The sequence below is a fragment of the Natrinema zhouii genome, assembly GCF_013456555.2.
GTDB lineage: Archaea > Halobacteriota > Halobacteria > Halobacteriales > Natrialbaceae > Natrinema > Natrinema zhouii.
Map to the genome: position 1 here is coordinate 1,408,689 of NZ_CP059154.1, position 57,370 is coordinate 1,466,058.

Genomic DNA, 57,370 nt, shown 5'->3' on the forward strand with positions numbered 1-57,370 from the left:
CTCGGTGTCGGCCTCGCGGCGGCGGGCTACCGGCCGGTCGCCGAGATCCAGTTCGCCGGGTTCACCTTCCAGGCGTTCGACCAGATCCACCAGCAACTCTCGCGGATTCGCAGCAGGTCACGCGGGAAGATTACCTGTCCGATGGTCGTCCGCGCGCCGTACGGCCTCGGCGTCTCGGCACTCGAGCACCACTCCGAGAGCTACGAGGCGGGGTACGCCCACATTCCGGGGCTGAAAGTCGCGATCCCCTCGACCGCACGGGACGCGGCCGGATTGCTGCGCTCGGCGATCCGCAGTCCCGATCCAGTCCTCTTCTTCGAACCCATGCCGCTGTACCGGGCGGCACGGCGACCGGTCCCCGACGAGACTGTCGTCCCGCTCGGCGAGGCACGCGTGGTCGAGGAGGGAACTGACGCCACGGTTATCGCGTGGGGCGCGATGGTCCGAGAGGTCGAGGACGCGGTCGCCGAGCTCGAGGCCGATATCGAGGTGATCGACCTGCGGACGATCAGCCCGATGGACACCGAAACAGTCCTCGAGTCCGTCCGCAAGACCGGTCGCTGCGTCGTCGTCCACGAGGCGCCGCGGACGGGCGGGTTCGCCGGTGAGATCGCGGCCCGAATTTCTGACGAGGCCGTCTGGTCGCTCGAGGCACCCATCGAGCGGGTGACGGGCTACGACGTGCCGGTTCCGCTTCCGGCCCGCGAGGACGCGTACCGACCGGACCCGGATCGGATTCGGGCGGCGATTGAACGGGTGCTCGCTCCGTAGGGGTATCCGGTTCCCGACTCGTCAGGCCCAGAGGTGGACTTATTCCGTCGGCACGTGTATGGCCGGTATGGCACAACACGTTCTCGTGGCAGTCGATGACTCGAACCAGTCGACCGAGGCGCTCGAGTTCGCCTGCACGGAGTATCCGGAGGCGACGATCACCGCGCTCTACGTCCTCGATCCGGGCGACTTCTACGCGGTCAGCGGGATCGAAGGGACCGCGATGGCGAACTACGACGAGGTACAGGGCCACCACGAGGAGCGGGCCGAAAACATCCTCGAGACGGCGCGCGAACAGGCGGCTGAACACGGCGTCGAACTCGAGACGGAACACGTCCTGGGCAACATCTCCCGGTCGATCGTCGATTACGCCGCCGAGCACGACATCGACCACATCGTCGTCGGTAGCCACGGCCGGACGGGCGCGAGTCGAATTCTCCTCGGCAGCGTCGCGGAGACGGTCGCTCGCCGGTCGCCGGTGCCGGTGACGATCGTTCGGTGATCAGTCGCTCGCCGTCGGAGTCCGTGTTGCAGACGTCGATAGCGACTACTCGGAGTAACGGGTACAGCGACTACTGGTCGAGCGGTGTGACGCGAAACGGAACGACAAGAAACGGTGCCGGTTAGACCGAGACGGTCTGGCCTTCCTGTTCGGACTCGGTCGAGTGCATGTCCAGATCGGCCTTCAGTGCCTCGATGGCCTCCTCCGGGTCGGTCTCGGAGTCAAAGACCCGATTGAAGCCCATCTGTCGGAAGAACGACCGCGTCTCGTCGAAGTCGTCCTGTCCGACGGCGAGGTTCCCACCGATGTAGGTCGTCGCGTCGATGTCGGCGTCGGCGATTCGCTGGTGGAAGCCCTCGCAGTCCTGCTTGGCGTGGCCGTAGAGCGACGAGACGAGGACGGCCTCGGCGTCGTTGGCGGCCGCGGCCTCGACGAACTCCTCCTGGGAGCTCTGTACTCCCAGATTGACGACGTCGAATCCGGCTGCCTCCAGCGCCTGTTCCAGGATGGTAATCCCGACGACGTGTGCGTCGGACCCGATCACGCCGAGGATGACTGTCTTCGTCATGTGCGTACCACCACAAAGAGGCGGCACCACCATAAACCTAATGATTAATAATGTGCTACTCGTTCACACGGATCCCCTCGTGCGATTAGCCGACACGTGATAGCGAACATCGCGGTCGACGAATCATCCGTACACTCTCGAGAAGGATCCGTATCCGATCGTCGACGTACCGATCGGAAGTCAAGTCAGTCGGTCAGGCGGATTGCTGTGAGTCGTTTTCCGGTGCGCCCGAAGGACGGTCACAGTTGCGCCGGTAATCCGTTACAGCAATCCATCTCAGACGCGGACGAGCGAGCCGATCGGCGCGTCGGTGCGTTCGCGGGCGCGCCGAATGCCGTCCTCGCCGGCCGCGATGAGCGTGAAGACGCCGGCGACCTCGGCTTCGGCGGTCTGGGCGATGTCTAACAGGAGTTCCTGGGTCTCGCCCGACCGAATAAGGTCATCGACGACCAGTACCGATTCGCTGGGAGCGATAGCCGAAGCGGGCAGGTAGTAGGTGAGTTCGATCCCCGACTGCAGGCGCTGGCGGGCCTCGATGAACTCCTCGACGGCGGTCTCCTTTTGCTTTTTCGCGTAGGCACACCGGACGCCGTAGTAGCTCGCGAGCGCCGCCGCGAGCGTGATCCCGTCGGTCGCGGCGGTGAGGACGACGTCGGGTCGCTCGAAGTCGAAGCCGTTAGCCACGACCGGGGCGGCCAGATCGAGGAAGGGCTGATCGAAGACGGTCGCCGAATTGTCCACGTACCCCTCGTCGTCCACCCGAATGCGGGCATCGAGTTCATCGGCCAACGCCTCCCGGCCGAGTTCTTCGACGACCTCACGTGCGCGGTCCGTTCCGGGGAGGACGTGCCCGTTAACGTACCGGTTGAGATCCCCCGCCGGCAGCCCCGTCGTTTCGGCGAGTTCGTCGTAGGTCCGCGTCTCCTTCAACATCCGCAACACGTCGACGGCCCGCAACTGGAGGGCTGCCTTCTCAGCTCTGTTCATACGGATATGCATGATTCCGCAACTATGGGTATTACGATTGGAAAATCAGATGGAATCACCACGAACGTGTGTGACTCGGCTGCGATAGCGAGACCCTCGAGCACCACCGATCAATACCGGTCGATAGGCGTGTCTCGGCCACGACGCTGGACCAGCCGCCGCATAACTCGCGCCTGGGCCTTCTGTAAGAGCCGTGCGGCCGTACTCGAGGCACAGCCCAACTCGTCGGCGACCGCGTCGACGCCGGCGTCGCGGGGGACCTCGAAGTAGCCCAGATCGACCGCGCTCTCGACGGCCTCGAGTTGGCGTTCCGTGAGGTTACCGCAGAGCGGTGCGTGTTGACGGTCGTACTCCCCGATCACTCGGACGGTGGTGTCGATCTCATCGGGGAGTCCCTCAAGCATCGCCTGCAAGTCCTCGCCGGCTCCGATGACGATCATGTAGAACGCGGCCTCGGAATCGTAGACGATCGGCGGCACGACGACGAGGTTCAGGGCGGCGAACGCCTCGCGCCAGCGCACGTCCTCCGGGCGGGTTTCCTGGCAGATGTAGACGTAGAACGAGTTGTCGTCGATCGGCGTCAGGTCGTACCAGCGGACCGACTCGACGGTCCCGAGCGCCTCCTCGTAGGGTTCGCGCTCGGCTTCGGCGTAGAACAGTTCGTACTCGAGGCCGTCATCGCGGCCGGCGCTATTCCACGTCCGAAGCTCCTCGTACCGGACCGCGTCTTCCTCGCGGATGAACCGCTGCATCGGGTGGAGCATCCAGTCGGGCTGGGAGAGGCGCACGTCGAGGTACTTCATCGGCTATCGTTCGGATCTTCGCTCACGATTCATTTATAAATTGACTAGTAGACTCGTGAGAAAGCCCAGACTCATCGTGGGGCAATGATCAGGTATGTGTCTCCACCAGTTGACGACGATCGAACGGCCGACGGGGGAGAGTCCGTGACCGTACTCGGGTCAGTGTCGCCGACGACGGCGGCGTTCGTCGCCGGTCTCGTTCTCGTGCTCGCCAATCTCACCGGGATCGTCGCCAGTGCGCTCGGCATCGCCGAGTACTGGCCGCCCGGCGAACGAGGGTGGCAGTTCTACGCACACTGGGGGATCTCACAGCTGCTCAACGCCATCCTGTTCGCGCTCGCGTACCTGGACTGGAACAGCCTCGGCCTCCCACGAGTCACCGCCTTCGTCGCAGGTGCGACTCTGTTCGGCGGCGGCTTCGCCGTCGCGCTCGCGGCCGGCTACGACCTGGGTGTCGAGGAGACGAAAGGACTCTCCGGCGAGTTGCGAACCGGCGGCTGGTATCGGTACTCGAGGAATCCCCAGTACGTGGGCTACATCGCCGCGACGGTCGGCTTCGCCGTGCTAGCGAACTCCACGCTGGTGGCCGTCGTCTGTGCGCTCTTCCTCGGCTGGTGGCTCGCGCTTCCGTTCGCCGAGGAACCGTGGCTCCGCGAGCGGTACGGCGAGGAGTACGAACGCTACGCCGAGCGGGTGCCCCGGTTCGTAGGACTTCGGACGGTACGTGCGATCGCCGAGACTGACGGGGTGAGTACTTCGAGGTGACTACGCTTCGAGTCGATCCTCGAGAACGACGATTGCTTCGGGCAACGCCTCGAGTTGTGCGCCGATCACGACATAGTCCGCGTACTCGCTGAACAGCTCCGTACGCCAGCCGTCGTCGATCGCACCCCGAATTCGGGAATCTACCAGTCCGAGCTGTTCGTACCCGTCGGCGAGGTGATCCCCGCCGAGCGACGACTCTTCGGGTTCGAACGGTACGTCAGCTGCGGACTCGAGCGCGGATTCGCGAACGGTACGGGCATCGTCTGCCGTTTCGAGGGATCGGTGTGCGCCGTCTTCGATCCGTTCGCGTATCGTCTCGAGCGCGCGTCGGTCACGTTCGAACGCGCAGGCGTACCAGAGGGCGGTCGACGTCTCGTCGTTCGTCGCCGCATCCGTCGTTTGTTCGCTCGCATTCACGACCGCGATCTCCCCCTCGAGAAGCACCCGTTCGGCGATCGTCTCCGAGACCTCGGCGTCGACCAGGTCCGTCGGTTCGGTCGAGTCGTTCGGGACGTTCGCCTCCTCGATCGCGTCGAGCGATCGTTCGAGTGCAGTTTCGAATCGAGATTCGAACGAGCGCTCGTCCTCGAGCCGTTCCTCGTGTCGCCGCTCGAGCTCCTCGGCGAACGAGACCGCCGCTCGGGCCCGCTCGACGACGCCGCCGATCGATCCGACAGCGAAGGTGCCGCTCGTGCCGTCGCGCGGCCGATTGTCGAGCCACCACTCGGCGATCTCCAACTCGCTCTCGAGACAGTGCTCGAGGAGTAGCGTTCGCTGTACGTCGTCGCCGACGTGGTCGACGGCGGCGCGTCGGTTCTCGATTCGCGTTCTGACATCGTCGCGTTCCGATTCGACATCCTCGAGGGTGCGCTCGTCTCGAACCGCCTCGATTGCAACTGCCGCCTCTCCGGCGTACCGACGCGCGACGACGCTGCGTTGAAGCGCGTGGAACCGATCCGACGAGTCCTCCAGCGCGTCGCGTCTGGCCCGTGCGATCTCGTGCGTTCGATCGATTTCGTCTCGGACGGCCTCGTTCGGCACGTCGTCGGCCTCGAGCGGCTCCGGGACGACGTCGATCAGTTCGTCGAGACGGACGATGGCCTCGCCAACGGACGACTCGTTCGGCTGAACAGGGGCCGGGCGCTTGATTTCGGGGCGGTCCATCGCGAGGATCGGCGCGAGTTCGTCGGCTTCGAACCGTCGCCGCGGGTCGTCCGACTCGAAAAATTCGAGGCAGCCGGCGGTCGCTCCGAGAACGCCAGTCCCGATCGAACCGAGCACGGTTCGTCGATCGAGACCCGTCATTCGTCATTCTCCGCGTCGCCGTCGCATTTGTTCTCGGTGGTTGCGTCGTTCCCACAGCCCGCAATGAACGGAGTGGTCGCCGCCAGAACCGTGCCGAGGGGTTGGCGTCGAGAGGACCAGAGGGAGAACATACGATCAGGTTCGTGACATCAGATAAATAACTTCTCATCGGCTATCGATCGAATTATCGCACGGGGACTGTACAGAACCGAGATAGGTCGTCAGCCCTGCAGGAAGTCCGGCTCCGTCCGCTGCTCGTCGTGTTCGGCCTCGAGATGGCTTCGAAACTCCTCAATTTCGACGTCGTACTCCTGGTCCTCGAAGCGGTCCCGAACCGAGATGTTGCCGTCGTCCTCCTCGTTGTCGCCGACGATGATCTGGTAGGGCACTCGATCGTCGTGAGCGGCGCGGATCTTCCGCTCTAACGTGCTGTCGCGGCCGTCGACCTCGACGCGGAAGTCGTCGAACTCGTTGGCGACCCGGTGGGCGTAGCCGAGGTTGTCGTCGGAGATGGGCAGTACGCGGACCTGTTCGGGCGCGAGCCAGAGCGGGAACCGGCCCTCATAGTGCTCGATGAGCATCATGAAGAACCGCTCGTAGCTGCCGTACAGCGCGCGGTGGATCATGACGGGGCGGTGTTCCTCGTTGTCCTCGCCGACGTAGTCCAGGTCGAAGCGCTCGGGCATGTTGAAGTCAAGCTGGACCGTCGGGCCGTCCCACGAGCGGCCGATGGCGTCCTCGAACGCGAAGTCGATCTTCGGCCCGTAGAACGCGCCGTCGCCCTCCTCGATCTCGTACTCGTGGCCGTGAGAGTCGAGGACGCTCTCGAGTTGCTCCTCGGCGCGGTCCCAAATCTCGTCGCTCCCGACCGATTTCTCGGGGCGCGTGGCCAGCGCCATCTCGTACTCGAGGTCGAACGTGTCCAGCACGTCCGTGATCATGTCCATGATCTGCTCGACTTCCGACTTGATCTGTTCGGGGCGGACGAACAGGTGACCGTCGTCGATGGTAAAGGCCCAGACTCGAGAGAGCCCGGAGAGTTCGCCGCGTTGCTCCTTACGATACACCTTCCCGTTTTCCGCGTAGCGGATCGGGAGGTCGCGGTAGCTCCAGGAGTGGTCCTGGAAGATGGCGGCGTGGCCGGGACAGTTCATCGGCTTCAGGCCGAACTCGTCGTCGCCGACGTCGAAGATGAACATGTCGTCCTGGTAGTTCTCGTAGTGGCCCGACCGGTGCCAGAGGTCCGTCTTGAAGACGTGGGGCGTCTCGACGTAGTCGTAGCCCGCGTCTTCGTTGAGATCCTCGACGAATCCCTCGAGCTCCTTGAGCACGGTCTTCCCGGCGGGGTGATACAGCGGGAGGCCGGGCCCCGTCACGTCCTGAATCGAGAAAAGGTCCATCTCGTTGCCGATCCGGCGGTGGTCGCGCTTCTCGGCTTCTTGCTTCCGATTGAGGAACGCCTCGAGGTCGCTCTCGTCCTCGAAGGCGGTGCCGTAGATGCGCGTCTGCATCGTGTTCTCCTCGTCGCCGCGCCAGTAGGCGCCCGCAATCTCGAGCAGTTCGACCGCGCCGATCTCGCCCGTCGACTCGACGTGCGGGCCGGCACAGAGGTCCTCCCACTCGCCTTGCCTGTAGAACGTGACGGTGTCTCCCTCCTCGGCGAACTCCGCGAGGAGTTCGAGCTTGTAGGGCTCGTCGGCCAGTCGCTCCTCGGCCTCCTCGATCGAGACGACCTCGCGCTCGATCTCGTAGTCGTCGGCGATGATCTCCTCCATTTCGTCCTCGAGGTCGGCGAGGTTCTCCTCGTCGATATCGAGGTTGTCGAAGTCGTAGTAGAAGCCCTCGTCCGTCGGCGGGCCGATGGCGAGGTCGACGTCGCCGTAGTGGCGCTCGACGGCCTGGGCGAGACAGTGCGAGGCGGAGTGGCGCATGACCTGCAGGTACTCCTCGGACTGGTCGGTGACGATCTCGAGTTCCGCGCCGTCGTAGACCGGCTCCTCCTTGGCGACGAGTTCGCCGTCGAGTTTGCCGGCGACCGTGTCGCTGCCGAGCCCGGGACCGATCTCGTAGGCGCAGTCCTCGACCGTGGCGTCTTCGGCGACCTCGAGTTCCGATCCGTCGGGTAGTACGACTGCGATCTGCTCTTGTGAATCTGATTCTGACATGACTGTGGGTGTGGTGAAAATCCCGGTGGCGTGTCCGCGCCGTGTCCCGCACACTGGTCGACCGTGGCCGACACAATACGCGGTAGGTGGGAATTAAAAACGGGCAAACGCCCCTGTAAAGCGGACACCTACCATCGTGGCTACGGCTACTCTCGAGCGGGATAAAAGTATTATGATGGGGCCGAGCCGGTCGGAACTGGTCGATCGTCGCGTCCGCTCGACGGGCGAGTGCGACCGGTACTCGTTTTTCGCGTCCCGTCGATAGGCCGGTATGAGCGTCAACGCCGTTCTCTTCGACTTCGACGACACGTTCTATCCCTACTCGCCGTGTAACGAGGCGGGAAAGGACGCCGCTCGAGCGACTGCACGGGACCTCGGCTACGACTTCGACCGCGAGTCGTTCGAGGAGTTCTACCAGACGGGACGCCGTGCGACGAAGCGCGAGCTCCCCGGGACGGCGGCCTCCCACGAGCGCTTCCTCTACTTCAAACGCGCCCTCGAGCGCCGCGTCGGTCGCCCGAGACCGGCTGACGCGCTCGCGCTCGGTGAGGCCTACTGGGAGGCGTATATCGACGAGATGGCGCTCTATCCCAGGGTCGAGCGAACCCTCGAGACGCTACGCGAAAACGGGATCGACATCGCCGTCGTCACGAACCTCACGACGCGCGTCCAACTCAAGAAACTCGCCGCGCTGGGGCTCGAGTCCCACATCGACCTGCTTCTCACCTCCGAAGAGACCGGCCGGGAGAAGCCGGGATCGGTCATGTTCACGCTGCCCCTGTCGCGACTCGATCGACGGCCGTCGGAGGCGGTGATGGTGGGCGACGATATCGAGGCGGATGTCGCGGGCGGGAACGCCGTCGGGCTGGAGACGGTGCTGTTCGACCCCGACGGCGATCACGACGGCGAGGCGCTCGAGGGGAATCGCCGCCCGGACCACAGGATAGATTCGTTCGCGGCGCTAACGGAGGTGGTACTGTGATTCTCGAGTCCCAGCGACGAGCGGTGGTCGAGCACGCGCCGGAACTCGCCGCGCTGACGCCCGGCCGGACGGGGAATCTGAGCGTCCGCGACGGCGCCAGCGGCGACGCCTTCGCGGTCACGCCCACCGGCGTTCCCTACGACAGTTTCGAGGTCGATGACGTCCCGGTCGTCGGCGTCGACGGCGATCGGCGCGACGGCGAGATGGCCCCGAGCAGCGAGGTCCCGATGCACGCCGCGATCTATCGGCGCGAAGACGTCGGCGCGATCGTCCACACCCACTCGCCGTGGTCGACCGCGATGGCCGTCGCACACGAGCCGCTGCCGCCGATTCACTACATGATCGTCGCGGTCGGGAAGCGCGTCCCAGTCGCCGAGTACGCGCCGTACGGCACCGACGAGCTGGCCGAACACATCGTCCGCGCGATGGACGAGGCCGACGCGACGGCGACGTTCGTCGAGAACCACGGCCTCGTCGTCACCGCGTCGGACATCGAGACCGCCCTCGAGAACACCCACCACGTCGAGAGCCTCGCTCGACTGTACCTCGAGACCCGCGCGGCCGGGCTCGAGCCCCGGACGCTGTCGGACGAGCAGTTGGAAACGGTGCTCGAGAAGTTCGAGTCCTACGGGCAGTGAACAGCCGTTCCGCTCGATGCCGGGACACCGGTCGGTCAGTCGCGATCGGCGAGTAACTCGCTCGCGGTCACCAGCGCTTCCGTCTCGACCCCGGCGTCCGCGATGTTCTCGCGGCCGCCTTCCTCGCGGTCGACGACGACGAGTGCGCGCTCGACGGTCGCGCCCGCCTCGCGGAGCGCCTCGACGGCTTCGACGACGCTCGTTCCCGTGGTCACGATGTCCTCGACGATGACGACCTCTTCGCCGTCCTCGAGTCTCCCCTCGATCAGATTGCCGGTGCCGTACTCCTTGCGCTGTTTGCGCGCGATGACGTAGGGAACGCCGGCCGCGACGCTCGTGGCGGCGGCGAGGGGCACCCCGCCCAGCGCGACGCCGCCGAGTTTGTCGTCAGCCGACAGTCGGTCCGCGAAGGCCTCGGCGACGAGCTCAAGGCAGTCCGGATCGGTCTCAAAGAGGTACTTGTCCACATAGTACTCGCTGGTACCGCCGTGGGAGAGCTCGAACTCGCCGAACTGGACGGCGTCTGCCGCACGAAGGGCGTCGATGAGGTCCTGATTCGCCATTGCTCGAGAGAGCGCACCCCATCGAAATAAGCGGTGTGGAACGGGGCGTCGGCGACGAGTGCTTAAGCGCGCGTCGCCGAACGACCGTCAATCGGTTCGAGACCGCGGGTCGATCGGCCGACTGCGGCGCTCTGAGCGCGTTCCGGTGCAGGGAGCTTTTTGCGCTCGCCGATACGTGTGTCATATGATGACATCATCCAGTGCGAACGAGCCGCATCCGGACGTGCAGGCGTTTCTCGAGCTGTACGACTCCCTCGACGCCCCGTCGTTCGACGAGGTCTCGCCCGAGGAGGCTCGTCGAATGTTCGACGAGATGCGCGTCACCGGCGAGCCCGACATCGAACTCGAGCGCGTCGAGGATCGCACCATCGACGGGCCCCGCGGCGACCTTTCGATTCGGATCTACGACCCCGGCACCGAGGGCGAGGATCGACCGCTGCTCCTGTACTTCCACGGCGGCGGCTGGGTCATCGGGAATATCGACACCCACGACGGCGCGTGCCGGAAACTCGCCGCCGACTCCGGCTATCCCCTCGTCAGCGTCGACTACGGGCTCGCGCCCGAACACCCCTTTCCGGAGGGACTGGAAGACTGTTCTGCTGCGCTCGAGTGGGCCGCCGATTCGGCCGACGAACTAGACGCCGATCCGGATCGGATCATCGTGGCAGGTGACAGCGCCGGCGGGACTCTCGCAGCGGGCCTGTCGCTGCTCGTCCGGGATCGGGGCGGTCCCGATATCGCCTATCAACTGCTGATCTACCCCAGTACGGGCGACGTGACCGAAACCGACGCCTACGAGGAGAACGGAGACGGCTACTTCCTCACGAAAGACGACATGGCGTGGTTCCGCGAGCACCTCTTCGACCGCGAGATCGATCAGGGGAACGTCTATGCGTTACCGCGGCTCGCACACGATCTCTCGGACCTTCCGCCGGCGACGGTCATCACGGCCGGTTTCGACCCGCTTCGCGACGACGGGGCCGCCTACGCCGAGCGGCTCGCGGACGACGGCGTCCCCGTCGAGTACCATCACTACGACGATATGATCCACGGCTTCTTCAACATGATCTCGGAGCCGGTGAATCTCGAGCGCGCTCACGAGGCCTACGACGACGCGATCGCGGATCTGCACGCGGCGCTCGAGTGAGTGAAACACCGCTCGAGACCGTGCTCGGCAGCGGACTCGCTCGGGAGAGCGGGGACGGTCGCTGTCCCTTGCCGATCGGATACCGGTCGGAACCGTCTGCGAGAAACGTGTCGGATCGAGTGCGGTTTCCGAACTGCTCGAGGGCGGGCTACCAGGGCTCGTTCTTCAGTCCGAGCTGGTACGCGATCATGTTCGTCGTCACGTGGAGGATCGGCGTGAGCACCACGACGACGAGGATGACCTCGAGCGTAAACCAGGACTGAAACCACTCGAAATCCAGCAGGGCGACGAGCGGGAGCGAGACGACGACGAAGTCCAGCTGATCGAGTCCGGGGAACATCGCGCCGCGCTGACGACCGCTTCGGCGTTTGAGGAACGACGCGAGGATGTCGCCGAGCATGGCACCGCCGGCGAGGCCGAGCGCCGCGAGCGGCGTGAACGCCGGCACGTCGAAGCCGAGCGCGCTGCTGACGTCCTGTGCGATGAACGTCAGCACGGCCGCGAGCGCGAGGCCCGCGGCGATTCCCATCGCCGTCCCGCGCCAGGTTTTCCCGTCACCGAGCACGCGTCTGTCGTCCCACGTCCGACCGCCGTCGATCGGCCGGCCACCGCCGGCCAGCACCGCGGCGTTGTTAGGAACGTAGGCGGGCAACATCGCCCAGAACGCAATCACGATAGTCTCGAGTATTGCCATATCCGCTGGGAGGAACCGACGTGTCTTAACCGGCGGTGGTTTGGCGGAAACGATTCGGTGGGACTCGAGTCGAACGGTCCCGGACGGCGCTCGACGCGTACCGATCGCTCACATCCGCATCGGGGCCGAGGTTGTAAACAGTATCTGTATCTTCTGTACACGAAAAGCTTTTAGTTCTCCTGATTGACTCTCATCACAGAGCCCTGTTATCATGCCACGAGAGCATATCTTCGACGAGGCCGAGTACGAGCGACGGGTCGCTCGGACCAGGGAGCGATTGCGCGAGGAGGAGCTCGACGCGATCGTCGTCGCCGATCCGGCGAACATGAACTACCTGACGGGGTACGACGGCTGGTCGTTCTATGTCCATCAGGCCGTGGTGGTCACGCCCGACCGAGACGAACCTGTCTGGATCGGCCGCGATATGGACGGCGGCGGCGCGCGAGCGACGACCCACCTCGGCGAGGAGAGCATCCGCGCGTACAGCGACGACCACGTCCACTCGCCCCACGACCTCCACCCGATGGACTACGTCGCGGGCGTCCTCGAGGAACTCGAGGTCGCGGACGGCCGGATCGGCCTCGAGATGGACGCCGCCTACTTCACCGCGAAGTCGTACACGCGCCTGCAGGAGAACCTCCCCGAGGCCGAGTTCGAGGACGCGACGCTGCTGGTCGGCTGGGTCCGAATCAAGAAGTCCGAACGGGAACTCGAGTACATGCGCGAGGCCGCCCGAATCTCCGAGAACGCGATGCAGGCCGGACTCGACGTCATCGAGGAGGGCGTGCCGGAGTACGAGGCCGCGGCCGCGATCTACGAACAGCTGATCACCGGGACCGAGGAGTACGGCGGCGACTACCCCTCGATCGTCCCGCTGATGCCGTCGGGCGACCACACCGGGACGCCGCACCTGACCTGGACCGATCGCGAGTTCGAGGACGGCGATCCGGTCATCATCGAACTTTCGGGCTGTCGTCACCGGTATCACTCCCCGCTGGCCCGCACGACGTTCGTCGGCGACCCGCCCGCGGAACTCCAGGAGACCGCCGACATCGTCGTCGAGGGACTCGAGGCGGCGCTCGACGCCGCCGAACCCGGCGTCACCTGCGAGTCGGTCGAGAAGGCCTGGCGCGACACCATCGCGCAGTACGGCCTCGAGAAGGAGGACCGCATCGGCTACTCGATGGGACTGGGCTACCCGCCGGACTGGGGCGAGCACACCGCGAGCATCCGACCAGGCGACGAGACTATCCTCGAGGAGGACATGACGTTTCATATGATCCCAGGGATCTGGACCGACGAGATCGGCATGGAGATCAGCGAGACGTTCCACGTCACCAGCGACGGCGCGGAGACGCTGGCCGACTTCCCGCGAGAGCTGTTCACGACGTAACTCGGGCCGTCCCGTCCATAGCACGGCAGCCATACTACTGTCGCCGACACCACCACCATACTGATGACCACACCATCGCCCGCCACGGAGAACGAACAGGCAAACGAACTCGATTCGGCGCTCGTCACCGCCCGTCGACAGCTCGAGCGAGCCGCGACTCACGTCGACGTCGATCCGGGCGTCGTCGAACGGCTGAAACACCCGACGCGAGTCCAGCAGGTATCGGTCCCCCTCGAGCGCGAGGACGGCGACATCGAGGTCTTCACCGGCTATCGGGCCCAGCACGACGACGTTCGGGGGCCCTACAAGGGCGGTCTGCGCTACCACCCGGAAGTCACCGCCGAGGAGTGTACCGGCCTCTCGATGTGGATGACCTGGAAGTGCGCGGTGATGAACCTCCCCTTCGGCGGCGGGAAGGGCGGCATCGCCGTCGATCCGAAGTCGTTGACCGAAGACGAGACGGAGCGACTCACCCGCCGATTCGCCGAGGAACTGCGCGACGCCGTCGGGCCGACGAAGGACGTTCCCGCGCCCGACATGGGAACCGACGCCCAGACGATGGCCTGGTTCATGGACGCCTACTCGATGCAGCAGGGCGAGACCATCCCCGGCGTCGTCACCGGCAAGCCGCCCGTCATCGGCGGCTCCTACGGCCGCGAGGAGGCCCCCGGCCGCTCGACCGCGATCGCTACGCGCGAAGCAATTCAGTACTACGAGCGCGAAATCTCGGAGACGACGGTCGCCGTGCAAGGCTTCGGCAGCGTCGGCGCCAACGCCGCGCGCCTGCTCGAGGAGTGGGGCGCGACGGTCGTCGCCGTCTCGGACGTCAACGGCGCGGTCTACGATCCCGACGGGATCGATGTCGACTTGATCCCCTCCCATGACGAGGAGCCGGAAGCGGTCACCAGCTTCGCGAACGAACTCGACGACGGTGACGGCGTCCGTCGACTCTCGAACGCCGAACTGCTCGAGTTAGACGCCGACGTGCTGATTCCCGCGGCCGTCGGCAACGTCATCACGGCGGAGAACGCCGACGCCATCGCGGCCGACATCGTCGTCGAGGGCGCGAACGGCCCGACCACGTTCGCCGCCGATACCATCCTCGAGGAGCGGGGGGTACCGGTAATCCCGGACATCCTCGCGAACGCCGGCGGCGTCACGGTGAGCTACTTCGAGTGGCTTCAGGACATCAACCGCCGCCAGTGGTCGCTCGAGCGGGTCAACGACGAACTCGAGGAGCACATGCTCGATGCGTGGGGCGACGTCCGCGCGGAGGTCGACGCCGCGGGGCTGACGTGGCGCGACGCCGCCTACGTGGTGGCGCTGTCACGGATCGCAGAGGCGAAGGAGACGCGCGGGCTCTGGCCGTAAAACTGGCATCGGTCGTCGCAACGAAGTCGTGGACGGAACGCGACCGTCGGCGACGCACTGCTCGGCTCGCTCGCGTTCGACCGAATGGAAGCTATCATGTCCCAGCAGTCACACGCTAGAGACATGAGGTCGTGGAAGCGTGTCTTTGCGAGCGGACTGATCGTTATCGGTCCGATCCTCGTCACGCTGTACGTCGTCTATCGGGTCTACGCGATCATCGCTGGGGTCGTGCCAGTGTTCGTCTTCGAGAGCGAACTGGTAGGCGGCCTGATCGACCACGAGCCGACGCGCGAGTTCGCAGTCTCGCTTCTCCGCGTCGTCGTTCCGCTAGCGGTGTTCGTCTTGCTGGCGGTCGTCGTCGGCTCGCTCACTCGAACGACGGTCGGCGACGTCATCTCGCGGAGCGTCGATGGCGTTGTGAATCGGGTTCCGGGACTCCGAATTCTCTACAATGCGTCGAAAGTCGCCGCCGAAACCACATTTGGAGAGGAGCAGGCACTGCAGGAATCGGTCAGAGTCACGAGCTGGAACGGCGTCGAGATGACGGCGTTCAAGACCGGACAGATCACGGCCGACGGCCGAGTCGTGTTGTTCATTCCGACGGCACCGAACATCACGTCGGGGTTCGTCGTCGAAGCCGAGGCCGAGCGCGTCACCGAAACCGACGAGTCGGTCGAGGTGGCGCTGTCTCGGCTCCTGAGCGGCGGGTTCGGTGAATCGAAACATCCCCAGAAAACGGACCCGACGACGCCGGTCGAGACGGCAGGCGACCGATCGACGGACGACGGGTCGCGGTAGTCGCCGAGTGACCCTCGTTACCGCGAGAGCCCGGCCGCGACTTTCTCGATCGGATGCGGTGGATCGTCGCAGTTCTCGGACTCCGAGAGCTGCGTCCGACAGGACGCGCCCGGCGCGACGACGGTCTCGCCGTCGCTGTCGTCGACCTGATCGAAGAGGATCCTCCCGATCGACTGGCTCAGCGAATAGTGCTCGGCCTCGTAGCCGAAGGAGCCGGCCATGCCACAGCAGCCCGAATCGAGCGCGTCGACCTCGTAGCCGACCGTCCGCAGGACGGCGGCCGCGTGGCCGTCCTTCTTCGTCGCCTTCTGATGACAGTGGCCGTGGTAGGTCAGCCGTTCGTCGAGTTCGGCGCTCGGCAGTCCGGCAGCCAGGTCGAACCGATCGAGATACTCCATGACGCCGTAGGTGTTCGCCGCGACCCGCTCAGCGTCGCGTCCCGAGAGGAGGTCGAGGTAGTCCGACTGGAGCATCACCGCGTCCGAGGGCTCGACCAGCACGACCTCCCAGCCGTCCTCGATTCGCGGAGCCAGCGCCCCGACGTTGGTTCGAGCGCGCTCGCGCGAGACGTCGAGGAAGCCCTTCGAGTGGGCCGGACGGCCGGTCGAGGTGACGCCGTCGGGAATTTCGACGTGAACCCCCGCTGTCTCGAGCACCTGGACGGTCGCCTTCCCCGCCCGCGGGTGGTTGTAGTTCGTGTACGTGTCGGGGAAGAGGAGGACTTTCCGGGTGGCTTCCTCGAGCGGAATCCGAGAGCCCCCTCGCTTCTCGAACCAGTCCTCGAAACTCTCGCTCTCGAACGTCGGAAGGTCGCGCTCGCGTGCGATGCCGACCGTTTTCTCGGCGATCGTGCCCGCACCGGGCAGCGACGCGGCCCAGTTCGAGAGCGGCGCGAGCGCGGAGCCGACGGCGTTCAGTCCGTCGACGTTCGCGAACAGCTTGTCGCGGAGGCTCGCGCCGTTTTCCTGATGGTTCGCGTGCTCGACTTCCGCCTTGAGTTTGGCCATGTCGACCTCGCTCGGGCAGTCCCGCGCACAGCCCTTGCAGCCGATACAGAGGTCCATGATTTCCGCCAGAAACTCCGGATCGGTCGAATCGGCGTCGAGTTCGCCGTTCATCGCACCGCGGAGCATGTTCGCGCGCCCGCGAGTGCTCAGGCTCTCCTCTTCGGCCGCGCGATAGGTCGGACACATTACGCCGCCGGTCGTCTCCTGAGACCCCCGACAGCCGCCACAGCCGTGGCAGAGTTCGACCATTCCCTGCATGCCGTTCTCGGTATCCCACTCGAGCGCGGGCTCGAAGCCGGCCTCGAACTCGTACTCCGGCGAGAACCGCAGGTGCTCGGTCATGTCGTGGTCGCCACAGACGTTGCCGGGATTGAGGAGCCAGTCGGGGTCGAACGCGGTCTTCACGTCGCGGAAGAGCGACCAGACGTCCTCGCCGTAGAGTTTGCGGTTCCACTGGGTTCGGGCGCGGCCGTCGCCGTGTTCGCCCGAGACCGAGCCGCCGTACTCGACGACGAGGTCCGTGACGGCGTCGGAAATCGCCTCAAACTGGTTCAGCCCCGCCGGGCTCTTGGTGTCGACCAGCGGCCGCATGTGCATACAGCCCGGCCCCGCGTGGGCGTAGAAGCTCGCGAACGTGTCCTGTTCCTCGAGCACGTCCTGAAAGTCGGCCACGTAGTCCGCGAGGTTCTCGGTCGGGACGGCCGTGTCCTCGATGAACGAGATGTGCTTGGCGTCGGACGTTCGAGAGAGCAAGATGGGGGCCGCGCTCTTGCGGAGCTTCCAGAGTTCGGCGCGGTCGTCGGGTGCGTAGGCCTCGAGGGCGTCGAACGCGCGGACGGGGTCCGCGTCTAAATCGGTGTCGACGTCAGCCGCTCCGGCCCCGTCGCCCCCGCCGTTCGGTGCCGGAGCCTGCGACTCGGGCAGCCGATCAGCGAGCATTTCCGAGACCTTTCGCCGCGCGTTGGCCTCGCTCTCCGCGTAGAACTCGACGAGCAGCGCCGTCTCTGTTCTCTTGGGGAGGTTCGCCGCGACGTCGGCGAACTCCTCCGTGTTCCGGGCGAGCTCGAGCAACACGTCATCGATCGCCTCGATCGCCGCGGGGTCGTAGTTACGGACGATGGTGTCGACATCGGCCATCGCCTCGAGCAGGTCCTCGTAGGTCAACAGGACGACACCTGTCGTTTCGGGGACCGGCTCGAGCGAGACGGTCGCCTCCGTCACCACACCGAGGGTCCCCTCGCTCCCGGCGAAGACGCGGGCGAGGTTGACGGTCGCGTCCGGATCGGGCTCGTCGCCGATCTCGACCGTTTCGTCGGTGTTCTCGTCGAAGGCGTCCGGATCGCCGTAGGCCTCCGCGACCAGCCGATCGAGGTTGTAGCCGGAGACGTTCCGTTTGAGTTGCGGGAAGACCTCGCTGATCGCGTCGGCCTCCTCGTCGATGACCCGTCGAAGGGCGTCGTGAATCCGCTCGAGGAGGTCACCGCTCGAATCAGCTTTTTCGCGGAGTTCCGCGACCGTCACCTCGCCGAAGCGTTCGACGGAGCCGTCGGCGAGGACGACTTCCACCGCCTCGACGTAGGCGTCGGTCTTCCCGTACTGCAGCGAGTGTGCGCCGGTGGAGTTGTTCCCGATCGCACCGCCGACCGTGCTCCGGTTCCCGGCCGCGGGATCGGGCGCGAACTTCAGATCATGGGGCTCGAGCGCGCCGTTCAGGTCCGCGAGGACGGTCCCCGCCTGCACCGTCGCTCGTCGCTCGTTGGGCTCGACCTCGCACAGGCCGTCCATGTGCGTCGTGAGGTCGAGGACGACAGCCTCGTTGACCGCCTGACCGGCGAGGCTGGTGCCGCCGCCGCGCGGGAGGACCGGAATCCCCTCGTCGGTGCAGTACTCGACGACTGCGGCGATGTCGGCCGTCGAGCGCGGGAGGACGACACCGACGGGGGTCACCTCGTAGGCGCTCGCGTCGGTCGCGTACAGTCGCCGACTGTACTCGTCGAAGCGGACCTCGCCGTCGACGCGCTCGTCGAGCGCCGAGACGAGTTCGGGGCGGTCGATATCGCCGCCGACGTAATCGTACTCGGCGCGCGAGTCCGTTGCGGGATCCCCCGCTCGCGGATCCGACGGCGGCCCGAGGTCCCGCTCGTCCGGGGTCGACGTCTGGTCGCTGTGATCGGTCGTGGAGTCCGGCTGTTCGGTCGCCATCTTACTCGGGGCTCGCGTCGGGCCGGTACACGGCGTTCTCGAGGTCGCCACCGTCCCCGCGGCCAGTCTGACCCTCGAGTACCGCGACGTTGTGCGCGACAATGTCGGCCAGTCGATCCCAGTGTTTCGGCGTGTGACCGCCCGTGTGGGGCGTAATGAGACAGTTCTCGAGGTCCCAGAGCGGGTGGTCGGCGGGGAGTGGTTCGGGATCGGTGACGTCGAGTGCGGCCCCGCGGATCCCCTCGAACTGCAGCGCCGAGACGAGCGCGTCGGTGTCGACGATGCCGCCACGGGCCGCGTTGATGACGACCGCGTTCGGCGGGAGCGTGGCGAGTTCGTCTTCGCCCACGAGCCCGCGGGTCAGATCGTTGAGCGGACACGCGAGGACGACGTAGTCGCTCCGGGAGAACGCCTCGTGGATATCATCCTCGTCGAAGCCCAGCACCTCGTCGGTCGGACCGCCCTTCGAGGGCGTGTAGCGGATGCCGATCGTCTCGACCTCGAACCCCTCGAGGCGCTGGACGATCTCCTGACCGATGGAGCCGAGGCCGACGATCGTGACGGTGCTGTCGGTGAACTCGTGCGACTGGAAGTGCCGCCACTCGTCGTTTTCCTTCCGCCGCCAGCCCTCGTGGAGCCAGCGGGCGAAGACGAGCATGTTGCCGATCGACTGCTCGGCGATGCCGGGGGCGTGGATTCCCCCGGCGTTCGTCACGGCGACGCTGTGGTCGGCCAGCGCGTCCATCGGCAGGTGGTCGGTGCCGGCGAAGGTACACGCGAACAGTTCGAGCCGGTCGGCGCGCTCGAGGAGGGCTTCCTCGATCGTGATGCCCGTCACGACCCGCGCCTGCGGAACGAGTTCGCGTTCTTCCTTTGGCGTTCGCGCGAGCGCGACGGTGTGATCGGGCAACCGCTCGCGCAAGGTTTCGGCGTACGACTCCATCGACAGCCCTTCCGTCCCCTCTCGGAGAACGACGACGTCTGGATTCGTGCTCATGGAGAGTTCCGTGTTGCCCTACCATTGTCACGCCCTCTCTTATCCTTTTTGTGTACCCGTCGTAAACACTGATTGTGTATAATTAAGTCACTGGGGCGCGTCAGTGACTCGCATGACCGAGCCGATACGGGACCGTCTCGTCAGCCTCCGGCGAAGCTTCCACCGCCACCCCGAGCCGGCGTGGCGCGAGTTCCTCACGACGACCCGCCTCGTCGAGGAGATCAGGGCCATCGGCGTCGACGAACTGGCCGTCGGCCCCGACGCCTACGACCCCGCCGATCGGATGGCCGTCACCGACGACGACCTCGAGCCCTGGATCGAACGCGCCCGCGAGCGCGGCGCGGACGAGGACCTCCTCGAGCGGATGACCGGCGGCAACACCGGCGCAGTGGCCGTCCTCGATCGCGGCGAGGGACCGTCGATCGGGCTGCGCGTCGACATCGACGGGCTGTTCATCGAGGAATCGACGGACGAGGAGCACGATCCCGCGGACGAGGGCTTCCGCTCGAAGATCGACGGGACGATGCACGCCTGCGGCCACGACGCCCACATGACCTGGGGGCTGGCCGTCCTCGAGGCGATCGCCGAGAGCGACATCTCGGGGCGGCTGGTCGTCTTCTTCCAGCCCGCCGAAGAGACCGGTGGCGGCGGCTGTCCGATGGCGAAGAGCGAATTCGCGGACGACCTGGACTACCTGCTCGCGATCCACGTCGGACTCGATCATCCCACGGGCGAGGTCGTGGCGGGGATCGAGAAGCCGCTGGCGATGTGCCACGTCGATGCGACGATAACGGGGACCTCCGCGCACGCGGGCAAGGCGCCGAACGAGGGGGCCAACGCCATGCACGCCATGGGGGCCGCCATCGTGAACGCCTACGGCATCCCCCGACACAGCGACGGCATGACTCGAGTGAATATCGGCAAGGCCGAGGCGGGCACCGCGAGCAACGTCATCGCCGAGGAGGCCCACATGGCGGCCGAGGCCCGCGGCGAGACCACGGAACTGATGGAGTACATGGAACGGCGACTCGAGCGAACGATGAAATCGGCGGCGAAGATGCATGGCTGCCGGGCCGAGGTGGACGTGGTCAGCAAGTCGCCGCGGGCCGACAGCGACCCCGAACTGCAAGCGCTGGTGAGCGAGGTCGCCGGCGGCGTCGAGGGCGTCGAGCACGTGCTGCCGGCCGCGGACTTCGGCGCGAGCGAGGACGCGACGTTCCTGATGGAGCGGGTTCAGAACGACGGCGGGCTGGCGACCTACATGATCGTCGGTACTGATCACCCGACGAGCCACCACACGCCGACGTTCGACGTCGACGAGGCGAGCCTCCAGCACGGCGTCGACGTGCTGGTCGGGACGATCCGGAAGCTCGAGCGGCGGCATCCGGTTCCACGCGTCGAGAGCGGCGGTGACGGAGAGCGCGTCGAGAGCAAAGCGACCGTGGAGCACGGGGAAAGCGGGCCGCTCGGGGAGAGCGGAGTGCTTGGCGAGACCGGAACGCGCGCGGAGGACGACGGATGAGCAGGGATCGCGACGCCGGCGAGGCGCTCGTCACCCGCGAGGACGTCGAGAACGCCCGAGATCGAATCGCCGACGTCGTCCACCGGACGCCGCTGGATACGTCACGGACGTTCGCCGAGCTGAGCGGCGCCGAGTCGATCGGGCTCAAACTCGAGAACGTCCAGCGGACGGGCTCGTTCAAGATCCGCGGCGCGTACAACACGATGGCCCAGCTCTCGGACGCCGAGCGCGAGGGAGGCGTCATCGCCTCGAGCGCGGGCAATCACGCACAGGGGGTAGCACTGGCCGGCGACCTGCTCGATATCGACACGACGATCGTGGTACCGGAGGTAACGCCGGCTGCGAAGGTCGAAGCCACCCGCGGCTACGGAGCCGACGTGGTCGTCGAGGGCGACATCTACGAACGATCCTACGAGTACGCCCTCGAGCGGGCCGCCGAAACCGGCGAGACGTTCGTGCATCCCTTCGACGACGAGGACATCGTCGCCGGGCAGGGGACGATCGGGCTCGAGTTGCTCGAGCAATATCCCAGCATCGACACCGTGCTGGTCGCGATCGGCGGCGGCGGGCTCATCTCGGGCATCGGAACGGTCCTGAAGGCTGCAGAGCGTGATATCCGCGTGATCGGCGTCCAACCCGAGGGAGCAGCCCACGCGAAGCCGTCGCTCGAGGGCAGCGAGATCCACGAACTCGCGGACGTCGACACCGTCGCGGAGGGGATCGCGGACACCCGCATGCTCGAGACGACGTTCGAAATCGCCCGCGAGGTCGTCGACGACGTGGTCAGCGTGAGTGACCGCGAGATCGCCGCCGCGGTCACCCTGCTGGCCGAGCGCGCGAAGACGGTCGCCGAGAGCGCCGGCGCCGCCCCGCTGGCCGCCGCGCTTTCGGCCGATCTGGACCTCGAGGGCGAGCACGTCGGCGTCGTCGTCTCGGGTGGCAACGTGAACCTCACCGAACACGCCGAACTGACCAGAACCGGGCTGCACGAACTCGAGCGGTATACCGAAGCGAGGCTCGCGCTCGAGGGCTGGCCGACGACCGTCGGCGAGGTGGTCGAGACGGTGGCAGCCGAGGGCGCCGAACTGGACGTCCTCGAGCGTGCTCGGCGGACGTCGGTCGACGAGCCGAATCGGACACCCGTGACGATCGGGCTCGAGGGGAGCGGCCCCGAGCATCTCGAAGGGGTGCTCGAGGCGCTGTCGGCGGTCGATGGCGTTTCGGTCGTCGATCGGTCGCTCGACTGACTGTCCCCGATTCTCGGCCGTATCGCAGACGAGGGAGACGGAGTGGCGGCGAAATTATTTAGATGGCTGTCAGGTAAGGAGGAGTGTGAATCGACCTCTCGTTTATCACGCGTCCCAGATGATCGTCGGTGGCGGATTCCTGCTGTTCGCAGTAGCGTCGGTGCTGGGTGACGGTTTCGACGACACGTTCCACGGCATCATCGCGACGATGATGGTGATCAGCGGGGGTGGAATCACGCTCGTAAATGGCTATCAACTGCTCCGATCCGATGCCGATTCAGTCGAACTAACTCCTGCGCTGTTCCGGCTCTCGGTGGTCGGAGCGGGACTCATGGTGCTTGGAGTGATACTCCAGGTCGCGCTCTGAGAACGGGCGAGAAACGGACTCGGCCACGAGCCGTCCGTGCACCGGGTCGTCGTTCGACCTCGCACCACTCACCGCAGTCCAGCGCGCGCCACAGCGAACTGGATGGTCAAGTAAGGAAATAACACTTCAGCCTGTAGTGCCGTAGTGACCGCTGAATTCGGAACGGAGCAACGGCAGCGAAGACGACGACAGTGATCGGAAGCGATGAACTGCCCGTCTGCAGTAACCGAGGGACTTTGTGACCTGCGTCGAAAGACGGTAGTAGAATGGGATCGCCCCCCTCAACCGACTCCAGGGTTCAGGCTCGAATCCGGCAGCAAGAGGTCATCGCGGAACTCGGTCAGCGAGCGTTAGAGACCGACGATCTCGATCAGCTGATGCACGACGTGTCAGAAGTCGTCGCCGAGACGCTCGACAACGAGTACTGCAAGGTGCTCGAGCGGATGCCCGGCGGCGACGAAGTCTTTCTGCGGCAGGGCGTCGGCTGGCGGGACGGTCTCGTCGGGTCGGCGATAGTGCCCACGGATCTGGATTCGCAGGCCGGCTACACGCTCATCAGCGAGGAGCCGATCATCGTCGACGATCTCCGCGAGGAAGAGCGCTTCTCCGGCCCCGAGTTGCTCACGAGCCACGGCGTGGTCAGCGGAATCAGCGTCGTCATCGGTTCGGTCGACGAACCGTGGGGAGTGCTCGGAACGCACACGGCCGACCGCAAGGAGTTCACCGCGCACGAAGCCAATTTCGTGCAAAGCGCCGCGAACATTCTGGCGGCGGCGATCGAACGCGCGAACAAGGAAGACCAGCTCCGCGAGCGCGAGGCCCAACTGAGCGTCGCGACTGACGCCGCGTCGATCGGGCTCTGGTTGTGGGACGTACCGGAGAACGTCTTCACCGCGGACGAATTCCTCGCGGAATCGTACGGGATGGATCCGGAGGTGGTGACGAGGGGCGCCCCGATCGAGGCGTTCTTCGACCCGGTTCCCGAGGAGGACAAGGACGGAATCTGGGAGCGACTCGACCGCGCGCTCGAGACCGGCGTGTTCAGCGCCGAATACCGCGTCGAAGACGCGGACGGTGACGTCATGTGGGTTGTTTCTCGCGGCGAGGTGGAGTACGACGCGAGCGGCGACCCGGTTCGGATGCACGGTGCCGTCACCGATATCACGGAACGAAAGCAGCGCGAGCAGCAACTCAGAGAGCGAGAGGAGCGGTATCGGGACCTGTTCACCTCGATGTCCGAGGGGTACTGCGTCATCGAGAGAGTCGACACGCCGCCGGCAGAGCCGATCGACTTCCGCTACGTCGAGGCGAATCCGGCGTTCGAAAAGCACACGGGACTGGCGGACATCGTCGGAGAGACGATTCGGGAAGCGGTGCCGGGAGCGGAACGAGAATGGTTCGAGACCTACAATACCGTCGTGGAGACCGGAGAGTCGGTGAGGTTCGAGCGCGAACTGGCGGCACAGAGTCGCGTCCTCGAGTGTTACGCGTTTCCGGTCGGCGGCGAAACGGACGCGCAAGTGGGGGTTCTCTTCATGAACGTCACCGAGCGGGTGGAACGCGAACGGCGGTTAGAGGAGCTTGTCGAACGGTTGGAGATCTCTAACGAGCGCTTAGAGCAGTTCGCCTATGCCGCCAGCCACGACCTGCAGGAGCCCCTTCGAATGGTCTCGAGTTACCTGCAACTCGTCGAGCGTCGGTACGGCGACGAGCTCGACGAGGACGGGCGGGAGTTCATCGACTACGCCGTCGACGGGGCCGACCGCATGCGCGAGATGATCGACGGCCTGCTCGAGTACTCCCGCGTCGAGACGGCGGGCGAACCCCTCGAGCCGGTCGACTTGAACGCAGTCCTCGAGAACGTTCTCGACGACCTCCGACTCCGATTCGAAGAGAGCAACGGTGAGGTGACCGCCGACTCGCTACCGATCGTAGAGGGGGACAGGGGGCAGTTGCGACAGGTGTTCCAGAATCTGGTGGATAACGCCATCGAGTACAGCGGCGACGGCCCGCCTCGCATAACCGTCTCGGCCGAGTGTCGTTCCGGAGACGGCCCCGAATGGGAGGTTTCGGTCAGCGACAATGGAATCGGAGTCGATCCGGAATACAGCGATCAAATCTTCGACGTATTCCATAGTTATCCCGACCGAGAGGAATACGACGGAACGGGGATCGGGCTCGCTATTTGCGAGCGGATCATCGAGCGACACGGCGGCGAGATCTGGGTCACCAGCGAACCGAGCGAGGGCTCGACGTTTACGTTCACGTTGCCGGCGGCGAGCGATTCCGACTAGGGGCCGATTTACGGTGAATCACGGGAATCGACGCCGCTCCGGCACGTCGGGGTTCGGTTACGGACCTCCCGGGGACGATCACCGAACGAACTCGAGGCGACGCCGAAAGTGGACATCGAAGGGGACGCCGAACCTCGACGGACGCAGTCTCAGTCGGCCACTTTCGCGCTCGGGCTGACGGCCTCGATCGCTTCGAGGAAGATGCCGATCCCGAGTTCGATCTCGCGCTCGCTCGAGTCCAGCGGCGGGAGCAGGCGGATGGTCTTCTTCCCGCAGCCGAGGGTCAGCAGGCCGCGCTCGAGGGCGGCTTCGACGACGGCGGACCGCCGTTCGGGGGTGTCGAACTCGACGGCGAGCATCAGGCCCTTGCCGCGGACGTCCACGACGGAGTCGGGCGCGTCGTCGCGGAGGAGTTCTTTGGCCTGCTCGCCGCGGCGAGTGGCGTTGTCGAGCAGATCGTGTTCCTGAATCGCCTCGAGCGTAAAGGCGCCCATCATCGAGCCGAGCAGGTCGCCGCCGCCGAAGGTCGATCCGAGACGGTTCTTCTCGCTGGGGAAGACCTCCGAGCGGGAGATGGTCGCGCCGACGCGCAGCGCCTTCGCGCTGGCGATGACGTCCGGCTCGATCGGGTAGTGATCCGAGGCCCAGATCTCGCCGGTGCGGCCGACGCCGGACTGGATCTCGTCGACGACCAGCGGGATGTCGTAGGTGTCGGTGACGTCGTCCACTTCCTGCATGAAGGCCTCGCTGGGGAAGCGGTAGCCGCCGACGCCCTGAATCGGCTCGAGCGTGAGAAAGGCGATCTCGTCGGGGTCGATGTGACCGCCTTCGGGCGCGAGCATACTGCGGAGCTGCGAGCCGCCGCCCGCGAAGAAGCCACAGTCACAGCTGCCGGCGTCACAGCCCCGGTCGTCGCAGAACGGGACCGTCTCGATCCCGCTGATTTCGGGGTAGTGACGCGTGTAGACCTCCTTGGACTTCGTCAGTGACAGCGTCCCGAGGGTACGGCCGTGGAAGCTCCCGGCGAATGCGACGCCGTACTTCGACGGCGCGCGGTAATCGTTTGTGATCTTCATCGCGTTCTCCATGGCCTCCGCGCCGGAGTTCGAGAGGAAGACCGTGTCCATTCCGTACTGACTCGAGACCTCGGTGAGCTTCTTCATGAGGTGACTCGAGCCCGGGAAGTCGGCCTCGTCGGGGTTCGGGCCGGAGCCGAAGTACATGTCCTGGCCCGCGATCTTCATCGGTTCGACGAGGTCGAACTCGCGGACCTTCTCGAGGACTTTCTCGTTGTTGTAGCCGAGCGGTGCCGCGCCGATGTGGCAGGTGAAGTCGAGGAGCACGTTGCCGTCGACGTCCGTGACGAACGGCCCGTCGGCCTCCCGCGTCACGTCCCAGACGAACTCGTGGGAGTACTCGCTGGGGGCGGAGTACTCCTGATGGAAGTCGACCCACTGCTGGGCGTTCGGACCCGGAAGCGCGTCCGCGTCGGGTTCCGCCGTGTCCCTATTCATACACAATTTATGTGTACCACATACATTAAAACTTGTTATCGGTTGTCGAGGGGGTCGCCACGAGACGAGTGCGGTTCACCGGGGCGAAAAAAGCGGACAGCATGACGGCCGAACTCGGTCCGCCTGCGAGGTGGCGGACCGCAGGCGGTTCAGACGGACTGCGGCAAGTCAGTTCCGGCGCAACCACGAACCGTCCTGTGGTTGCGCCGGTACCCCGTTACGGCAGACCGTCTCAATCGTCGTCCGATTCGACGGGACCTCCTGGTCCGGGCGATTCAGGCTCGGGTTCGGTTTTCGTACCCGAGCCGATGAGGACGGTTTCGTCCTGCAGTAGTACTCGGCCGTAGCTCGAGCTGAAGTCCTTGATCAGCGAGCACATCGCGAGGAAGCAGACGAACGCGAACGGCGCGCCGGTGATGATGACCGCGTTCTGGAGCGCGCTCGTCCCGTCGCTGCCGCCGATGATCATGAGGATCGCCGCGGTCAAACCGAGGACGACGCCCCAGAAGACCCGGTTGATCGTCGAGGGGTTCGCCTTCCCGCCGGTCGTCATCATGGAGACGGCGAGCGTCGACGAGTCCGCCGAGGTGATGAAGAACGTCGTCACCAGGATCATGAAGGCGATCATGAACACGGTCCCCAGGGGGAACGCTTCGAAGAGGATGAAGCCCGAAATCTCCGGAGTGTTGTTGGCGATCACGCTGCTGAAGTCGGCCGTTCCGTTGTGGTGGTATCGCAGCGCGGTGCCACCGACGAACGTGAACCACGGGATGGTCGCGGCCGAGGTCGCGCCGATCCCGGTGAAGGCAACTTCGCGGACGGTCCGGCCCTTGGAAATGCGGGCGATGAACAGTCCGGCGAACGGCGACCACGAGAGCGCCCATGCCCAGTAGAACACCGTCCAGGAGTTCATCCACCCCGTGCCGCCGTCGGAACCGGTGCCGGTGTAGAGGCTCATGGACGTGAAGTCAGCGATCATGCCGCCCATCGCCTGCGAGCCAAGTAGGAGCAAGAACAGCGTCGGCCCCAGAATGAACGTCGCGAGCATGAGCGCGACGAACAGAATCATATTGAAGTTCGACAGCCGGCGGATCCCCTTGTCGACCCCGAGCACCATCGAGATGGTAAACAGGAGCGTCATCGTGGTCACCACGATGAGGATGCCGACGTTCCCGAGGTCGATTCCCCACTGGTAGCTAAGGCCGGCGATGAACTGACTTCCGATGAAGCCCAGCGACGTCGCCACGCCGCCAATCGTCGCGAAGACGGCGAGGATGTCGACGACTTTCGCGGCCGGGCCGTCGAGATTCTCCTTCCCGAGGATCGGCGTCAGCGCCGACGAGACTCGGAGCGGGACGTTCTCGTAATTGTACGCGAAGTAGCCGATTGCGAGCCCCATGATGGTAAACACGGCCAGCTGGGGGAGCGCCCAGTGGAACAGCGTTTGCTGGATCGCGATCGGGATCGCTTCGGCAGTTCCACCCTCGACGCCGAACAGTGGCGACGGGTTATCGTAGTAGAACAGCGCTTCGGTGGGGCCCCAGAACACGACGCCCGCTGCGAACCCGGCGGAGTACAACATCGCGAAGAACGAGAAGAAGCTGTACTCCGGATCCTCGTCTCCCATCTTGATCTTTCCCCACGGCCCGACGATCAGGAACAACAGGAAGAGGACGATCAGGAACACGATCACCAACAGCGCCCAGTTCAGGTACTCGACGACCCAGCCGTATACGTCCCCGATCGTATCCGTGACGGCACTCTGGTTGATGAAGAACGCCGCGATCACGCCGACGGTCAACAGCGCCCCGAACGCGAAGACGACCAGATCGATCTCCTCGAGGAACTCGTCGACCATCCCCTGATCAGCGTCGCTCATCCCGTCTCACCCCCGATACGCCGGTGAGAGCGTGCGGGTTGCTCGCGACTCCACCTGCCGTTCGCCATGCTGTATGATGGCATACCGCCACCATTGACGGCGTATACAATAAGTGTTTCTCACTCAGCTAGAGTATCCACAGATTGCGTTTATTATATATTTCACAAGAGGTATACAGAATACCTCTCCTCCTTCATCGATCATAGTTAAATGCGCCAGAGGGACAGACAATTGCTGTCCTCCTTGGAGGATAGTATAGATTTAGTCAATCGGAATAGCAATCAGTAACTGAGTGCTACCGTGCCTGACGGTGTGGGGAACGGCGTTGGGACCGACGATTCGGCCGACCGAAAACGAAATCCGAAGACGGCTACGTTGGTTCGTCAGTTCGTCAGTTCCTCGAGCGTCTGCTCGCGGCTCTCGGCGCTCTCGGCCACGCGCTCGGCGAACTCGTCGACGCGATCCTTGATCTCCTCGCGGGTGTCCTCCGGTGAGAAGCCGTCGGACATCGTTAGCAGGCGCACGAACGCGCGGAGTTCCTCGTCGGTGAGCTGGGCGAACTCCTCGTTCTCGAGTTTGTCGACGACTTCGTCGACATCGATCTGGCCGACCGGTTCGACGTTGAACTCGACGTTGACCATCCGATAGTTCGAGCCGGCGAGTTGCTGTTCGGCCTTGCCGACGCCCTCCGAGAGCATGTCCTTGAACGGGGTGTGGTACCCGATCGTCCCGAGGTGGAGAAAGGCGAGCATGTCGGTGATCCCCTGGGTGTAGGCGTCGCGATCCTCAGCATCGGGGTCGAAGACCGTCTCTCGATCGCGTTCCTCCATGTATTCGAAGAGGATGCTGAAGTCGAGCATCGCGTTACGAACCCGGCGTCGGATCCGGTTTCGCTTCTGTTTCTTCGAGTGGTCGGTGTAGTCCGTCTTCCGACCGAGCAGGAAATCGCGGTCGGAGGGTGTGAGAATGCCGCGCGGGCGATCCGAGTCTGCCGCCGTCCGTAACGACTCCGGCACGTCGTCCTGGCTCATAGAGGATACACGGAGGCCCGTGAATTAACGTTTCCCATCCGGCGAACGTGATTCTCGACGAACAGAAGCAGTCTCTCGAATACCAGTCGGCATCACGGCTCGCCGAACAGCTCTCGGTGAATCGCACACAGACACACGGTTACGACTGACGAGAGAGACCGGAACCATCGACAGTAGAGATCGAAATACCGCGACAGGGATCGAACCCCACTCCTTACGGCCGGCGGCGGGACAGTTCGGTAACCGTCTCGGTGAGCAGCGAGACCCCGATCTCGAGGCTCTCCTCGTCGATGTCGAACGTGGGCGTGTGGTGGCTCGTCGGGTGGTCGGTGCCGACGAGGACGTACGACGCGAGGCCGCCGCCGTCCTGAACGCGTTGCATCAGATAGGTCACGTCCTCGCTCACGCCGAACTCCTCGCTCGGAATCACTCGATCGACGCCCTCGACCTCCCACGCGACGTTCCCCACGAGATCGCGCAGCGCGGGATGGCTGTCGACACGGGGCGACTCGCTGATCATCCGCGGGGTGACGTCGCAGTCGTGCATCTCCGCGGCGGCGTACAGCACCCGCTCGAGTTCTGTTCGAATGTACTCCATCAGCGCGGTCGTCTCGCCGCGGACTTCGGCCTCGATCGTGACCTCTTCGGCGATGACGTTGCTCGCGGTCCCGCCCTCGATCCGGCCGACGTTCACCCGGGTCAGCCCGTCGCTGTGCCGCGGGATGCCGTAGGCGTTCTGAATCGCGCTCGCCGCCGCCTGCATGGCGTTGGCACCCTCGTTCGGTGCCTTGCCCGCGTGGGCGCTCGCCCCCTCGAACGTGGCTGTCAGGTGGGCCATCGCCAGCGGTTTCTCGATCCCGGCGACGATCTCGCCGGTCGGGTGGTCGAGGCCGATGTGGAGCGCGAGCAGGTAGTCGACGTCCTCGAGGTAGCCGCTCTCGGCCATCGCCTTCCCGCCGCCGGAGATCTCCTCGGCGGGCTGGAAGAACACCGTCAGCGTCCCCTCGAAATCGCTCTCTTTGACCGCCTCGAGCGTGCCGAGCGCCATCGCGAGGTGGGCGTCGTGCCCGCAGGCGTGCATGTAGCCGTCGTGTTCGGACCGGAACCCCTCGGCGGCCGGCCGGTGATCGCTCGCGTCCGACTCCCGCATCGAGATCGCGTCGAGATCGACGCGCAACCCGATTCGGGGACCCGCTCCCTGCTCGAGGGTCGCGATCACGCCCGTGTGGCCGTCTGCGGTGCGCTCGAGGATGTCCGACCGAACGCCCGCTTCGCGAGCGCGATTCAGCCACGGCTCGAGCTCCGCCGACGGGGGCACGGCCATGCGCTCGTCGGTCGCGAGCGCCTCGCGGCCGACGGCGATCTCGTCGACGCCGATCCGCTCGAGTTCCTCGACGACTCGCGCGGTCGTCCGGAACTCGCGCCAACCCGGTTCGGGATACCGATGAAACTCCCGCCGGAGATCGCTCAGTCTGTTTCGCGCGTCATAGGACATTCTTGCCGGTTCTACGCATGGGAGATACTTAATCGTAGCCGATAATCGGATCCCGGTCACGCGCGAGAGAGACGGAGAGTCACAGATCGAAGGCAGTTCGTCTGATTTCCCGCTCGCTCTCTCGTCGACGGTGAGCCCCGGCTGACGGCCGCTGAACGTGACTAGCCCAGGTACGCCGTCGCGTCCAGTTCGACGCGGACGTCTTCTGGCAGCCGCGAGACCTCGACGCAGACTCGAGCTGGCGGCTCCTCGCCGAATCGCCTCCCGTAGGCCTCGTTGACGCGCTCGTAGTCCGCGAGATCGGTCAGGTAGACGGTGACTTTGACGACGTCCTCGAGTCCGTCGCCGCCGGCTTCGTCGACGACGGCGGCGATGTTATCGAGTACCCGGTCGGTCTGGGCCTCGATATCGCCGTCGACGACGTCGCCCGTGTCGGGGTCGACGGGGCCGTAGCCGGACACGTAGAGCGTGTCGTCGGCGCGGACCCCCTGCGAGTAGGGATTGTCGTTACTCGGTGCGTCGTCGGTTTCGATGGGATCGATGTCGGACATAGAATCGGTGTCGGACGTGGTGTGATTGGTCTCGTCGCTCGAGTCTCAGGCGGTCTGTGTCGCTTCGGCAGTCACTTCGTCGATCGCCTCGACGACGACGTCGAGCGCCGTCTCGGCCAGGTCGTGCGTGAGCACCAGCGGCGGCAGGAATCGCAGGACGTTACCGTGGCGACCGGCCGTCCAGATCAGGACGCCGCGCTCGAAGCAGTACTGCTGGATCGCGTCGACGAGATCCCCGTCCGGGTTGCCGTCGCTATCGACGAACTCCGCGCCGATGAACAGCCCCTTGCCGCGGATGTCGGCGAGGTGCTCGTTGCCGTTGGCAGCCTCGCGGAGCCGGCCCTGAATGTACCCGCCGAGGTCGCGAGCGTGCGCGAGGAGGTCGTGTTCCTGAATGTATTCGATCGCGCGGGTACCGGCCCGCATGCCGACGACGTGACCCCGGTAGGTGCCTGCGTGGTCGCCCGGCCCCCACGTGTCCAGCTCCTCGTGGTAGATGGTCGCCGAGAGCGGAAAGCCCACGCCGCCCAGCGCTTTCGCGGAGGTCATCACGTCGGGAGTGACGCCGTCCCAGTCGCTGGCCCACCACTGGCCGGTGCGGCCCATGCCGCTCTGAATCTCGTCGAAGACGAGAACGACGTCGTTGTCGTCGGCGATATCGCGCAGTCCCTGCAGGAAGCCTTCCGGCGGCGTGACGATGCCGCCCTCGCCCTGGATCGGTTCGACGATCATGCCGGCCGGATTGGCCAGCCCGCCGTAGGGGTCCTCGACGATGGCCCGGACCTCCTCGAGCGCGTGATCGACCGCTTCCTCGGGGGTCTTGTCCTGTCGGAACGGGTGCGGATACGGCGCGTGGACGACGTCGGAGAGCAGCGGCGTGTAGTGGCCCTTGAACTTCTTGTTCGACGTGACGCTCATCGCGCCGGTCGTCGCGCCGTGGTAGGCACCGCGGAACGCGATGAGGCCGTCGCCGCCGGTGTTGTACTTGGCGAGTTTGATCGACGCCTCGATGGCGTCGCTACCGGTCGGGCCGCCGAAGACGACTTTGTTCTGGCCCTGCAGGCCTTCGGGAACGATTTCGTCGAGTTTCTCGATGAGCTCGAGTCGCGCCTCGGTCGGGAAGTCGACCGTGTGAACGAACTTGTCGGCCTGTTCGTGGACCGCCTCGAGCACGTAGGGGTTCGAGTGGCCGACGTTGAGCACGCCGATGCCCGCGAAGAGGTCGATATAGGTGTTGCCGTCCGCGTCGCGGACCGTCGCGCCCTTGCCGTCCTCGAAGGCGATCGGGATGTCGTCCGGATAGGCGACCGCGCTACTGTCGATTTCGCGCTGTTTCTCGAGCAGCGCCCGGGTGTTCGGGCCGGGAACGGAGTCGACGTCTGGTGCGTCCTCGAAGTGGAGTTCGTCTATCGGCGGTCCTGCCGTCATACGTAGTGGCAGGTGAAACAATTATAAATAACTTGTCCACAGTATCCATGAAGGCAGTATACAGTTATTGACTACAGTCGACGTATCGAACCCCGAAACGGGGGTCCGATACCGGAAAGCCGTATACGAATTCACAGGGACGGCATCCAGCGTTAGAAGTTACTTTTAATCAGAGTTCTGAATTAATAGTTGTAAAATATAACTAAACTACTCCCCATCCAAGTTAGCTATTACATATGATTGATACAAGACGGTCAAACCTAAAACGACTGCCAACAATAAGACGAGTGGAAAGGGAGAGTCAAAACCTAATTTCTGGTATACATGGGCCAATTCACCTGCGAGTATGAAGGAAACCATCATCACGATTACTACGAGGACCAAAAGCCACTTTCTACTCATATATTGAACCACTCTTCACATGCAATAAATATTTCTTCTAGTGGTACCCACGAAAAGCGGGTACCACCTGCCGTAGGTAGCGGATAACGGTCGCTTGTGGTATTTGAATCGCCGAGGAGTACTGCTATCGGCAGCAGGACCCATCTCGAGCGAGGCAGACACCGGTTTTAACACCGGATCCGAATAGTGGATGCCGCCGGTGCTTTGTAATCAATAAGATACCGTCAGGAAACTAGGAATCAAGTAATGTAATCAGGGAGTTTATCACTCTCTCCTTCACAAATCCGTATCAATGAACGCCCGAAATCGTGCGCGCGGTCCGCCGGAGGGATCGGTAGCGAACGCGGCCAGCCGGGGGAATCGGCGGTCGAGACGGCGTGAGAGTGGTGGTGAGTTTTGGTTCGATGCGTTCTTCGAGACGGCGCTGCTTCGCGTCGCCGACGGAATCGGGGCCACGGAAGACGCGTTCGCCCCCCGGACCGCCGACCCGGTGATCGACTCCGGCTCCGGATCGGGAACGCGCGTAAGCGGGGATGACGGGGTTGCAATCTCATGAGCGCCGACGAAGAACTCGCGAAGGACCTCGGGCTGCTCTCCGCGATCGCGATCGGCATCGGCACGATGATCGGGGCCGGCATCTTCGTGCTACCGGGTACCGCCGTCGCTCGAACAGGCCCGCTCGCGGCGCTCACCTTCGTTATCGGCGGTGTTACCGCGCTGTTTACGGCGCTCTCGGCCTCGGAACTCGGAACGGCGATGCCCAAATCCGGCGGTGCCTACTTCTACATTAATCGTGCGCTCGGCCCGCTGTTCGGATCGATCAGTGGGTGGGCCAACTGGCTAGGCTTGGCCTTCGCATCCGCGTTCTACATGTATGGGTTCGGCGAGTACGTCAACCAGCTCGTGGGCGCGCCGGCACTCGCGCTCGGCCCGATGACGATATCAGCGGCCCAGGCAATCGGGCTCGTCGGTGCGGCACTCTTTATCGCCATCAACTACATGGGTGCCAAGGAGACCGGCGGGCTCCAGATCGGCATCGTGCTCACGCTGCTCGCCATTCTCGGCGTCTTCACCATCGTCGGCCTCCTGAACGCCGATCTCGACTCGCTGCGACCGCTCGCGCCGGCGGGGACGACGGGCGAGGTGCTCCCGGTAACCGCCATCGTCTTCGTCTCCTATCTCGGCTTCGTTCAGATCACGTCCGTCGCCGAGGAGATCAAGAACCCCGGCCGGAACCTCCCGCTGGCGGTCATCGGATCGGTCGTCATCGTCACGGTCGTCTACGCGCTGTTCCTCCTCGTGTTACTGGCGGCGGTTCCCAATGAGCTCGTCGCGAACAACGACACGGCCGTCGTCGAAGCGGCCGAACTACTGTTCGGTCAGTACAGCGTCTTCGGGTTCAGTCTCGGCGCGCTCGGCTGGGGGCTGTTGCTGCTCGGTGGGCTGCTCGCGACGGCCTCGAGCGCGAACGCGTCGATCCTCTCGTCGTCGCGGATCAATTTCGCGATGGGGCGAGAGCGGATTATCTCGCCGTCGGTCAACGAGATCCACTCGCGCTTTGGCACGCCGTACAAGTCGATCCTGATCACCGGCGCGCTCATCATCGGCTTCCTCCTCTTCGGCAACCTCGAGATCCTGTCGACGGCCGGATCCGTGCTCCACCTGATCGTCTACGGCCTGTTGAACATCGCGCTGATCGTCATGCGGGAGGCCGAACCCGCCGACTACGATCCCGACTTCGAGGTCCCGCTATACCCCTTCGTTCCGATCATCGGGACGATCTCGTCGTTCGCGCTGATCGCGTACATCGAGCCGTTCGTCATTCTGCTCTCGGCGGCGCTCGTCGTCTTTGCGGGAGTGTGGTACCTATTGTACGCCCGCCAGCGCGTCGAGAGCGCCGGCGTCTTCGCCGGCTGGATCCTCGACCGGTCCGAGGAGATGCCCGACGCAGCGGTGGCAGCCGCCGACTCGGTCCGTCCCGACGCCGCCAAGGCCGCCACGGGCACGAACGGCGGCGACTTCCGCGTGATGGTGCCGCTGTCGAACCCCCGAACCGAGAAGGAGCTCATCACGCTCGCCGGCGCCATCGCGAAGCAACGCGACGGCACGGTCCACGCGGTTCACATCGTCCAAGTGCCCGACCAGACGCCGCTCGAGCACGCCGAGGGAAGCGGGCAGATCGACGCCGAGTCACAGAAGCTCCTCGAGAAAGCGCGGGCCGACGTCGAGACGTTCGGCGTCCCGGTCGAGACGCATACGGTGCTCTCTCACCGCTCGTTCGAGGAGGTGTTCGACGCCGCCCGCACCTTCGACGCCGATCAGGTCGTCATGGGCTGGGGGCCGACCTCCCACGGTCGCGCCGAGTCGCGAATCGACGAACTGACCCACGACCTCCCCTGTGACTTCCTGATGCTGAAAGGGCGAGAGTTCGATCCCTCTCGGATCCTGCTGCCGACGGCCGGCGGTCCGGACTCGGTGCTGGGCGCGGACGTCGTCCGGCTGCTCCGCGACGAGTTCGACTCCAGCGTCACGCTCTTGCACGCCCTCTCCGGGGACGAATCCCGCGCGGAGGCCGAGCAGTTCCTCGAGGAGTGGGCCGACGAGAACGGACTGGGTGACGCCGAACTGATCGTCGACGATCGGGACGTCGATACCGCGATCGGCGACGCGGCCACGGACGCGACCCTGCTGGTCATCGGTGCGACCGAGCGCGGGCTGCTCTCGAGAGTCGTCCGCGGCTCGCTGGTACTGGACGTCCTCGACGACGTCGAGTGTTCGGTGTTGCTCGCCGAGACGGCGCACGAGCGAACCCTCCGCGAACGACTGTTCGGGCTCGAGAAAGAGGAGTAGCCCGCTCCCCGCGCGACTCAGTCGTCGGAACCGGTCGCCACTCGAGAAACGGAGGAACACCCTTAGGCGTCGCCCCCAGACTATCTGATATGATCCCACCCATCGCGAACCGGTTCGTCGCGGGGGAGTCTCCTGCGGAAGCGCTCGAGCACGTCCGTCAACTGAACGATCACGACGTGAAGGCCATCGTCAACCTGCTGGGCGAACACTACGACGAGTACGACCCCGTCGAGGCCGACGCCGCCGAGTACCGCCGGCTCGTCGCCGACATCGCCGACTCGAGGCTCGAGGCCTGCATCTCCGTCAAACCCTCGCAACTGGGGCTGGATATCGGCGAGGACGTGTTCCGATCGGAGCTGGACGAGATCGTCGACGCCGCCGCCGATCATGGCGTCTTCGTCTGGATCGACATGGAAGACCACACGACGACCGACGCCACCCTGGACGCGTTCGAAGCGGTCGTTCGCGAGCGGGGAGGGGGCGTCGGCATCTGTGTGCAGGCCAACCTCCGACGGACTCGAGCGGACGTGCGACGGCTCGCCGACGTGCCGGGAAAGGTCAGGTTCGTCAAGGGCGCCTACGATCCGCCGGCCGACGTCGCGTACACGGACGGGGAGCGGGTTGATCAGGAGTACAGGGCCCTGCTCGAGTACGCGTTCGAACACTACGACGGCGGAATCGCGGTGGGAAGTCACGATCCGGCGATGCTCGAGTACGCGACGGCGCTCCACGACCGCTACGGCACCGCGTTCGAGGTCCAGATGCTCATGGGCGTGCGCGAGGACGTCCAGTACGAGTTAGCCGAGGAGTACGAGGTCTGGCAGTACGTTCCATACGGCGATCGGTGGCTATCCTACTTTTACCGCCGAGTCATGGAACGGCGGGAAAACCTCCGGTTCGCGCTTCGGGCCGTCCTCACCGGCTGATCGATAGTGGGTCCGCGTTCGTCCCGAAAAACGGATCGATCCACCGTCCTCCCGCCCTCGAAGCGGGTGCCCGCTGATCGATACCAAAGGATAGTCTAAAGGCAAACGGCTCCATCGTGATGGACATATGACGACGACGCTCGGAACGGCGAGCGCGGGGCCCGGTGAGATGGATACGGGCCGTCTCGAGGTCGGCGAGACACGAGACGGAAGCCCGTTCGGACTCCCGGTCGCCGTGATCAACGGCGCAGCTTCCGGAGACACCCTCTACATGCAGGCTGCCAGTGACGGCGACGAGCTCAACGGCGTCGGCGTTATCCAGCGCGTCGTGCCCCAACTCGATCCCGCCACCATTTCGGGAACGATTCTGATCGTCGGGATCGTCAACTATCACGCGTTTCAGGTCGCCGAACACCGCAACCCGATCGACGACACGAAGATGAACCGAGCGTACCCGGGGAACGAGAACGGCACCTCGAGCGAGCGGATCGCGGCCGCGACGTTCGACGTCGCGACCCGGGCAGACATCATCCTCGACCTCCATCAGGGCTCGACTAGTCGGATGCTCGACGAGGTCAGGGTGCGATGCGGAACGCGCCATCGCCTCTACGACGAGTGTCTCGAACTCGCGAAGGTCTTCGGCTGCGGCTACATCCTCGACCAGAAGGGACCGGACGGCCAGTTGGCTCGCGCCGCACCGAACGAGGGAATCCCGACCGTCGACCCCGAACTCGGCGGTGCCGTCGGCTGGGACCGGGAGAGCATCCGGAAGGGTGTCGACGGCGTCTTCAACGTCCTCCGGTACTACGGCTTCCTCGAGAGCGATGCGGAGCTAACACGGCAGACTCGGGCCAGTGGCTTCGAGCAGTACGGCGCTCCCAGTGGCGGCCTCGTCGACCTCCAGAAGGAACTGGGCAACCGGGTCGCGAGCGGCGAGACGCTGTTCGAGGTGACGACCCCGTTCGGCGAGCCGAAGTCGACCGTCACCGCCAACAGCAACGGGATCCTCTGGCGGATCCGTCGACTTCCACAGGTCGCGACCGGCGAATACGTCTGCTCGGTCGGAACCGATATCGACTCTTACTAACAATGCCCGCAAATCTCACGTGTCCCGACTGTGGTACCGTTTACGAGGCCGGTCCGGACGAACCGTGGCGCTGTGCCTGCGGTCGCGGCCTGGAGTTTACCGAACGACCCCACCCGCAGGGCGATCCGCTCCCGCTCCACAGTTTGGACACGAGCGAGGGGCTGTGGACGTTCTTCGAGTTCATTCCGATCGAACAGCACGTCACGTTCTACGAGGGGTTTACGCCAATTGTCGACGCCCCCGAGTGGGACGCCCAGTTCAAACTCGAGTACGTGTTTCCGACGGGGTCGTTCAAGGACCGCGGCGCGACGACGACCCTCTCGCGGGCCGTCGAACTCGGCGTCGAGAAGGTCATCGATGACTCCTCCGGAAACGCGGGTGCATCGATCGCGACCTACGCTGCTCGAGCCGGGCTCGAGGCGGACATCTTCGTCCCGGCGGACGTCAAGCAGTCGAAGCTGATGGCGATCCAGCGGGCCGACGCTCGTCCCGTTCGAATCGAGGGGACGCGCGAAGACGTCACGGCGGCCTGTCTCCGGGCCGTCGAAGGCAACGCGGGCGGAGACGACGGGGCGGGAACCGACGGAAGCAGTGCACCGAGACAGACGGGCGAGGGCTGGTACGCCAGTCACGCCTGGAATCCCGCCTTCTACGCTGGGACGATGACGTTCGCGTTCGAGGTGGCCGCCCAGCAGGGGTGGACCGTCCCCGACGCCGTCGTCCTCCCGATCGGCCACGGCACGCTCTTCCTCGGCGCGTACCGGGGCTTCTCGCTGTTGAACGAGGCCGGCATCGTCGACGGAATGCCCCGCCTACTCGGTGCGCAGGCGGCCGGCTGTGCGCCCATCGTCGCGGCACTCGGCGGTGATACCGTCGACGCGGACGATGCGGGAACGGATATCGCCGACGGGATTCGGATCACCGAACCGGCCCGCGGCACCGAGATCCTCGAGGCGATCGAGGAGACCGACGGCGACGCGATCGCGGTCGGTGGGGACCCGATCGAGACCGCACTGGATCGACTCCACCGCAACGGGTTCTACGTCGAGCCGACCTGTGCGGTCGCGCCGACGGCCCTCGAACAGTACCGCGAGGCCGGCGTCCTCGACGACGACGCGGACGTCGTCGTCCCACTGACAGGAAGCGGATTGAAAACACTATGAACCGCCGGTTCTGACGGTCCGATAGATGGTCAGTCGACCGCCGACGTTCTGCCCCGATTGCGGCACCCGCCTCGAGTCGTTCACGTTCGAGAACCGCGAGCGCAAGCGCTGTCCCGCCTGCGAACGGATCGCCTGGCACAACCCGGTTCCCTGTGCCGGCGTCGCAGTAGTCGACCGATCCGGCACGGAGTCCGCCGTCCTCTGCGTCGAGCGCGGCGTCCCGCCGGGCGTCGGCGAGTGGACGATCCCGGGAGGACACATGGAGATCGGCGAGGAGCCCCCCGAAGCGGCCGCTCGCGAACTCGAAGAAGAGACCGGTATCAGCGTCGATCCCGCCGACCTCGAGGTTCTGAGCGCATCGACGATGCCGCCCCGAGAGGGGAAACACGTCGTCACGGTCCACTACGTGGCCGATCTGGCCGACGCCGAGGGGGAGCCGGTGGCCGGGAGCGATGCCACGGCCGCCCGGTTCTGGACGCCGGCGGCGTTCGATGCGTCCGGAGAGACCTTTCGACCGGTCCACGAACAGCGGTTCCGCGAGGCCGCCGCGTTACCCGAGTGAGCGATGTCACTCGAGGAGTGGACCGATCCGTTGGATCGAGACGGCGCGGGATCAGGGGATTCATTAGCGACCCGACCCAGATTCGGACGATGAGCACACCGTCGTTCGCCATCGGAATCGCCGGCGGCACGGGAGCCGGGAAAACGACGGTCGCACGCACGGTCGCGGAGACCGTCGGTGAGGCGGTCACGCGGATCCCGATCGACAACTACTACCAGGACCTCTCTCACCTCGCGTTCGAGGAACGCCAGGCGGTCAACTACGATCACCCGTCCGCGTTCGAGTGGGAACTGCTCCGGGAGCAACTCGAGACCCTACTCTCAGGTCGGCCGATCGAGATGCCCCAGTACGACTTCGAGGTGCACAACCGCACGGACGAATGCGTCACCGTCGAGCCCTCCGATATACTCGTCCTCGAGGGAATTCTCGCCTTACACGACGAGGAGATCCGCGAGCTACTCGATCTCCGGGTGTACGTGATGACCGACGCGGACGTCCGCATTCTGCGCCGGATCGAACGCGACGTCATCGAGCGCGGGCGCGACCTCGAGGGCGTCATCGACCAGTACCTCGAGACGGTCAAACCGATGCACGAGCGGTTCGTCGCGCCGACGAAGAAGCAGGCCGACGTGATCATTCCCGAGGGCGCAAACCGGATGGCGATCGACCTCCTGATCGACAAGGTTCAGGCAGAACTCCCGGACGGCTCGAACCGTCTCGACCCCGTCGACCGCAAGCTGTCGTTCAACGATCGAACGGTAGACTGACCGTTCCGTTTCGGTTCGACGCTGCGCGACGGCGCGCCGAGACGAAACCCGACATTCCTTTACTTGAGCCCTGAATACGGGCGGGTATGTTCCTCTCCCTACGCGCGGAGGTCGAGGACGCCCTCGAGGGGGCGCTCTCCGAACTCGGCTTTCCGACGGACGATCTCGGCATCGAAGAACCGCCGGACGACGTCGAGAGCGTCCTCGCCTCGAGCGTGGCGTTCCGACTGGCCGGCGAAGCGGGTGCGCCCCCGCCGCAGGTCGCCGGGCAGGTCGCCGACGAGATCGACGCCGACGAACTGACCTACGTTTCGGACGTGCAGACGCAGGGCCCCTACCTCAACTTCCTGCCCAGCGACGCCTACCTCGCGGCGACGCTCGAGGCGGCGACCGACGATACCTACGGTAGCCTCGCCGACCGCGAGGAGTCAGTCGTCGTCGAGCACACGAGCGCGAACCCGACGGGACCGGTCCACGTCGGCCGCGCCCGGAACCCGATCATCGGCGACGCCGTCGCCAACCTGCTCGATTACGCCGGCTACGACGTGGACCGCCACTACTACGTCAACGACGCCGGTCGACAAATGGCCGTCTTCACCTGGGCCTACGAGACGTTCGACGAGGACGACCTCGAGGACGAGCCTGAGCGCGACCGCATCGAGTACGATCTGGTGCGCTACTACCGGAAGGGCAACGCCTTCCTCGAGAACGCGCCCGACGAAGCGGTCGAGGCCGCCGAAGCAGAGATCGAATCGATCATGCAGGGCCTCGAGGCGGGCGACGACGAGGCCTACGAACGGGTCAGCGAGGTCGTCGATCAGGTCCTCGGCGGCATGACGGAGTGTCTCGCGCGCCTGCCCGCCGAGTTCGACGAGTTCGTCAAGGAGACGCGGTTCATGCGCAACGGCGCGACCGACGACCTCGTTGCTCGGCTCAAAGAACTCGACGAATCGGTCTACGAGGAAGACGCCTGGCAGCTCGAACTTGAGGACCACGGCATCGACAAGAACCTCGTCTTTCTGCGCTCGGACGGCACCTCGCTCTACGCCACCCGCGACCTAGCCCACCATGAGTGGAAGTTCGACGAGTACGACCGCGCGGTGACGGTGCTGGGCGAGGACCACAAGCTACAGGCGAAGCAGGTCCGGACGACCCTCGAGTTGCTCGGTAACGAGACCGACCAGCTTCGGCAGGTGCTCTACTCGTACGTCAACCTCCCCGAGGGGAAGATGAGCACGCGCCGCGGCACGGGCGTCGATCTGGACGACCTGCTCGACGAGGCGATCGACCGCGCCCGCGACGAGGTCGAGGATCGGCTGGACGACCGCATCCGCGACGACGATCTGGACGAGGACGACATCGAACGCATCGCCCATCAGGTCGGGATCGGCGCGGTCCGCTACGATATCGTCTCCAAGCAGCCGACGAAGGCGATCACCTTCGAATGGGACCGCGCGCTGGACTTCGAGGCCCAGTCCGCGCCCTACGTCCAGTACGTCCACGCGCGTTGCTGCGGGATTCTCGAGGAAGCGGGAATCGACCCCGAAACCGGCATGGACGACGTCGAGACCGCCGTCGACGCCGACCTGCTCGAGACCGAGGCCGAACGGGACTTGCTCGAGACGATCGCGCGCTTCCCGGCGGTCGTCGACGAAGCGGCGGACGACCTCGAGCCACATCAGATCGCGACCTACACGCGCGAGTTCGCCGACCGATTCAACGGCTTCTACCGGGAGTGTCCAGTGCTGGCCGACGACGTCGATCCCGAGGTTCGCGAGGCTCGACTCGCGCTGGTCGCGGCCTCGAAACACGCGGTCGCGAACGCCCTCTCAATTCTGGGCGTGGCCGCGCCGCGGTCGATGTAGCTGGTTGACCACACGGCTGTTCACTATTGCGACCGAAAGAACACCGCTTCCGCCACCGAGCGGGCAGTCAATTCGTTTCTTCGGTCGTCTCGAGAACGCGACCGATGAACTCGTCCTCGTCCATCTCGTCGTTGATGTACGCGAGCGCCCACTGGACGTCGACGTAGAACGACATCACCTTCGCGCCGTCGGACTCGAGCACCCAGGTGACGCTCTTGACCGCGGCCACGAACGCCTCGGGGTCGGAGATCGCTGATTCGATATTGCTTGCGAGCGACTCGAGTTCGGCCATCAGCACGTCGGGGTCGGTGGTGGTGGTCGTCGCGACGATATCGACCTTATCACCGTCCTTATTGACGTCTTTGATCGAAATCTTCTCGCTGTCGATCTTCAGCTTGTCATGGTCGAGCCCGGGAATGTCGGGTTTGTCGTCGGTCCCATCAGTTCCATCCGTTCCGTCGTTCCCGTCGTCGGAGAGCGACTCGTCGCCGTCGTCGTTCGAGTTGGATTCATCGCCGGTTTCGTCACTGGAACAACCGGCAAGCACGGTTGCGAGCGCTGCGCCACTGCCAAGGAGGATCTTTCGTCGCTCCATGGGCAAGGCATCGAGAACGGCAGTGATTAGTAATCAGTTCGTTACTATCTCGAGCGCTGAAACGCCGCTGTACCGTCCCGATACCGGTGTAGAGAACACTATAGCGGTATCACGCATCGGTATTGCAGACAGTCCAACTGAGTCAACCGACGCCTAACTCGGACGGAGCGGACCAGTCTGTAGTACGAACGGCCAGTGAAGATATCGAGCGTGACTCCCGAAACGGCTGTTCTCGTTCGCCACAGGCGGTTCAGGTGCCACCTACCGGTGACTGATTCGCTGGGTCTGTCCCGAGAAGGAGTCCACTGAGTGGATTCTGGGGAGAGGGCGCTGAAGCTGGCACCGGTGGCGCGTCAGGTGTCCGATTCGGCTTCCGTAATCGCGCTCGAGACATCGTCGTGCGCCGCTTCGTGCTCGGTTTGTGCCGCTTCGTGATCGGTTTCGTTTTCATCGCCGTCGTCCGCATTCGGCTCGGCCGTCGGTTCTGCGGCATCAGTGGACGCGGTACTGTCTCCACTGGTGTCGTGATCGGGCTCCGGCTCGTCGATCTCGATCCCGGTCAGCTCGGCCGCGAGACGACGGTAGGCGACGGCGGCTGGGCCGTCGGGCTCGAAGACGACCAGCGGTGTCCCGGCGTAGACGCTGTCTCGAGCGGCGGGGTCTTCGGGAATCGTCCCGAGGAGGGGAACCTCGAGGCGGTCGGCGAGCTCGTCGTGGGAGACGTCGCCGTCCGGCCGGGTGCGAGTGAGGACGAGGCCGGCGATCTCGCCGCCCGCGCGGTCGGTCAACTCGATCGTCTTCTTCGAGTCGTGGACGGCTGCGGGCTCGGGCGTTGAGACGAGGACGACGGCGTCGGCCAGTCCCAGCGGGAGGACGGTCTCGTGGCTGATGCCGGCGCCGACGTCGAGGAAGACGTAGTCGAACTCGGACCGGAGTTCGTCGACGGCCTCGCGGAGTCCTTCGGGGGACGTTTCCGCGTAGTCGTCGAGGCTGGTTCCGCTGGGGACGGCGACGATGTTGTCCGCGAGTCGGTAGGTGGCGTCGTCGATCGATGCAGCTCCGGCTAAGACGTCGTGGAGGGTGGTCGAGTCGGGTGTGAGGCTAACGAACCCGGCGAGGTTCGCCATGCCGAGATCGACGTCGACGATAGCGACGCGCTCGCCGGCCTCTGCGAGGGCCGTGCCGAGGTTGACCGTCGTCGTCGTCTTCCCGACGCCGCCCTTCCCGCTCGCGATGGCGTAGACCGTCTCATGAGACATACTCTGATACTGTCCGGACAGTAGAACGGCACCACCTTAAATCGTGACCACGTCACCCTCGTCGTTACAGGCGGAAAACAGGTCGTCGATACCGCCCCAGACGTTCGCTCTGACTCCGTCACCGACACGTGACGGGCCCGCTCTGACCCCGCGCTGGCAGCCGGTGATATCGGCAGTGATCGGCGAACGGTTCCACGTCGGCAGGTGTGTCAAAGGATTCTTACCCACAGCCCCGTTTTATACGGCTAATGAGCCAGGAGGGCGAGCAGGAGCACTCGGACCGGAAAAAGTACGAGTTCCGGAAGGTCATCGAGGACCTCAAGGACTACGACGGCTCCGGAACGCAGCTCGTGACGATCTACATTCCCGACGATAGACAGATCAGTGACGTCGTCCAGCACGTCACGCAAGAACACAGCGAAGCGGCCAACATCAAGTCCAAACAGACCAGAACGGCCGTCCAGGACGCGCTGACGAGTATCAAGGACCGACTCCGCTACTTCGACACCTTTCCACCGGACAACGGCATCGTGCTCTTCTCCGGTGCCGTCGACTCCGGCGGCGGTCGCACCGAAATGGTCACCAAGGTCCTCGAGAGCCCGCCCCAGCCCATCGAGTCCTTCCGCTATCACTGCGACTCGGACTTCCTGACCGAGCCGCTCGAGGAGATGCTCGCCGACAAGGGCCTCTACGGCCTGATCGTCCTCGACCGCCGCGAGGCCAACGTCGGCTGGCTGAAGGGCAAGCGCATCGAACCGGTCAAGTCCGCCTCCTCGCTGGTTCCCGGCAAGCAGCGAAAGGGTGGCCAGTCCGCCCAGCGATTCGCCCGGCTGCGACTCGAGGCCATCGACAACTTCTACCAGGAGGTCGCGGGGATGGCGAACGACCTGTTCGTGCCGCGACGCCACGAACTCGACGGGATTCTCGTCGGCGGGCCCTCGCCGACCAAAGACGAGTTCCTCGACGGCGACTACCTCCACCACGAACTACAGGACACCGTCCTGGGCAAGTTCGACGTGGCCTACACCGACGAATCCGGCCTGAAGGACCTCGTCGACAACGCCGAAGACGCGCTCGCCGACGCCGAGGTGATGAAGGACAAGAAGGTGATGGAGGAGTTCTTCGAGGAACTCAACGCCGGCGACCTCGCGACCTACGGCTTCGAGCCGACCCGCCGGAACCTGATGATGGGGTCGGTCGACCGCCTCCTGATCAGCGAGGACCTTCGAAAGGACGTGATCACCTACGACTGTCCCGACTGCGGCACCACCGAGCGCGAGGTGGTCGACCGCCGGAAGTCGACGCCGACACACACCTGTACCGAGTGTGGCACCGACGTTGAGGCGACCGACGAAGACCGCGAGGACGCCATCGACCACCTCATCGATATCGCCGAACAGCGCGGCACCGAGACCAAGTTCATCTCGACGGACTTCGAGAAGGGCGAACAGCTCCTCAACGCCTTCGGCGGCTTCGCCGGTATTCTGCGGTACTCGACCGGCGTCTAAACGCTGTCCGTCGCTACGGGCCAGCGAACCGGTTTCGGATCCGTATTCCCATCTCTCGTCTGCTCCTCACTTCCTCGAGAGAATCGGGACTTCGCGCTGCCCTCGCTGTAAGCGCCTCTCGAGGCGGGAACGGAGCGTCTGAGACGAAGCGTTCCGAGAGGAGCAGGAGTGGGAGCGGAAGTGGTGCTCCCGCCGGATTTACGTGTCACGTTATACTATATGAGATATGGAACGAGCGCTCGTCGTCGTCGAGCCGACGGAGGAAGCCAAAGAACTCGTCCGTGAAGCCGGATCGCTCGCCAACGGGGTCGACGCATCCGTCGTGCTCATTCACGCGACGACCGATGAGGAATACGCTGCTCGCAAGCAAGCGATGTCATCGATCGCTAGCTCGGGCGGTGAGTACACGGCCGATGATGCCCGCGAAGGGGCGGAACAGTTCGCACGGGACGTCGCAGCGGATGTCCTTTCCGACCTCGAGATTCGGTACGAAGCCGTCGGAGACGTGGGCAAAAAAGGCGACGTCATTCTTCAGGCTGCCGAGGAACACGAGTGCGACCATATCTTCCTGCCGGGCCGGAACCGCTCACCCACGGGAAAAGCCCTGTTCGGAGACACCACGCAAAAGGTGGTGTTGGGTTTCGACGGGCCGGTCACGGTCGTGACGAACTGAGCCGTCGTTGCCGGGAGCCGACGACAGGTATTGCCGTCTGAACGGATCGGTGGCCGAAACGATTTATCACGCCGACTCGAGCGGTTCGACCAGCGACGGCTCGTCCGTCGACGCATCGTTCACCGCCGTTGACACCGGATACGCCCGCATCCCGTCGGCCGGATACGGCTCGAGCAGCGCCTGCGGATCCTCGCCGGACAGCCACCGCTGCTCGGCAGCGGGATCGAGGATCACCGCCATTCGGTGGTGCAGATCCGCGACGAGGTCGTTCGGCTCGGTCGTGACGATCGTGAACGTCTCGAGCGGACCGCCCTCGGTCTCGTCGTCGACCCCGCCACCGAAGGCGTCGAGTCCCGTCTGGGTCGTCTCCGGTTCCCAGCGCTCCCAGAGGCCGGCCATCGCGAACACCCGGTCGTCCGCGAAGCCGATTCGATAGGGCCGTTTTCCCTCGTCCGTCTCGACCCATTCGTAGAAGCCGTCCGCGGGAACGAGACATCTCCGTCGCTCGTATGCCGCCTGAAAACTCGGTTTCTCGTCGACGGATTCCGCCCGCGCGTTGATCAGCCCGCCGCTATCGTCGTCGGCCCACGAGGGCACCAGCCCCCACTCGAGGCGCTGGAACGTCTCCGGCTCCTCGTTCGTAATCACTGGCAGTTCCTGGCCGGGAGCCATGTTGTATCGAGCGGTGAATCCCGAGTCCCGAAACCGGGCGTCGAAGCGCGCCTCAAGGTCGTCCTGCTCGACGACGAGCGTGTAGCGACCGCACATACTCGACCGTCGAGTCGCTGGGCCAAAGAGTTGTCCAGTCACTGTCTCCGTGACAGTTCAGTAGCGATCGGACTCGCCGTTCACTGCCGCTCGACGCCGCGAAATATCAGTCCAGAAGACGCCCGCACACAGTAGTATGAAGCGCTTACCCCGATTTGGGCGGCCGGTACGGGCCCTGTTACGATATCCGATCCCGGTGGAGTCGCCAACGGGGTCATCATGAACGACCAGTACGAAATGGTGGTGTGTCAGAGCGGCAATCTGGAGCTCAGAGATCCGGATGACCCCGACTGCTGGATCGCGACCGATTCGCCGATCGAACTCGAGCGCTAACGCGCTCCTTCCCTGTACCCCTACCCTTCGGAACTCGTCCTCTTTGTCGCTATCCCTGTCGTCGGTGAGTCGCCGGTCTTCCCGAGTCACGAATCCGTTACCCGGTCGCACTGCCGCGCCGCGGCTCCGACCGGCGTTCTTTTGCGGATGCAGCGTCATAGAACCGGCGTATGGCGCTGTCGGTGATATATATCGTCGGCATAGCCGTGGCCGTCTTCGTGGGCGTCAATATCGGAGGATCGTCGACCGGAGCAGCGTTCGGTCCGGCGACCGGAAGCGGTGTCCTGTCGATGCGACAGGCATCCGGATTGATGGCCGTATTCGTGCTGCTCGGCGGCTTCACCCTCGGGACGAACGTCGTCGACACGCTGGGAACGGAATTCGTGCCGCGGGGCGCTCTCACCCTCGGCGCATCGATCGGCATTCTCCTGTTCATCGGACTCGGCATCCTGCTCGGCAACGTCCTCAAGGTATCGACCAGCACGAGCATCACCGCGGTCGCCGCGGTGGTCGGGATGGGGGCGGCGCTCGGCGTCCTCGACTGGCGGACCGTCGGCGTCGTCGTCATGTGGTGGCTCATCTCGCCGATCCTCGCCTTCTGGATCTGCGCGTTCATCGGCCGCTACCTCTACGACGATATCGTGGCCCGACTCGACTTCGACGCCGAGGAGCGCGGTCGGGTCGCCGAACTCGCCGTGATCGGCATCGGCTGTTACATGGCGTTTTCCGCCGGTGCATCGAACGTCGCCAACGCCGTCGCGCCGCTGGTGGGCTCCGGACGGATGGGAATGACGACCGGCGTCGCCCTCGGCGGCGTGGCGATCGGTGCGGGAGCGTTCGTTCTCGGGCCCAGAACGATGGGCACCGTCGGGGAGGACATCACCGACCTCTCGCTCGAGGCATCGCTCGTCGTCGAACTGATCGCCGCGTCGATCATTACCGGGTTGAGTTGGGCCGGCATTCCGGCGAGTCTCGCCGTCATGCTCACCACGTGCGTGATCGGCCTCGGCTGGGGGCAGGCGAGCCGCAGGGTTCCCCTCGAAGCGATCGCCCGACCCGAGGGCCTCACCGCCGAGGAGCGGGCGACGTGGGCCACAGATCAACTCGAGTTGTTCGATCCGACGACCGTCAAGCGAGTCGTGGCGACGTGGATCGCGACGCCGACGGTCGCGGGCGTGACCGCGTTCTTGGTCTTCGGCGTCGCACGGCGGTACCACCTCGCTCTGTGAGGCGAGCCACGTTTTTGGCTTCGCAACGAGAACGTTCGCTAGAGGTGGTGTGATGGCAGTTCGAAGTCGTCTTCAGGGAAAACAGACGCAGTTTCACATCGAGCTGGTGTACGGATTGCTCTTCATCGCCGGCTTCGCGGTTCTCGCGTTCCGCGTCGACCCGCGGATCGCGGCGTTCGAAGGCGGACTCGTCGTCGGGTACCTGCTTCGCATCTGGGAGAAGATGGCGATCTACGAGCGGATTCTCGAGGAGATGGTCTCTCGAGAGGCCGAGACGCAGGTCGCCTCCGAAGTCGACGACCAGGTCGCGGCGGAAGTCGAGGAGCAGGTCGGAGACGAGGTCGCTGCCGAGGTCGACGACCGGATCGGCGAGGAAGTTCAAACGCAGGTCGAGGAAGAAATCGGCGACCTCGACAAGCAGATCGACGAACGCGTCGCAAAACACACCGAGGAACGCCGATGAGTGTCGCGCTCTCGAGGCACAGTAACAGTAGGACAGGGATTGAACCACGGTCGAACGCGCTCGCTCTGCTCGCTGTGCGCGACCTCCCTGATTCAAATCCTGACGGTTGTGTTTCTGCTGAAATCCGACCCGCGTTGCTCGTCGATCGGTTTCGACAGAAACGCCAGGACAGGGATTTGAACCCTGAATCCCAAAGGGAACACGCTTTCCAGGCGTGCGCCTTACCATTCGGCCATCCTGGCTCAGGTCATCCTAACCGCGTCCGTTGTTTAACTGTTACGAGATGTGCTCACTCCTTCGCGCGATTCGCCGCCCGCGCAGCGAGTCGCGGCTCGAGCAAGTACGCTCCGATCCCCGCTCCGAGGCCGACCAGCAGTCCGAGCGCCAGCGCCTGCGTGATCGTGACGATCGGCTCGGCGAGCAGGGTGTAGCCCTGAACGAGCACCAGGAACGACAGGAATCCGACCACGCCCCACAGGAACGCGGACTTGGCTCGCGGGTCGATCCCCATCGTCCCGGACGGATAGCCACTCACGCCGGACTCACTCGGCTTCGTCGACGGATGCGATGGCTTCGATTTCGACGCCGACGCCCTTCGGCAGCGCGGCGACCTCGACGGCGCTACGGGCCGGCGGCTGGTCGTCGAAGTAGTCGGCGTAGGCCTCGTTCATCGCGTCGAAGTCGTCGATATCCTCGAGGAAGACGGTGACTTTGAGGATGTCCTCGGAGGACGCACCCGCTTCGTCGAGGACGGCGTCGAGGTTGTAGAGGGCCTGATCCGTCTGGCTCTCGATTGGCTCCTCGTCGAGCAACTCGCCGTCGTTCGTCAGGGGAATCTGACCGGCGGTGAACACCAGCGAGCCGTTGCTGGTCGCCTGACTGTAGGCACCGACCGCGGCAGGTGCGTCGTCGGTTTCGATAATTCGTTTCATGCTCACAGTCTCGGGCCGGGACGGCTTAAAAGCGGGCGAAGTCGCATCCCAGTTACTGTCTCTGATACGACGATACACTGCGCGGGTGCGTGCTCAGTACAGTGCATGCAGCGAACAGGTAATCCCAAAGTAATGGCAAAACGGTAGTTAAGAGCCGTTCAACGGCTTTTCACAGAATCGGCAGATTTCCCTGCTCGCATCCTCTTTCGCGTGGCAATGAGGGCAGTCGATCAGGGTAGGCTGTTGAGCGACCGACTCGTCTCCCGCGGGCCGCTCATCCCGACCGATATTGAAATAGAGAAGCAAACCGACGATTCCGGCGAAAAATACCGTGAGACCCCACAATAACGCATCATGTGAACTGTTTGTGGTCGCATCGATACCGACCTAGAGACTCACACAGAGCCACGCGAATACTGTTATCGCTACTAGACCCGCGAACATTATTCGTACTGTGAATCAGAGATAGATAGTTCTTCTGCGACAGGTCGTTTCCGTATTACACGACAGACTCGAACGTATCCTGAACGGACGTGCCACGGAGAGAGGGTCCGTGATTTCCCGTCAGGCGAGCACGTCGACCTCGTAGCCCGCACCCCGGAGCGCCGACAGGAACTCGTCGACGTGGTCGGGACCGCGCATCTCGAGTTCGAGTTCGACTTCGGTGTCGCTCATCTCGACGTTGCGGGAGGTGTGATCGTGATGGATGGCATAGATGTTTACGCGGTGTTCGGTAAAGATGTCCAGCAGATCGTCGAGCGCGCCGGGGCGGTCTTTCAGGACGGTTTCGATCTTCAGATAGCGGCCGGTCTCGACCAGCCCGCGGACGATGACGTTGGCGAGCGTGTTGAGGTCGATGTTCCCGCCGCAGAGCGCGGGGACGATGACCTCGTCCTCGACGTAGTCGAACTTCTCGAACAGCACCGCCGCGAGCGGGACCGCGCCCGCGCCCTCGACGAGGGTCTTCGAGCGCTCGAGCAAGTAGACCAGCGCGACGGCGATCTCAGGATCGGAGACGGTGACGACTTCGTCGACGTACTCCTGAATGTACGGAAACGTCTGCTCGCCGATACTGCGGGTCGCGATCCCGTCCGCGATCGTGTCGACCTCGTCGATCGAGACGCGCTCGCCCTTCGAGAGGGACGCGGCGGCGCTCGAGGCACCGTCGGCCTGCACGCCGATCACGCGAACGTCGGGGTGTTGTTCCTTGATCGCGACCGCGATACCGCTGATGAGACCGCCGCCGCCGATGGGGACGACGACCGTTTCGACCTCGGGGCAGTCCTCGAGGATCTCGAGGCCGATCGTTCCCTGGCCGGCCATGATGTACTCGTCGTCGAAGGCGTGAACGTAGGTGCGGTCCTCCTCGCGTTCGATCTCGTGAGCGCGCTCGGCGGCCTCGTTGTAGTCTCGCCCGGAGAGGACGACCTCCGCGCCGTAGCTCTTGGTCGCCTTGACCTTCGAGATCGGCGCGTGTTCGGGCATGACGATCTTCGAGTCCACGCCCGATCGCGTGGCTGCGAGCGCGACCCCCTGTGCGTGGTTGCCCGCGCTGGCCGTGACGACGCCCGCTTCCTTCTGATCCTCGGAGAGCGTCGCGATTCGATTCGTCGCGCCGCGGATCTTGAACGCGCCCGTCCGCTGGAAGTTCTCCAGTTTCAGGCGGATATCGGCCCCTGTCATCACGGAGTAGGTATGCGAGTGCTCGAGCGGCGTGTGTCGAGATGTCTCTCGTACTCGCTCGCGTGCCTCGAGAATATCCGAATGGTCGAGCATACGACCGTCTACTCGGGACGAAGTGTAAGGATTACTGTCGGGGACCGGGAGAGCCGTTTCGGGCCCACCGCCGTCCCCCCAACAGCGATGTGCTGCAACAGGGCAGCACGACAGGGAATACAGGGAATGCACGGCGTGTGACGTGCGACTGGAAAAGGGGACCCGGAGTATATAAATCTCATGCACCCGCGGCGAAAGTGAAATCGCCAGACGGGAGCGGGATGAGCGGGGCGTCAGACGGAGGACAGACGGACGTCATTCGCGATTCCGTACCACTGCATCGGTTTGCGAAACGAACGTTTCGACGCGGTCGCGGAGCGGGCCGTTTCCCGGCCATGGTGCATCGACGCCGAGCCGATCCGGATCGCCGACGTACACCCAGCACTGCTCGCCGTCGGTGCCGGCCGCGCCGGTCTCTGGCACTGCGACGCGGACGTATAGCCCGCGCTCGACACCCTCGTACCGATCGAGGCGCTCGAGGCCCGCATCGTCGACTGCGAGCAGTCGCCCATCGACGCTGCCACCGGGCACGAGCGTTGGATACCGACCGTCGACACGGTGAAGTCCCTCGAGCGTCGCGCGGCCGGCGAACTCGTAGTCGGCGTCCCCGAGGACGGTCGCGACTCGCTCCCGTTCAGTCAGCGTTCCGTAAACGAAGACGTCCATATCGGTCGTCGTGGCTCGAGTGACTTGCGCGTACCGACGTTCGATCGATTCCGACACGACTGTCGTCCAGAACGTCGAACGTTATCTATTCTGCATCCAGTTTCCTCTCGGCAGGGAAAACCCACCGAGTCGAACGGGTCTCAGTTTTGAAACTGCTATGTAGACTAGCAAGGCCCCGAAGAAGGTTGCAGGGGTCAACACGAACTGCCAGAGGATCGTATTTTGTACCTCGTAACCGCTCGAATTGAGCACCTCAGCTCCTTCCTCGAGAACGAATAACACGGGCGGATGTGCAACGTAAATACCGACTGCATAATTCCGTCCCCACGATGGTACCGCGGTTGACGTTCCGAGATCCGGTCGTGAGAGGAGGAAGACGAACAGCGAGACGGTAACCAGCGCAGTTCCGATCGTGTAACTCGACCAATAGACACCCTGCGCAACGGTACTGTCGGTAATGACGTAGCCCAGGACGTATCGTTCACCGATATGGAGCGCGCCGAAGAGGACAGTCAATCCGAGATAGAGCGTGCTTCGATCGAGATCCGGCTGCCAGTCGTGCGAGTAAATGGCGTAGCCGAGGCTCGTGTAGAAGAACCCGAAGAACAGTCCGTCTCTGACCACGAACGGGATATCAATGAACATCGTATAGCTCGAACCGAGCAGTCCGACGAGATGAAATCCGAGCGAAATCGGCAACAGATACGCACTCAGACCGTGATTGAGACAGAGATAGATGAACAGGTACGAAAAGAGTAGTGCCGGGAAGAACCACAGTATCTCGGAGACGGATGTCCCGTAGTAGATCAGTTCGATCGGCGACGTAAACGCAGTCAGGTCGTGGACGACGCTGGTCATGATATCGCGATTTTCGATGCTCGCTCGGACGACCGTTTCCGTGAGGAAAACCGGAAACGTAAGCAGTAGCCCGAACAGATAGAGCGAAGAGATCTTGGATACCCGTTTGCGGAACTGGGTAGTCGGATCGCTACGAGCGATTTGGAGAGCGAAAAAATATCCGGACGCCAGGAAAAAGAACGGAACTGCGAACCGCGCAGTAGATTCTATCAGGAAGTTCGCGAGATTTCCGTACGTCCCGACCCCCTCAAACGGATTCGTATGAATGACGACGACACTGGCCATTGCAACGATTCGCATCGCGTCTATACTGGAGATGCGCTCGGACATTAGTCGAACCGAACCCGCTCCGTTTGTGGTTTCTCGGCCCGGGTGAACGACCCTCCGACCCGCAGAAGCGTCCGGGACGAACACTGGTTTGCCGCAGTCTCGCGTATATGCGTCCGAATATAGCGAGTACGTGGATACACCGGAGACGATCCGAGAGAGATCCCCATACGATCAGTTCGTTCCATCATACGGCTCGTCAGACCGTGTGCCGACTGAATAAGGCCAGTTACCGTTTGCACGCTACTGATGGATTTGTCCGGATTAAGTCCAGTTGGACAGTATTTAGCGTCTGATTATCACCCCAATCAACCAAAGCGAACACCGTCTCGAGATCGCGTTCGCCGCAGCTAGTGATCTCCGATGGGAAACAACCGATTCGGTTGCAGTGATCGAGTACGCATCTGCGCGTCGAGTGATCCACTGTGCGGTCGAGTGGGTCGGGACGGTCTCACTGGCTCGTCACTGGCGGAGGCGTCGCTCCTGCAAGCTCGTCAACGTGCTCAGAAATCGAAGAGTTGTGGCATCACGAAACGGCAAAGCCGTTTTGAACGACCGCACGACGACTGCAAGCGATTCCGATGACTGTTTCTCCTCGGGTGTGATTGAAGCCAGTCTCCGAGTGAAGACGTGACAGACGAGTACGAACTGACGGTGGCATCGACTCGAGAGGTGCCAAAAACGAAGGGGAAGCGAGCGGCGTAGACTGTGCGTTATCGCTCTTCGAGCGGGACGAACTCCTGGTCCTGCGGACCGGTGTAGCGGGCACGGGGGCGAATGAGTCGGTTGTCCTCCTGGTACTCGAGGACGTGAGCGATCCAGCCGCCAGCGCGGCTCATGGCGAAGATGGGGGTATACATATCGATCGGGATGCCGAGCTGGTAGTAGACGGAGCCGGAGTAGAAGTCGACGTTCGGGGCGATCCCCTTCTCGCCAAGGCCCTTCTCGTCGGTGAGGTACTGTTCGATGGTCGTGGTGTAGTTGTACCACTTGTCCTCGCCGTTCTCGGCGAGTTCCTTGCTGCGTTCCTGGAGGATCTTCGCGCGGGGATCCTTGACGTTGTAGACGCGGTGGCCGAAGCCGGGGATGCGACGGCCCTGTTCGGTCGCCTGTTCGACCCACTCGCGGTGGTCGAGCTCGCTCTCGTCGATCTCGATGAGGACCTCCATGACGTCCTGATTCGCGCCGCCGTGGAGCGGCCCCGAAAGGGCGCTGATGCCGCCGGTGACGGCGCTGTAGATGTCGGCCATCGTCGAGCCGATGACCATCGACGTGAAGGTCGAGGCGTTCAGGCCGTGGTCGGCGTGCAGGATCAGCGCCTGATCGAACGTCTCGGCGGCAATATCGTCCGGCACCTCGCCGGTCAGCATGTAGAGGAAGTTCGCCGCGAGGCCCAGCTCGGGGTTGGGATCGACGGGCTCCTCGCCGAGCCGATAGCGCTCGAAAGCCGCGAGCGCGGTCGGGATCTTGGCCGTGATCCGGCGACCCTTCCGGAGCGTCGCGTCGAGGTCTTCCGGATCGGCGTCGTCTTCGGGTTCGTAGGCCGAGAACATCGAGACCGCAGTTCGCAGCGCAGCCATCGGCTGCTCGTCGGCTTCGGCGAGTTTCTCCATCGTCGCGAGGACGGTATCGTCGACCTCGCGTTCGTCCATGAGGGCGTCCGCAAACGGCTCGAGTTCGTCCGCAGTCGGGAGATGTCCGTTCCAGAGCAAGTAGAGAACCTCCTCGTAGCTCGCGCCGCGAGCGAGGTCCTCGATCGTGTAGCCGCGGTAGATCAGTCGACCGACGTCGCCGTCGATCGAGCTGAGTCCCGATTCGGCGACCAACACACCCTCGAGCCCTTTCTTGAGGTCGTCAGACATACTCAGGGATTTCGGACCCCAATGGAAAAGTATTATCGTTTGTCCGGAGACGGACGTCGACACATCGAATGTCCGTATTTTGCCGCTTTTACGACTACAGACGAATACTAGTTTCGTGATTGAACGAACAGATAGTCAGTCGATACCCGGCCCGACTACTATAATCGTCTTTCGTGGAGGATCACTCGAGCGCCCGAGTCGAGACGGCAGTGAAACGGAGGAGAATGACGGTCACGGAAAGCCGGTCAACTGCCAACTCGACTGCTCGTCGTCACTCGTTTCGAAGCGGGGTGCCAATTTTGATGCGCCTTGCCGCAGACGACCGGAGTATGGATCGGTCGTACTGGCGAACGGTGTCGCTCGTGACGACGTGGCAGGTTTCTGCGAGTATCTGCTACTACACGATCTTCGCTGCGACGCCGTTGTTCCGGGACGAGTTCGGGCTGTCCCGATTCGCGGTCGGACTCGTCGTCACGACGCTCACCCTCGGCTACGCCGTCTTCCTGTTACCGCTCGGTGCGCTGACCGACCGATTCGGCGAACGACTGACGCTGACGCTCGGCCTCGTCGGGCTCGCGACGGGGACCCTCCTGGTTGCGGGCGCGCCGACGTACGCCCTGTTGCTCGCGGCGGTGTTCGTCCTCGGATCGCTGTACGGGACCGCGATCCCCGGGACGAACAAGGCGGTCTTCGATCGGATCGAGCCGGGTCGCCAGAATTTCGCGATGGGTATCAAGCAGGTCGGCGTCACCGGGGGCAGCGGTATCAGCGCGCTCCTGGTCACCGGCCTGGCAGGTGCGCTCTTCCCCCGAGCCGGCTTTCTCGTCGCCGCGGGAATCGGCGCGGTCGTCGCCGTCGTGTTTTACGTCGGCTACTCGAGCGACAGCGGTGGCGGCGTGGCCGACTATCCCGACTTCGGCGCGTTGCTCTCGAATCGCCCGTACGTCGTGTTGACGACTGCCGGTCTCTTTCTGGGTGCGGCCCTCTTCACGACCACCGGCTACACGGTCCTCTACGTCGAGGAATCCATCGGGGCGTCCGTCGCGTTCGGCGGCGTCGTCCTCGCGCTCGTCCAACTGTTCGGCAGCGTCGGCCGCGTGCTGACCGGCTGGCTGAGCGACGTCTTGCCCGGAGAGCCCCGCGTCAGAATCGGGCTGTTACTCATCGTCCAGTCGCTTGGCAGCGCCGTCATGTTCGTCGTCGTCGCCTCGACGACCACCGAACGCGGCGCGGCGATCGCGTTCGGTCTCCTCGGGTTTTTCGTGCTCGGCTACACCGGCGTCTACTACTCCGTCATGGCGACGCTGGTCAGCGCCGACGAGATGGGCGGCGCGACCGCGGGCGGTCAGCTCGCGCTCACCAGCGGCGCGCTCGTCGCACCGCCGGCCTTTGGCTATCTCGCCGACACGGTCGGTTACCGCGCCTCGTGGCTCTTTCTGGCCGGCGTCGTGACCGTCGCGGCCGGCCTCCTCGTCCAAGTCGTCCGCACGGAGCCGTCGATCACGGATCCCGC

At 64.4% G+C, this 57,370-nt stretch carries 50 protein-coding genes and 1 tRNA gene (2 of these 51 only partly in view); 26 read left to right on the top strand and 25 right to left on the bottom strand.

The window, feature by feature from the left end:
* A protein-coding gene (locus HYG81_RS45735) for an alpha-ketoacid dehydrogenase subunit beta (protein ID WP_226376070.1) crosses the window boundary here: on the top strand, nt 1-771 show its 3' portion. The gene continues 177 nt to the left of window position 1, outside the view; 771 of the gene's 948 nt are visible here — the last part of the coding sequence; its start codon lies off the left edge, out of view; the stop codon is at nt 769-771.
* 67 nt (nt 772-838) lie between these two features.
* Nucleotides 839-1,273 carry a universal stress protein gene (locus HYG81_RS25675; protein WP_180842486.1) on the top strand — a complete coding sequence of 145 codons (435 nt, stop codon included), beginning with the start codon at nt 839-841 and terminating at the stop codon, nt 1,271-1,273.
* A gap of 121 nt (nt 1,274-1,394) precedes the next feature.
* Here the strand turns inward: HYG81_RS25675 and glmS are convergent, their stop codons facing one another.
* From glmS to HYG81_RS25690, 3 genes are all read right to left on the bottom strand, one after another.
* Nucleotides 1,395-1,841, bottom strand: coding sequence for a methylaspartate mutase subunit S (gene glmS / locus HYG81_RS25680; protein WP_180842487.1), 447 nt, complete (start codon nt 1,839-1,841; stop codon nt 1,395-1,397).
* Nucleotides 1,842-2,117: 276 nt separating this feature from the next.
* Nucleotides 2,118-2,828, bottom strand: a complete 711-nt coding sequence (locus HYG81_RS25685) for a phosphoribosyltransferase family protein (protein WP_180842488.1) — start codon at nt 2,826-2,828, stop codon at nt 2,118-2,120.
* 110 nt (nt 2,829-2,938) lie between these two features.
* Nucleotides 2,939-3,631, bottom strand: coding sequence for a helix-turn-helix domain-containing protein (locus tag HYG81_RS25690; RefSeq protein ID WP_180842489.1), 693 nt, complete (start codon nt 3,629-3,631; stop codon nt 2,939-2,941).
* 144 nt (nt 3,632-3,775) lie between these two features.
* On the opposite strand from HYG81_RS25690, the gene HYG81_RS25695 reads away from it, so the two are divergent.
* Nucleotides 3,776-4,396, top strand: a complete 621-nt coding sequence (locus tag HYG81_RS25695) for a methyltransferase family protein (RefSeq protein WP_226376042.1) — start codon at nt 3,776-3,778, stop codon at nt 4,394-4,396.
* Here the strand turns inward: HYG81_RS25695 and HYG81_RS25700 are convergent, their stop codons facing one another.
* Both HYG81_RS25700 and thrS read right to left on the bottom strand, forming a co-directional pair.
* A complete protein-coding gene (locus HYG81_RS25700) occupies nt 4,397-5,701 on the bottom strand; it encodes a hypothetical protein (RefSeq protein WP_180842491.1) in 1,305 nt (434 codons plus the stop codon).
* Nucleotides 5,702-5,922: 221 nt separating this feature from the next.
* Nucleotides 5,923-7,866, bottom strand: a complete 1,944-nt coding sequence (gene thrS / locus HYG81_RS25705; protein ID WP_180842492.1) for a threonine--tRNA ligase — start codon at nt 7,864-7,866, stop codon at nt 5,923-5,925.
* A gap of 271 nt (nt 7,867-8,137) precedes the next feature.
* On the opposite strand from thrS, the gene HYG81_RS25710 reads away from it, so the two are divergent.
* Both HYG81_RS25710 and HYG81_RS25715 read left to right on the top strand, forming a co-directional pair.
* The gene (locus HYG81_RS25710) at nt 8,138-8,848 is read left to right on the top strand and encodes a ribulose-1,5-bisphosphate 5-phosphatase (protein ID WP_180842493.1); all 711 of its coding nucleotides are present in this window, start codon (nt 8,138-8,140) and stop codon (nt 8,846-8,848) included.
* On the top strand, nt 8,845-9,486 hold the full coding sequence (locus HYG81_RS25715; protein WP_180842494.1) for a ribulose-1-phosphate aldolase: 642 nt from the start codon (nt 8,845-8,847) through the stop codon (nt 9,484-9,486). The genes HYG81_RS25710 and HYG81_RS25715 overlap by 4 nt, the downstream gene beginning before the upstream one ends.
* Nucleotides 9,487-9,521: 35 nt before the next feature.
* On the opposite strand, the gene pyrE is transcribed toward HYG81_RS25715, so the two are convergent.
* Nucleotides 9,522-10,049 carry an orotate phosphoribosyltransferase gene (gene pyrE, locus HYG81_RS25720; protein WP_180842495.1) on the bottom strand — a complete coding sequence of 176 codons (528 nt, stop codon included), beginning with the start codon at nt 10,047-10,049 and terminating at the stop codon, nt 9,522-9,524.
* Nucleotides 10,050-10,236: 187 nt separating this feature from the next.
* Here pyrE and HYG81_RS25725 point away from each other — a divergent pair, with 187 nt between their 5' ends.
* Nucleotides 10,237-11,196, top strand: coding sequence for an alpha/beta hydrolase (locus HYG81_RS25725; protein WP_180842496.1), 960 nt, complete (start codon nt 10,237-10,239; stop codon nt 11,194-11,196).
* A gap of 148 nt (nt 11,197-11,344) precedes the next feature.
* Here HYG81_RS25725 and HYG81_RS25730 read toward each other — a convergent pair whose 3' ends face one another.
* Entirely contained in the window at nt 11,345-11,890 is a 546-nt protein-coding gene (locus HYG81_RS25730; protein WP_180842497.1) for a CDP-2,3-bis-(O-geranylgeranyl)-sn-glycerol synthase, read from the bottom strand.
* 211 nt (nt 11,891-12,101) lie between these two features.
* Between HYG81_RS25730 and HYG81_RS25735 the strand changes: the two genes are divergently transcribed.
* The 3 genes from HYG81_RS25735 (at nt 12,102) to HYG81_RS25745 (ending at nt 15,452) form a co-directional block, all read left to right on the top strand.
* Nucleotides 12,102-13,283, top strand: coding sequence for a M24 family metallopeptidase (locus HYG81_RS25735; RefSeq protein ID WP_180842498.1), 1,182 nt, complete (start codon nt 12,102-12,104; stop codon nt 13,281-13,283).
* Nucleotides 13,284-13,346: 63 nt separating this feature from the next.
* The gene (gdhB, locus tag HYG81_RS25740; protein WP_180842499.1) at nt 13,347-14,654 is read left to right on the top strand and encodes a glutamate dehydrogenase GdhB; all 1,308 of its coding nucleotides are present in this window, start codon (nt 13,347-13,349) and stop codon (nt 14,652-14,654) included.
* Nucleotides 14,655-14,777: 123 nt separating this feature from the next.
* A complete protein-coding gene (locus HYG81_RS25745) occupies nt 14,778-15,452 on the top strand; it encodes a DUF502 domain-containing protein (protein ID WP_180842500.1) in 675 nt (224 codons plus the stop codon).
* 17 nt (nt 15,453-15,469) lie between these two features.
* Here the strand turns inward: HYG81_RS25745 and HYG81_RS25750 are convergent, their stop codons facing one another.
* Nucleotides 15,470-18,661 (bottom strand): FAD-binding and (Fe-S)-binding domain-containing protein, encoded by a 3,192-nt coding sequence (locus HYG81_RS25750; RefSeq protein ID WP_180842501.1) that lies wholly within the window; start codon nt 18,659-18,661, stop codon nt 15,470-15,472.
* A gap of 1 nt (nt 18,662) precedes the next feature.
* On the bottom strand, nt 18,663-19,658 hold the full coding sequence (locus HYG81_RS25755; protein WP_180842502.1) for a D-2-hydroxyacid dehydrogenase: 996 nt from the start codon (nt 19,656-19,658) through the stop codon (nt 18,663-18,665).
* A 112-nt stretch (nt 19,659-19,770) separates the two neighbouring features.
* Between HYG81_RS25755 and HYG81_RS25760 the strand changes: the two genes are divergently transcribed.
* The 4 genes from HYG81_RS25760 to HYG81_RS25775 all read left to right on the top strand — a co-directional run bounded on the left by HYG81_RS25760 (nt 19,771) and on the right by HYG81_RS25775 (nt 25,088).
* Nucleotides 19,771-21,180: an amidohydrolase gene (locus HYG81_RS25760; protein ID WP_180842503.1), complete on the top strand. Its 1,410-nt coding sequence runs from the start codon at nt 19,771-19,773 to the stop codon at nt 21,178-21,180.
* Complete coding sequence (gene ilvA / locus HYG81_RS25765; protein ID WP_180842504.1) at nt 21,177-22,427, top strand: threonine ammonia-lyase; 1,251 nt, start codon at nt 21,177-21,179, stop codon at nt 22,425-22,427. Before HYG81_RS25760 ends, ilvA (HYG81_RS25765) begins: the two co-directional genes overlap by 4 nt.
* Nucleotides 22,428-22,512: 85 nt before the next feature.
* The gene (locus HYG81_RS25770; protein WP_180842505.1) at nt 22,513-22,794 is read left to right on the top strand and encodes a hypothetical protein; all 282 of its coding nucleotides are present in this window, start codon (nt 22,513-22,515) and stop codon (nt 22,792-22,794) included.
* A gap of 266 nt (nt 22,795-23,060) precedes the next feature.
* Nucleotides 23,061-25,088, top strand: coding sequence for an ATP-binding protein (locus HYG81_RS25775; protein WP_180842506.1), 2,028 nt, complete (start codon nt 23,061-23,063; stop codon nt 25,086-25,088).
* A gap of 149 nt (nt 25,089-25,237) precedes the next feature.
* Here the strand turns inward: HYG81_RS25775 and HYG81_RS25780 are convergent, their stop codons facing one another.
* From HYG81_RS25780 to HYG81_RS25805, 6 genes are all read right to left on the bottom strand, one after another.
* Nucleotides 25,238-26,602 carry an aminotransferase class III-fold pyridoxal phosphate-dependent enzyme gene (locus tag HYG81_RS25780; protein ID WP_180842507.1) on the bottom strand — a complete coding sequence of 455 codons (1,365 nt, stop codon included), beginning with the start codon at nt 26,600-26,602 and terminating at the stop codon, nt 25,238-25,240.
* Nucleotides 26,603-26,834: 232 nt separating this feature from the next.
* Complete coding sequence (locus HYG81_RS25785) at nt 26,835-28,481, bottom strand: BCCT family transporter (protein ID WP_180842508.1); 1,647 nt, start codon at nt 28,479-28,481, stop codon at nt 26,835-26,837.
* Between the two features lie 383 nt (nt 28,482-28,864).
* On the bottom strand, nt 28,865-29,512 hold the full coding sequence (locus HYG81_RS25790; RefSeq protein WP_180842509.1) for a DUF8102 family protein: 648 nt from the start codon (nt 29,510-29,512) through the stop codon (nt 28,865-28,867).
* 214 nt (nt 29,513-29,726) lie between these two features.
* Nucleotides 29,727-31,007: an amidohydrolase gene (locus HYG81_RS25795; protein ID WP_180842510.1), complete on the bottom strand. Its 1,281-nt coding sequence runs from the start codon at nt 31,005-31,007 to the stop codon at nt 29,727-29,729.
* 161 nt (nt 31,008-31,168) lie between these two features.
* Nucleotides 31,169-31,558 carry a Rid family detoxifying hydrolase gene (locus HYG81_RS25800; protein WP_180842511.1) on the bottom strand — a complete coding sequence of 130 codons (390 nt, stop codon included), beginning with the start codon at nt 31,556-31,558 and terminating at the stop codon, nt 31,169-31,171.
* A gap of 45 nt (nt 31,559-31,603) precedes the next feature.
* Nucleotides 31,604-32,986 carry an aspartate aminotransferase family protein gene (locus HYG81_RS25805; RefSeq protein WP_180842512.1) on the bottom strand — a complete coding sequence of 461 codons (1,383 nt, stop codon included), beginning with the start codon at nt 32,984-32,986 and terminating at the stop codon, nt 31,604-31,606.
* A gap of 694 nt (nt 32,987-33,680) precedes the next feature.
* Between HYG81_RS25805 and HYG81_RS25810 the strand changes: the two genes are divergently transcribed.
* From HYG81_RS25810 to argS, 8 genes are all read left to right on the top strand, one after another.
* Complete coding sequence (locus tag HYG81_RS25810; protein ID WP_180842513.1) at nt 33,681-33,944, top strand: hypothetical protein; 264 nt, start codon at nt 33,681-33,683, stop codon at nt 33,942-33,944.
* Entirely contained in the window at nt 33,941-36,238 is a 2,298-nt protein-coding gene (locus HYG81_RS25815) for an amino acid permease (RefSeq protein WP_180842514.1), read from the top strand. Before HYG81_RS25810 ends, HYG81_RS25815 begins: the two co-directional genes overlap by 4 nt.
* 89 nt (nt 36,239-36,327) lie before the next feature.
* A complete protein-coding gene (locus HYG81_RS25820; protein WP_180842515.1) occupies nt 36,328-37,164 on the top strand; it encodes a proline dehydrogenase family protein in 837 nt (278 codons plus the stop codon).
* Nucleotides 37,165-37,291: 127 nt separating this feature from the next.
* Nucleotides 37,292-38,251 (top strand): succinylglutamate desuccinylase/aspartoacylase family protein, encoded by a 960-nt coding sequence (locus HYG81_RS25825; protein WP_180842516.1) that lies wholly within the window; start codon nt 37,292-37,294, stop codon nt 38,249-38,251.
* A 2-nt stretch (nt 38,252-38,253) separates the two neighbouring features.
* Nucleotides 38,254-39,414, top strand: a complete 1,161-nt coding sequence (locus HYG81_RS25830) for a threonine synthase (protein WP_180842517.1) — start codon at nt 38,254-38,256, stop codon at nt 39,412-39,414.
* 25 nt (nt 39,415-39,439) lie between these two features.
* Nucleotides 39,440-39,976, top strand: coding sequence for an NUDIX domain-containing protein (locus HYG81_RS25835; RefSeq protein WP_180842518.1), 537 nt, complete (start codon nt 39,440-39,442; stop codon nt 39,974-39,976).
* Between the two features lie 89 nt (nt 39,977-40,065).
* The gene (udk, locus tag HYG81_RS25840) at nt 40,066-40,743 is read left to right on the top strand and encodes a uridine kinase (RefSeq protein ID WP_180842519.1); all 678 of its coding nucleotides are present in this window, start codon (nt 40,066-40,068) and stop codon (nt 40,741-40,743) included.
* An 86-nt stretch (nt 40,744-40,829) separates the two neighbouring features.
* Nucleotides 40,830-42,608 carry an arginine--tRNA ligase gene (argS, locus tag HYG81_RS25845; RefSeq protein ID WP_180842520.1) on the top strand — a complete coding sequence of 593 codons (1,779 nt, stop codon included), beginning with the start codon at nt 40,830-40,832 and terminating at the stop codon, nt 42,606-42,608.
* 67 nt (nt 42,609-42,675) lie between these two features.
* Here the strand turns inward: argS and HYG81_RS25850 are convergent, their stop codons facing one another.
* Nucleotides 42,676-43,203: a DUF8159 domain-containing protein gene (locus HYG81_RS25850; protein ID WP_180842521.1), complete on the bottom strand. Its 528-nt coding sequence runs from the start codon at nt 43,201-43,203 to the stop codon at nt 42,676-42,678.
* Between the two features lie 353 nt (nt 43,204-43,556).
* On the bottom strand, nt 43,557-44,462 hold the full coding sequence (minD, locus tag HYG81_RS25855) for a cell division ATPase MinD (RefSeq protein ID WP_180842522.1): 906 nt from the start codon (nt 44,460-44,462) through the stop codon (nt 43,557-43,559).
* A gap of 248 nt (nt 44,463-44,710) precedes the next feature.
* Here minD and prf1 point away from each other — a divergent pair, with 248 nt between their 5' ends.
* Together prf1 and HYG81_RS25865 are read left to right on the top strand one after the other, a co-directional pair.
* Nucleotides 44,711-45,970 (top strand): peptide chain release factor aRF-1, encoded by a 1,260-nt coding sequence (gene prf1 / locus HYG81_RS25860; protein WP_180842523.1) that lies wholly within the window; start codon nt 44,711-44,713, stop codon nt 45,968-45,970.
* A 226-nt stretch (nt 45,971-46,196) separates the two neighbouring features.
* On the top strand, nt 46,197-46,643 hold the full coding sequence (locus HYG81_RS25865; RefSeq protein ID WP_180842524.1) for a universal stress protein: 447 nt from the start codon (nt 46,197-46,199) through the stop codon (nt 46,641-46,643).
* A 66-nt stretch (nt 46,644-46,709) separates the two neighbouring features.
* On the opposite strand, the gene HYG81_RS25870 is transcribed toward HYG81_RS25865, so the two are convergent.
* Nucleotides 46,710-47,411 (bottom strand): SOS response-associated peptidase, encoded by a 702-nt coding sequence (locus HYG81_RS25870; RefSeq protein ID WP_180842525.1) that lies wholly within the window; start codon nt 47,409-47,411, stop codon nt 46,710-46,712.
* Between the two features lie 623 nt (nt 47,412-48,034).
* Here HYG81_RS25870 and HYG81_RS25875 point away from each other — a divergent pair.
* Together HYG81_RS25875 and HYG81_RS25880 are read left to right on the top strand one after the other, a co-directional pair.
* A complete protein-coding gene (locus HYG81_RS25875) occupies nt 48,035-48,973 on the top strand; it encodes an inorganic phosphate transporter (RefSeq protein ID WP_233289913.1) in 939 nt (312 codons plus the stop codon).
* A 52-nt stretch (nt 48,974-49,025) separates the two neighbouring features.
* Nucleotides 49,026-49,436, top strand: a complete 411-nt coding sequence (locus HYG81_RS25880) for a hypothetical protein (RefSeq protein WP_180843073.1) — start codon at nt 49,026-49,028, stop codon at nt 49,434-49,436.
* 161 nt (nt 49,437-49,597) lie between these two features.
* Here HYG81_RS25880 and HYG81_RS25885 read toward each other — a convergent pair.
* The 7 genes from HYG81_RS25885 to citZ form a co-directional block, all read right to left on the bottom strand.
* Nucleotides 49,598-49,678 (bottom strand) — tRNA-Ser (locus HYG81_RS25885).
* 47 nt (nt 49,679-49,725) lie between these two features.
* On the bottom strand, nt 49,726-49,971 hold the full coding sequence (locus HYG81_RS25890) for a DUF7981 family protein (protein ID WP_180842527.1): 246 nt from the start codon (nt 49,969-49,971) through the stop codon (nt 49,726-49,728).
* A gap of 7 nt (nt 49,972-49,978) precedes the next feature.
* Entirely contained in the window at nt 49,979-50,368 is a 390-nt protein-coding gene (locus tag HYG81_RS25895; protein WP_180842528.1) for a Rid family detoxifying hydrolase, read from the bottom strand.
* 564 nt (nt 50,369-50,932) lie between these two features.
* Nucleotides 50,933-52,144 carry a threonine ammonia-lyase gene (gene ilvA / locus HYG81_RS25900; protein ID WP_180842529.1) on the bottom strand — a complete coding sequence of 404 codons (1,212 nt, stop codon included), beginning with the start codon at nt 52,142-52,144 and terminating at the stop codon, nt 50,933-50,935.
* A gap of 255 nt (nt 52,145-52,399) precedes the next feature.
* Nucleotides 52,400-52,810, bottom strand: a complete 411-nt coding sequence (locus HYG81_RS25905; RefSeq protein WP_180842530.1) for a gamma-glutamylcyclotransferase family protein — start codon at nt 52,808-52,810, stop codon at nt 52,400-52,402.
* A gap of 81 nt (nt 52,811-52,891) precedes the next feature.
* Nucleotides 52,892-53,998 (bottom strand): acyltransferase, encoded by a 1,107-nt coding sequence (locus HYG81_RS25910; protein ID WP_180842987.1) that lies wholly within the window; start codon nt 53,996-53,998, stop codon nt 52,892-52,894.
* 710 nt (nt 53,999-54,708) lie between these two features.
* A complete protein-coding gene (gene citZ / locus HYG81_RS25915) occupies nt 54,709-55,857 on the bottom strand; it encodes a citrate synthase (RefSeq protein ID WP_180842531.1) in 1,149 nt (382 codons plus the stop codon).
* Nucleotides 55,858-56,186: 329 nt separating this feature from the next.
* Between citZ and HYG81_RS25920 the strand changes: the two genes are divergently transcribed.
* On the top strand, nt 56,187-57,370 hold the 5' portion of the coding sequence (locus HYG81_RS25920; RefSeq protein ID WP_180842532.1) for an MFS transporter. It continues 25 nt past the right edge of the window; 1,184 of the gene's 1,209 nt are visible here — the first part of the coding sequence; the start codon lies at nt 56,187-56,189; its stop codon lies off the right edge, out of view.

What these genes read in the sequence shown, in the direction of transcription:
- pyrE (WP_180842495.1), bottom strand. Translation starts at nt 10,049, where the DNA reads ATGGCGAATCAGGACCTCATCGACGCCCTTCGTGCGGCAGACGCCGTC.
- ilvA (WP_180842529.1), bottom strand. Translation starts at nt 52,144, where the DNA reads ATGCTCGACCATTCGGATATTCTCGAGGCACGCGAGCGAGTACGAGAG.
- citZ (WP_180842531.1), bottom strand. Translation starts at nt 55,857, where the DNA reads ATGTCTGACGACCTCAAGAAAGGGCTCGAGGGTGTGTTGGTCGCCGAA.
- HYG81_RS25725 (WP_180842496.1), top strand. Translation starts at nt 10,237, where the DNA reads ATGACATCATCCAGTGCGAACGAGCCGCATCCGGACGTGCAGGCGTTT.
- HYG81_RS25880 (WP_180843073.1), top strand. Translation starts at nt 49,026, where the DNA reads ATGGCAGTTCGAAGTCGTCTTCAGGGAAAACAGACGCAGTTTCACATC.
- HYG81_RS25810 (WP_180842513.1), top strand. Translation starts at nt 33,681, where the DNA reads ATGAACGCCCGAAATCGTGCGCGCGGTCCGCCGGAGGGATCGGTAGCG.
- HYG81_RS25905 (WP_180842530.1), bottom strand. Translation starts at nt 52,810, where the DNA reads ATGGACGTCTTCGTTTACGGAACGCTGACTGAACGGGAGCGAGTCGCG.
- HYG81_RS25760 (WP_180842503.1), top strand. Translation starts at nt 19,771, where the DNA reads ATGACCGAGCCGATACGGGACCGTCTCGTCAGCCTCCGGCGAAGCTTC.
- HYG81_RS25735 (WP_180842498.1), top strand. Translation starts at nt 12,102, where the DNA reads ATGCCACGAGAGCATATCTTCGACGAGGCCGAGTACGAGCGACGGGTC.
- HYG81_RS25865 (WP_180842524.1), top strand. Translation starts at nt 46,197, where the DNA reads ATGGAACGAGCGCTCGTCGTCGTCGAGCCGACGGAGGAAGCCAAAGAA.
- HYG81_RS25730 (WP_180842497.1), bottom strand. Translation starts at nt 11,890, where the DNA reads ATGGCAATACTCGAGACTATCGTGATTGCGTTCTGGGCGATGTTGCCC.
- HYG81_RS25795 (WP_180842510.1), bottom strand. Translation starts at nt 31,007, where the DNA reads ATGTCCTATGACGCGCGAAACAGACTGAGCGATCTCCGGCGGGAGTTT.
- gdhB (WP_180842499.1), top strand. Translation starts at nt 13,347, where the DNA reads ATGACCACACCATCGCCCGCCACGGAGAACGAACAGGCAAACGAACTC.
- HYG81_RS25775 (WP_180842506.1), top strand. Translation starts at nt 23,061, where the DNA reads ATGGGATCGCCCCCCTCAACCGACTCCAGGGTTCAGGCTCGAATCCGG.
- HYG81_RS25685 (WP_180842488.1), bottom strand. Translation starts at nt 2,828, where the DNA reads ATGAACAGAGCTGAGAAGGCAGCCCTCCAGTTGCGGGCCGTCGACGTG.
- ilvA (WP_180842504.1), top strand. Translation starts at nt 21,177, where the DNA reads ATGAGCAGGGATCGCGACGCCGGCGAGGCGCTCGTCACCCGCGAGGAC.
- glmS (WP_180842487.1), bottom strand. Translation starts at nt 1,841, where the DNA reads ATGACGAAGACAGTCATCCTCGGCGTGATCGGGTCCGACGCACACGTC.
- HYG81_RS25895 (WP_180842528.1), bottom strand. Translation starts at nt 50,368, where the DNA reads ATGAAACGAATTATCGAAACCGACGACGCACCTGCCGCGGTCGGTGCC.
- HYG81_RS25790 (WP_180842509.1), bottom strand. Translation starts at nt 29,512, where the DNA reads ATGAGCCAGGACGACGTGCCGGAGTCGTTACGGACGGCGGCAGACTCG.
- prf1 (WP_180842523.1), top strand. Translation starts at nt 44,711, where the DNA reads ATGAGCCAGGAGGGCGAGCAGGAGCACTCGGACCGGAAAAAGTACGAG.
- HYG81_RS25750 (WP_180842501.1), bottom strand. Translation starts at nt 18,661, where the DNA reads ATGGCGACCGAACAGCCGGACTCCACGACCGATCACAGCGACCAGACG.
- HYG81_RS25850 (WP_180842521.1), bottom strand. Translation starts at nt 43,203, where the DNA reads ATGGAGCGACGAAAGATCCTCCTTGGCAGTGGCGCAGCGCTCGCAACC.
- minD (WP_180842522.1), bottom strand. Translation starts at nt 44,462, where the DNA reads ATGTCTCATGAGACGGTCTACGCCATCGCGAGCGGGAAGGGCGGCGTC.
- HYG81_RS25755 (WP_180842502.1), bottom strand. Translation starts at nt 19,658, where the DNA reads ATGAGCACGAATCCAGACGTCGTCGTTCTCCGAGAGGGGACGGAAGGG.
- HYG81_RS25780 (WP_180842507.1), bottom strand. Translation starts at nt 26,602, where the DNA reads ATGAATAGGGACACGGCGGAACCCGACGCGGACGCGCTTCCGGGTCCG.
- HYG81_RS25825 (WP_180842516.1), top strand. Translation starts at nt 37,292, where the DNA reads ATGACGACGACGCTCGGAACGGCGAGCGCGGGGCCCGGTGAGATGGAT.
- udk (WP_180842519.1), top strand. Translation starts at nt 40,066, where the DNA reads ATGAGCACACCGTCGTTCGCCATCGGAATCGCCGGCGGCACGGGAGCC.
- HYG81_RS25675 (WP_180842486.1), top strand. Translation starts at nt 839, where the DNA reads ATGGCACAACACGTTCTCGTGGCAGTCGATGACTCGAACCAGTCGACC.
- HYG81_RS25910 (WP_180842987.1), bottom strand. Translation starts at nt 53,998, where the DNA reads ATGTCCGAGCGCATCTCCAGTATAGACGCGATGCGAATCGTTGCAATG.
- HYG81_RS25820 (WP_180842515.1), top strand. Translation starts at nt 36,328, where the DNA reads ATGATCCCACCCATCGCGAACCGGTTCGTCGCGGGGGAGTCTCCTGCG.
- HYG81_RS25710 (WP_180842493.1), top strand. Translation starts at nt 8,138, where the DNA reads ATGAGCGTCAACGCCGTTCTCTTCGACTTCGACGACACGTTCTATCCC.
- HYG81_RS25815 (WP_180842514.1), top strand. Translation starts at nt 33,941, where the DNA reads ATGAGCGCCGACGAAGAACTCGCGAAGGACCTCGGGCTGCTCTCCGCG.
- HYG81_RS25805 (WP_180842512.1), bottom strand. Translation starts at nt 32,986, where the DNA reads ATGACGGCAGGACCGCCGATAGACGAACTCCACTTCGAGGACGCACCA.
- argS (WP_180842520.1), top strand. Translation starts at nt 40,830, where the DNA reads ATGTTCCTCTCCCTACGCGCGGAGGTCGAGGACGCCCTCGAGGGGGCG.
- HYG81_RS25835 (WP_180842518.1), top strand. Translation starts at nt 39,440, where the DNA reads ATGGTCAGTCGACCGCCGACGTTCTGCCCCGATTGCGGCACCCGCCTC.
- HYG81_RS25875 (WP_233289913.1), top strand. Translation starts at nt 48,035, where the DNA reads ATGCGACAGGCATCCGGATTGATGGCCGTATTCGTGCTGCTCGGCGGC.
- HYG81_RS25690 (WP_180842489.1), bottom strand. Translation starts at nt 3,631, where the DNA reads ATGAAGTACCTCGACGTGCGCCTCTCCCAGCCCGACTGGATGCTCCAC.
- HYG81_RS25700 (WP_180842491.1), bottom strand. Translation starts at nt 5,701, where the DNA reads ATGACGGGTCTCGATCGACGAACCGTGCTCGGTTCGATCGGGACTGGC.
- HYG81_RS25800 (WP_180842511.1), bottom strand. Translation starts at nt 31,558, where the DNA reads ATGTCCGACATCGATCCCATCGAAACCGACGACGCACCGAGTAACGAC.
- HYG81_RS25870 (WP_180842525.1), bottom strand. Translation starts at nt 47,411, where the DNA reads ATGTGCGGTCGCTACACGCTCGTCGTCGAGCAGGACGACCTTGAGGCG.
- HYG81_RS25830 (WP_180842517.1), top strand. Translation starts at nt 38,254, where the DNA reads ATGCCCGCAAATCTCACGTGTCCCGACTGTGGTACCGTTTACGAGGCC.
- thrS (WP_180842492.1), bottom strand. Translation starts at nt 7,866, where the DNA reads ATGTCAGAATCAGATTCACAAGAGCAGATCGCAGTCGTACTACCCGAC.
- HYG81_RS25745 (WP_180842500.1), top strand. Translation starts at nt 14,778, where the DNA reads ATGAGGTCGTGGAAGCGTGTCTTTGCGAGCGGACTGATCGTTATCGGT.
- HYG81_RS25785 (WP_180842508.1), bottom strand. Translation starts at nt 28,481, where the DNA reads ATGAGCGACGCTGATCAGGGGATGGTCGACGAGTTCCTCGAGGAGATC.